At 61.1% G+C, this 52,031-nt stretch carries 52 protein-coding genes; 14 read left to right on the top strand and 38 right to left on the bottom strand.

Annotated elements, in window-relative coordinates:
* Positions 1 to 134 precede the first annotated feature (134 nt).
* From CWS72_RS24170 to CWS72_RS24235, 15 genes are all read right to left on the bottom strand, one after another.
* Positions 135 to 974 (bottom strand): NAD(+)--dinitrogen-reductase ADP-D-ribosyltransferase, encoded by an 840-nt coding sequence (locus CWS72_RS24170; protein ID WP_101253227.1) that lies wholly within the window; start codon positions 972 to 974, stop codon positions 135 to 137.
* Positions 975 to 1,058: 84 nt separating this feature from the next.
* Complete coding sequence (gene nifW / locus CWS72_RS24175; RefSeq protein WP_101253228.1) at positions 1,059 to 1,391, bottom strand: nitrogenase-stabilizing/protective protein NifW; 333 nt, start codon at positions 1,389 to 1,391, stop codon at positions 1,059 to 1,061.
* 65 nt (positions 1,392 to 1,456) lie between these two features.
* Entirely contained in the window at positions 1,457 to 2,602 is a 1,146-nt protein-coding gene (gene nifV, locus CWS72_RS24180; RefSeq protein WP_101253229.1) for a homocitrate synthase, read from the bottom strand.
* Between the two features lie 15 nt (positions 2,603 to 2,617).
* Entirely contained in the window at positions 2,618 to 3,841 is a 1,224-nt protein-coding gene (nifS, locus tag CWS72_RS24185) for a cysteine desulfurase NifS (RefSeq protein WP_420824084.1), read from the bottom strand.
* A 9-nt stretch (positions 3,842 to 3,850) separates the two neighbouring features.
* Positions 3,851 to 4,738 carry a Fe-S cluster assembly protein NifU gene (gene nifU / locus CWS72_RS24190; RefSeq protein ID WP_101253230.1) on the bottom strand — a complete coding sequence of 296 codons (888 nt, stop codon included), beginning with the start codon at positions 4,736 to 4,738 and terminating at the stop codon, positions 3,851 to 3,853.
* Positions 4,739 to 4,752: 14 nt separating this feature from the next.
* Entirely contained in the window at positions 4,753 to 5,073 is a 321-nt protein-coding gene (locus CWS72_RS24195; protein ID WP_101253231.1) for a HesB/IscA family protein, read from the bottom strand.
* 449 nt (positions 5,074 to 5,522) lie between these two features.
* Positions 5,523 to 6,104, bottom strand: a complete 582-nt coding sequence (locus tag CWS72_RS24200; protein WP_101253232.1) for a nitrogen fixation protein NifQ — start codon at positions 6,102 to 6,104, stop codon at positions 5,523 to 5,525.
* Entirely contained in the window at positions 6,104 to 6,406 is a 303-nt protein-coding gene (fdxB, locus tag CWS72_RS24205; protein ID WP_101253233.1) for a ferredoxin III, nif-specific, read from the bottom strand. The genes CWS72_RS24200 and fdxB overlap by 1 nt, the downstream gene beginning before the upstream one ends.
* A 59-nt stretch (positions 6,407 to 6,465) precedes the next feature.
* Positions 6,466 to 6,663, bottom strand: a complete 198-nt coding sequence (locus CWS72_RS24210) for a CCE_0567 family metalloprotein (RefSeq protein ID WP_101253270.1) — start codon at positions 6,661 to 6,663, stop codon at positions 6,466 to 6,468.
* 11 nt (positions 6,664 to 6,674) lie between these two features.
* Complete coding sequence (locus CWS72_RS24215) at positions 6,675 to 7,151, bottom strand: NifX-associated nitrogen fixation protein (protein WP_101253234.1); 477 nt, start codon at positions 7,149 to 7,151, stop codon at positions 6,675 to 6,677.
* Complete coding sequence (gene nifX, locus CWS72_RS24220; RefSeq protein ID WP_101253271.1) at positions 7,148 to 7,567, bottom strand: nitrogen fixation protein NifX; 420 nt, start codon at positions 7,565 to 7,567, stop codon at positions 7,148 to 7,150. Before nifX ends, CWS72_RS24215 begins: the two co-directional genes overlap by 4 nt.
* Before the next feature lie 40 nt (positions 7,568 to 7,607).
* Positions 7,608 to 8,984 (bottom strand): nitrogenase iron-molybdenum cofactor biosynthesis protein NifN, encoded by a 1,377-nt coding sequence (nifN, locus tag CWS72_RS24225; RefSeq protein ID WP_101253235.1) that lies wholly within the window; start codon positions 8,982 to 8,984, stop codon positions 7,608 to 7,610.
* A gap of 3 nt (positions 8,985 to 8,987) precedes the next feature.
* Entirely contained in the window at positions 8,988 to 10,379 is a 1,392-nt protein-coding gene (gene nifE, locus CWS72_RS24230) for a nitrogenase iron-molybdenum cofactor biosynthesis protein NifE (protein ID WP_101253272.1), read from the bottom strand.
* A 274-nt stretch (positions 10,380 to 10,653) separates the two neighbouring features.
* Positions 10,654 to 11,001, bottom strand: a complete 348-nt coding sequence (locus tag CWS72_RS27550; protein ID WP_146002872.1) for a hypothetical protein — start codon at positions 10,999 to 11,001, stop codon at positions 10,654 to 10,656.
* Between the two features lie 79 nt (positions 11,002 to 11,080).
* Positions 11,081 to 12,280: an acetylornithine transaminase gene (locus tag CWS72_RS24235; RefSeq protein WP_101253236.1), complete on the bottom strand. Its 1,200-nt coding sequence runs from the start codon at positions 12,278 to 12,280 to the stop codon at positions 11,081 to 11,083.
* A 498-nt stretch (positions 12,281 to 12,778) separates the two neighbouring features.
* Between CWS72_RS24235 and CWS72_RS24240 the strand changes: the two genes are divergently transcribed.
* The 3 genes from CWS72_RS24240 to CWS72_RS24250 are packed head-to-tail and all read left to right on the top strand — an operon-like array spanning position 12,779 to position 16,478.
* A complete protein-coding gene (locus CWS72_RS24240) occupies positions 12,779 to 14,647 on the top strand; it encodes an FAD-dependent oxidoreductase (protein WP_101253273.1) in 1,869 nt (622 codons plus the stop codon).
* Positions 14,647 to 15,618: a succinate dehydrogenase/fumarate reductase iron-sulfur subunit gene (locus CWS72_RS24245; protein ID WP_101253237.1), complete on the top strand. Its 972-nt coding sequence runs from the start codon at positions 14,647 to 14,649 to the stop codon at positions 15,616 to 15,618. The genes CWS72_RS24240 and CWS72_RS24245 overlap by 1 nt, the downstream gene beginning before the upstream one ends.
* Complete coding sequence (locus tag CWS72_RS24250; protein WP_101253238.1) at positions 15,615 to 16,478, top strand: CoB--CoM heterodisulfide reductase iron-sulfur subunit B family protein; 864 nt, start codon at positions 15,615 to 15,617, stop codon at positions 16,476 to 16,478. The genes CWS72_RS24245 and CWS72_RS24250 overlap by 4 nt, the downstream gene beginning before the upstream one ends.
* 57 nt (positions 16,479 to 16,535) lie before the next feature.
* Here CWS72_RS24250 and nifK read toward each other — a convergent pair whose 3' ends face one another.
* From nifK to nifH, 3 genes are all read right to left on the bottom strand, one after another.
* Positions 16,536 to 18,062, bottom strand: coding sequence for a nitrogenase molybdenum-iron protein subunit beta (nifK, locus tag CWS72_RS24255; protein ID WP_101253239.1), 1,527 nt, complete (start codon positions 18,060 to 18,062; stop codon positions 16,536 to 16,538).
* Between the two features lie 16 nt (positions 18,063 to 18,078).
* The gene (nifD, locus tag CWS72_RS24260; RefSeq protein ID WP_101253240.1) at positions 18,079 to 19,518 is read right to left on the bottom strand and encodes a nitrogenase molybdenum-iron protein alpha chain; all 1,440 of its coding nucleotides are present in this window, start codon (positions 19,516 to 19,518) and stop codon (positions 18,079 to 18,081) included.
* Positions 19,519 to 19,614: 96 nt separating this feature from the next.
* Positions 19,615 to 20,487 carry a nitrogenase iron protein gene (gene nifH / locus CWS72_RS24265; RefSeq protein WP_101253241.1) on the bottom strand — a complete coding sequence of 291 codons (873 nt, stop codon included), beginning with the start codon at positions 20,485 to 20,487 and terminating at the stop codon, positions 19,615 to 19,617.
* A gap of 332 nt (positions 20,488 to 20,819) precedes the next feature.
* Here nifH and draG point away from each other — a divergent pair, with 332 nt between their 5' ends.
* The 4 genes from draG (at position 20,820) to CWS72_RS24285 (ending at position 22,811) form a co-directional block, all read left to right on the top strand.
* A complete protein-coding gene (gene draG / locus CWS72_RS24270) occupies positions 20,820 to 21,710 on the top strand; it encodes an ADP-ribosyl-[dinitrogen reductase] hydrolase (RefSeq protein ID WP_101253274.1) in 891 nt (296 codons plus the stop codon).
* A gap of 114 nt (positions 21,711 to 21,824) precedes the next feature.
* Complete coding sequence (locus CWS72_RS24275; protein WP_101253242.1) at positions 21,825 to 22,040, top strand: AbrB/MazE/SpoVT family DNA-binding domain-containing protein; 216 nt, start codon at positions 21,825 to 21,827, stop codon at positions 22,038 to 22,040.
* Positions 22,009 to 22,374 (top strand): type II toxin-antitoxin system PemK/MazF family toxin, encoded by a 366-nt coding sequence (locus tag CWS72_RS24280; protein WP_241911874.1) that lies wholly within the window; start codon positions 22,009 to 22,011, stop codon positions 22,372 to 22,374. The genes CWS72_RS24275 and CWS72_RS24280 overlap by 32 nt, the downstream gene beginning before the upstream one ends.
* 17 nt (positions 22,375 to 22,391) lie before the next feature.
* Positions 22,392 to 22,811 carry an ArsC/Spx/MgsR family protein gene (locus tag CWS72_RS24285; protein WP_101253244.1) on the top strand — a complete coding sequence of 140 codons (420 nt, stop codon included), beginning with the start codon at positions 22,392 to 22,394 and terminating at the stop codon, positions 22,809 to 22,811.
* Between the two features lie 556 nt (positions 22,812 to 23,367).
* Here CWS72_RS24285 and CWS72_RS24290 read toward each other — a convergent pair.
* From CWS72_RS24290 to nifB, 6 genes are all read right to left on the bottom strand, one after another.
* Positions 23,368 to 24,201, bottom strand: a complete 834-nt coding sequence (locus CWS72_RS24290; RefSeq protein WP_101253245.1) for an SIR2 family NAD-dependent protein deacylase — start codon at positions 24,199 to 24,201, stop codon at positions 23,368 to 23,370.
* Positions 24,202 to 24,206: 5 nt separating this feature from the next.
* Positions 24,207 to 24,416 carry a putative nitrogen fixation protein NifT gene (gene nifT, locus CWS72_RS24295; RefSeq protein ID WP_101253246.1) on the bottom strand — a complete coding sequence of 70 codons (210 nt, stop codon included), beginning with the start codon at positions 24,414 to 24,416 and terminating at the stop codon, positions 24,207 to 24,209.
* A 4-nt stretch (positions 24,417 to 24,420) separates the two neighbouring features.
* On the bottom strand, positions 24,421 to 24,684 hold the full coding sequence (locus CWS72_RS24300) for a nitrogen fixation protein NifZ (protein ID WP_101253247.1): 264 nt from the start codon (positions 24,682 to 24,684) through the stop codon (positions 24,421 to 24,423).
* Positions 24,677 to 25,453, bottom strand: coding sequence for a 4Fe4S-binding leucine-rich repeat protein (locus CWS72_RS24305; protein WP_101253275.1), 777 nt, complete (start codon positions 25,451 to 25,453; stop codon positions 24,677 to 24,679). Before CWS72_RS24305 ends, CWS72_RS24300 begins: the two co-directional genes overlap by 8 nt.
* A gap of 109 nt (positions 25,454 to 25,562) precedes the next feature.
* The gene (locus CWS72_RS24310) at positions 25,563 to 25,757 is read right to left on the bottom strand and encodes a 4Fe-4S dicluster domain-containing protein (RefSeq protein WP_101253248.1); all 195 of its coding nucleotides are present in this window, start codon (positions 25,755 to 25,757) and stop codon (positions 25,563 to 25,565) included.
* A gap of 45 nt (positions 25,758 to 25,802) precedes the next feature.
* Positions 25,803 to 27,251 carry a nitrogenase cofactor biosynthesis protein NifB gene (gene nifB, locus CWS72_RS24315; RefSeq protein WP_241911875.1) on the bottom strand — a complete coding sequence of 483 codons (1,449 nt, stop codon included), beginning with the start codon at positions 27,249 to 27,251 and terminating at the stop codon, positions 25,803 to 25,805.
* A gap of 291 nt (positions 27,252 to 27,542) precedes the next feature.
* On the opposite strand from nifB, the gene CWS72_RS24320 reads away from it, so the two are divergent.
* The 5 genes from CWS72_RS24320 (at position 27,543) to CWS72_RS24340 (ending at position 33,178) form a co-directional block, all read left to right on the top strand.
* Positions 27,543 to 28,127 carry a hypothetical protein gene (locus tag CWS72_RS24320; RefSeq protein ID WP_101253250.1) on the top strand — a complete coding sequence of 195 codons (585 nt, stop codon included), beginning with the start codon at positions 27,543 to 27,545 and terminating at the stop codon, positions 28,125 to 28,127.
* Between the two features lie 121 nt (positions 28,128 to 28,248).
* On the top strand, positions 28,249 to 28,797 hold the full coding sequence (hemG, locus tag CWS72_RS24325) for a menaquinone-dependent protoporphyrinogen IX dehydrogenase (protein ID WP_146002873.1): 549 nt from the start codon (positions 28,249 to 28,251) through the stop codon (positions 28,795 to 28,797).
* A 211-nt stretch (positions 28,798 to 29,008) separates the two neighbouring features.
* Complete coding sequence (locus CWS72_RS24330) at positions 29,009 to 31,702, top strand: bifunctional diguanylate cyclase/phosphodiesterase (RefSeq protein WP_146002874.1); 2,694 nt, start codon at positions 29,009 to 29,011, stop codon at positions 31,700 to 31,702.
* Between the two features lie 84 nt (positions 31,703 to 31,786).
* The gene (locus tag CWS72_RS24335; protein WP_158240805.1) at positions 31,787 to 32,578 is read left to right on the top strand and encodes an alpha/beta hydrolase; all 792 of its coding nucleotides are present in this window, start codon (positions 31,787 to 31,789) and stop codon (positions 32,576 to 32,578) included.
* 159 nt (positions 32,579 to 32,737) lie between these two features.
* Positions 32,738 to 33,178 (top strand): c-type cytochrome, encoded by a 441-nt coding sequence (locus CWS72_RS24340; protein ID WP_101253254.1) that lies wholly within the window; start codon positions 32,738 to 32,740, stop codon positions 33,176 to 33,178.
* A 303-nt stretch (positions 33,179 to 33,481) separates the two neighbouring features.
* On the opposite strand, the gene CWS72_RS24345 is transcribed toward CWS72_RS24340, so the two are convergent.
* Entirely contained in the window at positions 33,482 to 34,216 is a 735-nt protein-coding gene (locus CWS72_RS24345; RefSeq protein ID WP_101253255.1) for a DUF6969 family protein, read from the bottom strand.
* Between the two features lie 18 nt (positions 34,217 to 34,234).
* Positions 34,235 to 35,197: a TAXI family TRAP transporter solute-binding subunit gene (locus tag CWS72_RS24350; protein WP_158240806.1), complete on the bottom strand. Its 963-nt coding sequence runs from the start codon at positions 35,195 to 35,197 to the stop codon at positions 34,235 to 34,237.
* A gap of 348 nt (positions 35,198 to 35,545) precedes the next feature.
* Here CWS72_RS24350 and CWS72_RS24355 point away from each other — a divergent pair, with 348 nt between their 5' ends.
* A complete protein-coding gene (locus CWS72_RS24355; RefSeq protein ID WP_101253257.1) occupies positions 35,546 to 36,061 on the top strand; it encodes an adenine phosphoribosyltransferase in 516 nt (171 codons plus the stop codon).
* 45 nt (positions 36,062 to 36,106) lie between these two features.
* Here the strand turns inward: CWS72_RS24355 and CWS72_RS24360 are convergent, their stop codons facing one another.
* From CWS72_RS24360 to CWS72_RS24415, 12 genes are all read right to left on the bottom strand, one after another.
* The gene (locus tag CWS72_RS24360) at positions 36,107 to 36,397 is read right to left on the bottom strand and encodes a hypothetical protein (protein ID WP_101253258.1); all 291 of its coding nucleotides are present in this window, start codon (positions 36,395 to 36,397) and stop codon (positions 36,107 to 36,109) included.
* A 112-nt stretch (positions 36,398 to 36,509) separates the two neighbouring features.
* Positions 36,510 to 37,208, bottom strand: a complete 699-nt coding sequence (gene phoB / locus CWS72_RS24365; RefSeq protein WP_101253276.1) for a phosphate regulon transcriptional regulator PhoB — start codon at positions 37,206 to 37,208, stop codon at positions 36,510 to 36,512.
* A gap of 14 nt (positions 37,209 to 37,222) precedes the next feature.
* Positions 37,223 to 37,942 carry a phosphate signaling complex protein PhoU gene (gene phoU / locus CWS72_RS24370; protein ID WP_101253259.1) on the bottom strand — a complete coding sequence of 240 codons (720 nt, stop codon included), beginning with the start codon at positions 37,940 to 37,942 and terminating at the stop codon, positions 37,223 to 37,225.
* Between the two features lie 27 nt (positions 37,943 to 37,969).
* The gene (gene pstB, locus CWS72_RS24375) at positions 37,970 to 38,779 is read right to left on the bottom strand and encodes a phosphate ABC transporter ATP-binding protein PstB (protein WP_101253260.1); all 810 of its coding nucleotides are present in this window, start codon (positions 38,777 to 38,779) and stop codon (positions 37,970 to 37,972) included.
* Between the two features lie 4 nt (positions 38,780 to 38,783).
* Positions 38,784 to 40,085 carry a phosphate ABC transporter permease PstA gene (pstA, locus tag CWS72_RS24380; protein WP_241911876.1) on the bottom strand — a complete coding sequence of 434 codons (1,302 nt, stop codon included), beginning with the start codon at positions 40,083 to 40,085 and terminating at the stop codon, positions 38,784 to 38,786.
* Positions 40,078 to 41,460 (bottom strand): phosphate ABC transporter permease subunit PstC, encoded by a 1,383-nt coding sequence (pstC, locus tag CWS72_RS24385; protein ID WP_101253262.1) that lies wholly within the window; start codon positions 41,458 to 41,460, stop codon positions 40,078 to 40,080. The genes pstA and pstC overlap by 8 nt, the downstream gene beginning before the upstream one ends.
* 132 nt (positions 41,461 to 41,592) lie before the next feature.
* Positions 41,593 to 42,612 (bottom strand): substrate-binding domain-containing protein, encoded by a 1,020-nt coding sequence (locus CWS72_RS24390; RefSeq protein WP_101253263.1) that lies wholly within the window; start codon positions 42,610 to 42,612, stop codon positions 41,593 to 41,595.
* A gap of 328 nt (positions 42,613 to 42,940) precedes the next feature.
* Positions 42,941 to 43,579, bottom strand: a complete 639-nt coding sequence (rpe, locus tag CWS72_RS24395; protein WP_101253264.1) for a ribulose-phosphate 3-epimerase — start codon at positions 43,577 to 43,579, stop codon at positions 42,941 to 42,943.
* Positions 43,580 to 43,736: 157 nt separating this feature from the next.
* On the bottom strand, positions 43,737 to 44,801 hold the full coding sequence (gene fba, locus CWS72_RS24400) for a class II fructose-bisphosphate aldolase (RefSeq protein WP_101253265.1): 1,065 nt from the start codon (positions 44,799 to 44,801) through the stop codon (positions 43,737 to 43,739).
* 42 nt (positions 44,802 to 44,843) lie between these two features.
* On the bottom strand, positions 44,844 to 46,844 hold the full coding sequence (gene tkt / locus CWS72_RS24405) for a transketolase (RefSeq protein ID WP_101253266.1): 2,001 nt from the start codon (positions 46,842 to 46,844) through the stop codon (positions 44,844 to 44,846).
* Between the two features lie 359 nt (positions 46,845 to 47,203).
* The gene (locus CWS72_RS24410; RefSeq protein ID WP_101253267.1) at positions 47,204 to 49,543 is read right to left on the bottom strand and encodes an EAL domain-containing protein; all 2,340 of its coding nucleotides are present in this window, start codon (positions 49,541 to 49,543) and stop codon (positions 47,204 to 47,206) included.
* A 582-nt stretch (positions 49,544 to 50,125) separates the two neighbouring features.
* Positions 50,126 to 50,920 (bottom strand): CHAP domain-containing protein, encoded by a 795-nt coding sequence (locus CWS72_RS24415; RefSeq protein WP_241911878.1) that lies wholly within the window; start codon positions 50,918 to 50,920, stop codon positions 50,126 to 50,128.
* 290 nt (positions 50,921 to 51,210) lie between these two features.
* On the opposite strand from CWS72_RS24415, the gene CWS72_RS24420 reads away from it, so the two are divergent.
* The coding region (locus CWS72_RS24420; protein ID WP_199175953.1) for a tetratricopeptide repeat protein at positions 51,211 to 52,031 on the top strand (821 nt) is incomplete at its 3' end.

Genomic DNA, 52,031 nt, shown 5'->3' on the forward strand with positions numbered 1-52,031 from the left:
CATGGCCGACCCGATGGTCGGCCAAACCCCCATGCTTGCCTGAACCAGAAAGCTCTTCCAGAAAAAACTTTCCCGTTGACACGCCGCCCCTCATATAAGGCCGGTGCCACTTTATTTCGGACCCCGCCTCATCCTCAAAAGTAGCTGGCGCTGACCAGATAGTCGCCACCGATCACCAGACACTCGCCTTCCCCCTTCAAAGGGTGGATGGGCAGCAGATTGTTGAAGAAGACGATCTTCACCTTCGGCACCACGACGGTCAGGATGGTGTCGCCGAAACAGTCGGCGACCTCGCGGTCAGTGCTGAAGGAGGCGAGATTGTTGAGGCGCATGACCACGGTCTTCTTGTCGATACGCTTCACGATTTGGTGCTCGTCGAAAGAATTGACGCCACGGTAAAGCGTCATCTGGGAATCCTGAGGATCGCCGTAGCGCTCGAACACCCACTGACAGAATTCATAAAGCATGTCGAGCTGGGTATAGATCGAGTTGTTGTGGAAGCGGCTGGACATCTTCTCCGAGATATAGGTCATCCAGCCGTCGGATGAGAAACGGGTGATCGTTTCCTTGTGATAGGTCGGGAAAAGACCGAACCGGCTTTCCACCCACCCCTTCAACACTGCGCCTTCCGGACCGTTGGAGTCGTAGCCCCACCCCTTCAGCAAGCGCAGGAAGCTGGCATGGTAATGGCGGACCGACTGCTTGGTCTTGGCCTGATCGCCCCGATCATGGTCCTGTTGTTCGGGGTCGATGCCGAACATGGCCATCATATATTTATAGAAGGCCTCTCCCGCCTCGTCCTGGCTTTCCGCCTGCGAGAGCATCTCGAAGAGGCTGGGATTCATCTCGCGCAACCCCGAGATATGCAGGGATACCGGATGCGCGTTGAAAGCCGTGCTGGCCAGCAGGTCGGTGGGCAACCCGACCAGATTGGTACTATGCCCAAGTCGACGGGATTCCGTCTCCTCCCCCATATGCGCCACCGCATTTCCCCCTTTTGCTTTTAAGAAAAGCTATACCTTAGGGGGCACTGGTGAAGGAACGATAATCCCCGTCCGTCACGAGGTTTTGCGGGAAATCGCCGCCAATGGCACGAAATTGGCTTTCTTGGCGGCCTCGGCCTGTTGGAAAACCTTGAAAACCTTTTCCGTCACCGCGTTGGAACTGACGAAATCGTTATAGGCGCGCTCCAGCGCGCCGGCATAGGCGCGGCCAAGCTCGACCGAATCGGCCGCGCCGGGCAGGCCCGATTGACCGATATAATCGTGAAAGCGCTTCAGGATATGCAGACGATTCACCCGCACCACCTGGGGATCGTATGGAACCTTGAGAAAATCCAGAAACTCTTCGGCCGACGACAGCCCCGCCAAGGTGTCGAGAAATTCACTCATCGTTCGTCTCCTGCCCTAATTTCCGAATAGACACTTGCGCGATGCCGTCGCCTCCGGCCCCGGCCCTATTGGCATGCACTGACGCCAAAGGACCGTGTCTCGCGATAAAGATCGAGCAATTCCTCGGTCCCCGGCGAACGCTTGGTGGTCGCCGCAAATGTGCGGATGCGCGATAAAACGACGCGCGCCTGCTTTTCCTCGATGGAAATGCCCAACTCGCCATAGGCCCAGAACACCGCCGCCAGACCGGAATGCTTGCCCAGCACCAGACGATGCTGGCGGCCCAGCTCCTTGGGATCGAGCGCCTGATAGTTGGCCGGGTCGCGCAACAGGCCGTGAACGTGGATGCCGGATTCGTGGGTGAAGATCCCCTCGCCGACAATCGATTTGTTCACCGGCACCGGACGTCCCGACGCCCCGGCGACCAGCGAGGAAATCGACTTGAGGTCGCTGGCCGCGACCCCGGTTGGACGTCCATAGAGATGCCGGAGCGCCACCACCACTTCCTCGAGCGGCGCATTGCCGGCCCGCTCGCCGAGGCCGTTGACCGTGGTGTTGACATGCGTCGCCCCGCCCCGGATCGCCGCCAGGGAATTGGCCGTCGCCAGACCGAGATCGTCATGGGCGTGGATTTCGAGTTCCATCGCCGTCGCCCGGCGCAACCGCAGAAAGGCGTCATGGGTGGTGAAGGGATCGAGAATGCCCAGCGTGTCGGCGAAACGGAACCGCCGGGCCCCGGCGCGCTCGGCGACCTCGATGACGCGCAGCAGGAAGTCGGGATCGGCCCGAGAACTGTCTTCGCCGCCCACCGCCACATCGAGCCCCGCGTCCCGCGCCTTTTTCACCATCCGCTCGATTTCCGCCAGCACCCAAGCGCGATCGCGCTCCAGTTTGTGGGTGATTTGCTGATCGGACACAGAAATGGACAGATTGACCATTGGAACGCCGGTGGCGATGGCGCCTTGCAGATCGTCGTCGCGCATGCGGCACCAGGCGATCGGACGCGCCGTCAGGCCGAGTCCGACGATGGCCCGGATTTCCTCCTGTTCCTCGTCCCCCATGGCCGGGATGCCGACCTCCAGTTCGGGCACGCCGGCCGCCGAGAGGATGCTGGCGATGGCGAGCCGTTCGTCGCTGGTGAAGGCGACACCGGCCATCTGTTCACCGTCCCGCAATGTCGTGTCGTTAATGACGACCAGTTTATCCATCATTCGCGGATCTCCTCGTCATGAATAGGCGGGTTGGAACTCTGCCGGGGCCCGGGCCGAGGACGACCAATATGGCGACATGGCCCGCAACCGCTCGATAATGCCGGGCAACACGGCGATCACCCGATCGACGTCTTCCTCGGTATTGTCGCGAGACAGGGAAAAGCGGGTGGCGCCATGGGCGGCGGTGAAGGGAATGTTCATCGCCCGCATGACATGTGAAGGCTCCAGCGATCCGGATGTGCAGGCCGATCCCGACGAGGCGGCGATGCCGGCACGGGAGAGCATCAGCAGAATCGCCTCGCCCTCGACGAATTCGAAGGCGATGGTGGTGGTGTTGGGCAATCGCTGTTCGACGTCGCCGGTGACGATGGTGTTGGGGATCAGGGCCATCAGTTCCCGCTCCAGCCGGTCGCGCAGCGAGCGGACGCGGATGTTTTCGTCGCGGAAGCCGGCCTGCGCCAGTTCGGCGGCCTTGCCCAACCCCACGATGCCCGCGGTGTTCTCGGTCCCGGCCCGGCGCCCGCGCTCCTGATGCCCGCCACGGAACAGCGGACGGAATTTGACGCCGCGTTTCAGATAAAGGGCGCCGACGCCCTTCGGCCCATGGATCTTGTGGGCGGATAGCGACAACATGTCGATCGCCGAATTGGAAAGGCGGAAGGGAACCTTGCCGACGGCCTGCACCGCGTCGGTATGGAAAAGAATGCCGTAGGGCTTGGCCATCTGCGCCAGATGCTCGATCGGAAAGATGGTTCCGGTCTCGTTGTTGGCCCACATGATGGAGACGACCGCGACATTCTCCGACAACGCGTTTTCATAGGCCTTGAGATCGAGGCGCCCCTGCCCGTCGACCGGGATGACGTGCAGCTTGTATCCCTCATGCCTGGCCAAATGCTCGCAGACCGTCAGAACCGCGTGATGTTCCACCGCCGAGGTGATGATCTCCCGGCGCTCGGGGTAGGCCCGCAAGGCCGAAATGATCGCCGTCGTATCGGATTCCGTACCACCCGACGTATAGACGATCTCGCTTTCATGGGCGACGCCCAGCAGGTTTTGCAGCCGCTCGCGGGCCGTCCGGATGGCGGGGGCGACACTGGCGCCGATGGCATGAATCGATGACGGATTGCCGAACTGCTCGGTGAAGAAGGGCAGCATCTCGGCCACCACGTCCGGCGCGCAGGCCGTCGTCGCGTTGTTGTCGAGATAGACGGTACGGGGCGAGGCTGAAACCGTCATCATGCGTCTCCCTCAGGCGGCTTGGGCGGGAATGACCCGCACGGGCTTGCCCAGCACCATCATCAAACGTTCCTGGACGCCCGACAGGGTGATCGACGACATCTGGCATCCGACACAGGAGCCGCGCAAATTGACCATGACCGTGTCGCCGTCGATATCGACCAGTTCGATATCGCCGCCGTCGCGCTGCAAGGTGGGCCGCAGTTCCTCGATCGCCGTCGTAATCAACTGGATCTTCTGCAGATTGGTCATCGGTTTATGGACTGGGGCCGAAGGCGCCACCGGACAAGAGGGGGCAGGGATTGTATCGATGGCACCTTCGGCCGCCATAGCCGTCAGAACCTGGCCAAGAACCTCCTCGATCTTCTCGTGGCAGGTCTTGCAGGCTCCTCCGGCCTTCGTGTAGTTGGTGATCTGTTCGATGGAGTTCAGTTTGTTGACGCGAACGGCGCGCTCGATCATGCCGGCATCTACGCCGAAGCACTTACAGATCAACGCGCCTTCCTCGTGGTCGTCGTCGGTCCAGACTTCGCCGCGGTAGTTGGCGATCGCCGCCCGCAGCGCTTCGGCGCCCATCACCGAACAGTGCATCTTTTCCGGCGGCAGTCCGTCCAGATAATCGGCGATGTCCTGATTGGTCACGGACAGCGCCTGGTCGATGGTCTTGCCGATAATGATTTCGGTCAAAGCCGAGGAAGAGGCGATCGCCGAACCGCAACCGAAGGTCTGAAAGCGCGCCTCGGTGATGGTATCGTTCGCCGGATCGATCTTCAAAAACAGCTTCAGCGCATCGCCGCAGGAAATGGAGCCGACCTCTCCGACGCCGTTGGCATCATCGAGAACGCCGGAATTCCGGGGATTGAAGAAGTGTTCCTGGACCTTCTCGGAATAGTTCCACATCGGCTTGTCCCCCCTCAGCAGAACGACTTGCCGCAGCCGCACTTGGCCTTGGCATTGGGATTGTTGAAAACGAAACCGGTCCCCGAGACGTCTTCGACGAAGTCCACCTCGGCGCCATCGAGCAAAGGCCAGCTGTCGGAATCGACGAAAACCTTCACCCCGGCGAAATCGACCACCGCGTCACCGTCCAGCGGTTCGCTTTCCAGGCCGAGCTTGTAGAGGTAGCCGGAACAGCCCCCGGTCTCCACGCTGATCCGCAATCCCGCCACCCCGTCTTCGGAGTCTTCCAGGACACGGCGAACGGCATCCACGGCATTATCGGTAAGAGCGATCATCGTCCGAATCTCCTTGCAGGCTTGGGCCCACGAAGAGAGAAAAGCAAATGCCGTGCCAATAGATAACTTATTGATTTTTAATGATTAGCGGTTTGTCAGAACTGCGACATCCCGCCATCTTGTCGCAGATGCGACAATGCCGACATTCCATTGGCGGGCGGGGTGGGAGGATTGCCGGATCAAGTCCACGATTGTCCGGCAAAGGATCCGTGCGTCGCCTCTATTTGAGTGGTGAGCACAACCCAAAACCGTCATTGCCGGGCTTGATCCGGCAATCCATGGTTGCAGTGGATCGGCCGACATCATTTGAAGCGGGCACGTGGATGCCCGTGTCAAGCACGGGCATGACGACTTATAATTGAGCGGTCGCCTCTGAATCTTTCCAAGTATTGAGGGCAAAATCACAGCCCCGGGGCCTCCATCGAGACGATGGCGTCGGACCGCGGCCCTTACCCGGCCTTGCGCAGCAGCGGGCTTTCCGCCTCGAAACACGTCCCGATGTCCGGACATTGCTGACAATTGGGCGATTTGCAGAGCCTCAAGCCCTCCTGCTCGCACATCATGCGGTAGAAGAACTTTTTCCAGCGCATGTTCTTGTCATTCATGGCGAACAGCGCCGGGAAATGGCGGCGGATCAATCCATTGAGATCATTCCGACTGGTCAGGCCGAGATCTTCCCACAGGTGATTGGCCGCCTGCGCCCGTCTCGCCACGATGGTGGCGAGCCATTCCTCCTCGGGCACGTTGCGGGCCCGATAGGACAGCAGGAGAAAACGAAAATCCTCCTCCTCGATCATCTCCTCGTCCGCGGACCGCGCATGCATCGGCACGACGATACCCGCGGCGGGGAAATAACTGGCGAGCAGAAGCCGCAGGACCGCCGGGGAAAGCCCCAGGAAATCCCACGGCGTCTGCTCTTTCTGGGTAAGGCCGGCGGCGAGAACGCAGGCGAAGACATGGCGATCGAAAGGATCGCGATGTCCGCCGCCCGCCATCAACCGCCCGTAGGCGCCTGCCGCCGGCGCCGACATCAGGCCGACGCCATGATGTCGGCCGCCCCGTGGGTCTGGGCACTCTTGCCGCAGACACGGGAACAGGCGCCGCAACCGACGCAATTGTCGCCGTTGCCGATGGTCATCACCTTCTTCTCAATCTCCTCGTCGGAATCGAGTTCGACGATATCGCCATCCTCGGTCATCGCTTTCAGTTCCAGCACGTCGAAGCCGCAAACCTTGTAACAACGGCCGCAGCCGATGCAGGCGTCGCCATCGATCGACTGGATGAACAAGGGTTGCCAGGGTTGGCCACCACGGGTCAGCGCCTGATACGTCATGTGTCCGATCTCCTAAAACAATAATCCATATGGTCGATAGCGGCTGTTCGCCGCCAGGTTCAGCCTTCCAAACTCTTCAAGCGCTCACGCGCCTCATGCAGCTTCTGATAGGCGGTCTGCGTCTGGGTGGCGACGGAGGCGACCGTTTGCCAACCAACGGGCAACTCCTCCGAAAGATCGTGCAGATCCATCTTCGCCTTGATCGCCTGAGCCGACAGCTTCTTGATCTCGGCCTTCAAATCATCGATTTCGCTCATCCCGCCCCCCATCACGCCTTGGCCACATCGGGATGCTTCTCGATCCAGGCCACCGCATCGTCGACCACCTTGGCCCCCTCGGCGGCCAGCTTGGCCAGGCTCGGAAAGCCGAACCGATGGACATCGCGCAAATGCTTGTTGATCACCACCAGGCGGCCGGCGGTCACCACCATGCGGCCGAACCCCTCGTGCGACATCTGCATGATCGGCGACGCCATCACCCCGGTGCGGCTTTCCACCTGCAATCCGACGGCGCCATAGAACCATTCGAGACGCGACAATTGGTCGGGATCCGGATCGCCGACGATGGGGATCAGCTTGCGCTTCTCCTTGTCGATCACATATTCGGCCAGCAATTGGCCCTCGTCCTTCTTGTCCCAGGTTCCGAACCGGTCCTGGGCGCGGATCAGCGAGATCAGCGCCCGCAGGAACGGACTTTGCAGTGCCTGGGCGTCGGCCTCGGCATCGGCGGTCAGCACGTCGCTCATGCATCCTCCTCAAGAAAATCCATACTGTGATTTTCGGTTTGCAGAACCTTGCGCAGCCACGGCGGCGGGTTGCCCTTGAGCATGCCCTGGACACGGCTGATGACATCGCTGATCGGCTCGACCGCCGGCAGCTTGATGGGATGGACCTTGAGGCCGATCACCCGCGCCGCGGCGGGGCCCCCGATCGCCAGCACGAAAAGCAGGGAACAGCCCTTCAAGGCGTCGACCTTCGGCCCCAACCGGTCGTCGCTGTCGGAGGGGTCATGGGTGCCGTCCTCGGCACTGGCATTGTCGAATTGCACGGCCTCGATCAGCCGCGAGGAGTCCTCGGTGATTTCATAGAAAACCATCTGCTTGGCGCCGCCGAAATGGGCGTCGACCTTTTTCAGATCATTGGTAGCGAACGCGACCTTCATAAACCCTTCCTCCTTTTCGACCGGCGCGGCGCCGGCGCCGTCAATGAGTCGCAGCCGGCGCATGGCCGTCCTCCACCGGGACGCCGGTGCCAAGCGGCGGCCATTCGTCTGGACCGTCCTCGTGGGAATGCTCGATCAACAGATTGCCCAGTGCGAAAATCAGATCGCGGGTTCCCTTGTAGCCGACCGTCCGCTGATGGGCCGCGCCCAGCCGGTCGAACATGGGGAAACCGACGCGGAACAGCGGCACCCCCAGGCGATGGGCGACCATCCGGCCATGGGAATGAGTCATCAGCAGGGCCGCGCCCTGTTCGGCCGCGCTCCGCTCGAAATCGTCCATGTCGCCGACCACCACCCGGGCGGCCGGAACCAGATCAAGCACGGGAGACTCGACGCTGGTCACCGCGGTGACCACCTCGCCCCCCATCTCCGCGAGGAAGGCCGAAAGCGAAAACAGCAAATCCGGCTCGGCCGCCAAGGCCACCTTGGTGCGGCCGAAGGAAAAATGCCCATCCAGCATGGCATCCTGGAGCTGGCTGCGCTGGCGGCGCACTTTGGGCGGCGCGCCACGGCCGGAAATCTTTTGCAGCAGGCGGACGAACGCGTCGACGGCGACCAGCCCGGTCAGGCGGTCGAGCACGGTGAAGGGCACGCCGGCCTTCGCCGCCAGGGCTTCGGCGGCCGGTCCCATCTGGCGGCCGATGGCGATGGTGTGGACAGAAGCCCCCATCGCGCGGATGTCCTCGACGGTGGTCCCGCCGTAGGTGGTTCCCACGTAATGGTCAGGCACATGTCCGTCCAGCGAACCGGACAGATCGGGCAGGATGATGGGCTCCAGCCCGAAGGCCTCGACCATCTCGCGGATTTCCTCGATATCCCCGGGCGTCAGATGACTGCCGGCCAGAATATTGACCTGCCCGGCGACGGATCCGCTCGCCGGCTGGACCAGCTGTTCGACCATGGCGGTGACCGCCTTCGCCCAACCCGTCTGCAAGGCTCCGGAGAAATCCGGAGTCGGCACGGCGACCAGGGCCACCCCGTCCAATTCCGGATGCCGCTGCCGGATCAGCCTGATGTCGCCGGCCAGATCCTCGCCCCGCGTTTCGGTCAAACCCGTCGTGCAGATGCCGATGACCCTGCACTGGGTCCGCTTATGAATGTTGACGCAGGCCTGCTCAAGATTGTCGAGACCGCCCAGGATGGTGGTGACTTCGTTCATCGCCGTCGTCTGGAACGGAATCGCCTCGCGAAAATGGCGCACCAGCAGAACCATTCCGAAAGCGGTGCATCCCTGGCTGCCGTGCAACAGGGGCATGCAGCTGTCCACGCCCATGAAGGCCATGGCGCCCCCCAGGGGCTGGCTCATCTTCAAGGGATTGATCGTCAGCGACTTGCGCGAGGCGACAACTTCGGCCATCGGTCAGCCCTCCCCTTCCATGTCGTCCCAGGGGGCCGGCAGGCGCAATTGCTCCCAGACGGGATTGGCCAGCGCCCTGTCGATCTCCTCGACCAGGGCCAGCATTCCGACGTAGCCGGCATAGGCCTGGTGCCGCTCCTGATTCATGTCGAGCCACGGCGTCTTGGCCTTCAGGGCGATGAACTGGGTGCGCCCGCCGGACAGCATCATGTCGGCCTCGCCCTCCTTCAGCATGCGGTACATCTCGCTCTGCGGCAGGGCTTCGTAGAGTTTGCCATCCTCGCCCATCAGGTCCCGGGCGCGCTCCTTGTCGTCCGCCGTCGATTTGCGCACGCTGGTGCCGATCACCCTGATGCCGACGTCGCCCAGAGCCGAAATCACCGACCAGGATTTGTGACCGCCCGTATAGAGCAGCACCTTCCGGCCTTCCAGCCGCCGCCGATAGGCCGCGAGCCGGGTCTCGACCTTGGCCTCCTCGCGCCCGATCAGGGCTTCCGTCCTCTCCAGCAGATCGGGCGGAGCCCCGCGCTCGACCAGCATGCGCGCGATGGTCCGCAAGGCCTGGGAGGTGTCGGTGATGCCGTAGAAAGAGCCCTCGAAGTAGGGAATGCCGTAGCGTTCCTCCAGCTTGCGGGCAACGTTGATCAAGGCCTGGCTACAGACGATCATGCTGATGCGCGCCCGATGGGCGACGGTGACGTCATGATAGCGGGCATTTCCGGTGATCCGCCCCAGCACGCGAATGCCCAATTCGGTGAGCAGCGGCTCGACCTGCCAGAGTTCGCCGGCGATGTTGTAATCGCCGATGATGTTGATGTCGCAGGGGGTGGTCACCGCCGGCTCCTCGGTGCCGATGACATAATCGAGCAAAGCCTCGCCGCCCAGCTTGTTGCCCAGGTTCTTCTTGCCGACGAACCCCGGCGCATTGACCGGAATGACCGGTTTGCCCAATTTCTGCGAGGCGACTTCGCAGACCTTGACGATATCGTCGCCGATCATCGCGGGCACGCAGGTCTGATAGACGAAGACGGCCGGCGGATCGAACCGCGCGATGGCCTCCTTGATGGCGCGATAGAGCTTCTTCTCGCCGCCGTAGACCACGTCGAGATCGCTCATGTCGGTGGTGGCGCCGATCCGGTAGGTCTCCGGCCCCGACGATTTGGCGTGCCGGTTGTCCCAGCCGTTGCCTTCGCAGGCGATCGGACCATGCACCAAATGGATGCAATCGGTGATCGGCTGCAAGGCGATCTTGGCGCCGTCGAAAGCGCAACCGCCGGCGGCGGCGCCCGGCGTCAACTGTTTCGCACAGCCGGCCTTGCGCTGCTTTTCGGTCTTGCCGCGGTTGGTCGCACACCCCGGCTCGTTGAAGACCTCTTGCACCTTGGCTTGCAACATGGAGACCTCCATCGCGATCCGAGACTGATGGATGCAAACCTTAGGCCAAAAAATAGATCATTTATTTTCAATAACTTGATATTTCGCCGTTTCCTTTTGTCGGGTCGATTGTCGGACAACGGACAATGCGTCCGACGATGCGCCGGGCGGACATGGCGAACAAAGCCGCCGTCGTTCAGGCGTCATATAAACTTAGGGCGTGTGGACATTCATGACGGCCAGGCCCCTTGATGGGGCGCCTTAACAGGCTGCGGAAAAAGTCGGAATTTCTTCGTCATTCCCGCGAAAGCGGGAATCCATGCTCTATCGGAATCAATATTTGCTGTCCCGACAATGCGCGTACCACAATATGGATCCCCGCTTTCGCGGGGATGACGACGGAAATGATGTCACGAAGACTTTTTCCACAGCCTCTTAAGACTTTTCCCGTTGCCTCCGGTTCCCCAATGGCCAGAAAGGCACCCCCGAATATTTTGAACCACCAAGGCACCAAGGTGGCGGAGTGTCCCACCGGCATTTTCCCGTCCTGCCATCGGCTGTCGGCCGAATGCCTGCGGCGCAGATTGGCCGCCGCCGACTGATCCAAAAGACGCCTTGGTGTCTTGGTGCCTTGGTGGTTCATCAAAAGCCGGAGGCCCCGGAACGATCAAGAGGACGACGGACATCCGGCCAATCGCCGAATGTCCACAGGCCCTGAGACACTAATATGAGGGGAAAGCCTCCAGAATCCCGTCCAGGATGCCGATCATCCGGTCGATCTCCTCGCCGGTGACGGTGAGGGCCGGCATGAAGCGCAGGAGATGGGGCCGTGGCGCGTTGAGCAGCAAGCCGCGCCGCAGGGCCTCGGCGACGACCTCGTTGCCGAGGTCGCGCCCGAGATCCAGCGCGAGAAGCAACCCCTTTCCCCGCACGCCGAGACCATGATGCTTTTCCGACAAGGCGATCAGCCGCTTTTCCAGGTAAGCACCCGATTTCGCCACGCCTTCCAGGAAGCCCGGTCTGGCAACCTCTTCCATGATGGCGCATCCGACGGCGGTCACCAGCGGATTGCCATTGAAGGTGCCCCCCTGATCCCCATAGTCGAAACAACAGACCGATTGCTCCGCGACCAGAGCGGCGATCGGCACCCCGCCCCCCAAACCCTTGGCCAAGGTCATGATGTCCGGCCGAATGTCCTCATGCTGGAAGGCGAACATCTTTCCGGTCCGTCCGATACCGGTCTGGACCTCGTCGAGGATCAGCAGGATGCCCCTCTGCCGCGTCAGCGCCCGGAGATCCTTGAGAAAATCGCTCTCCGCCACGATGACGCCGGCCTCGCCCTGAATGGGTTCCAGCATGACGGCCGCGGTCTTTCCGGTGATGACCCGTTCGACGGAGGCGATGTCGTTGATTTCGGCCTTGGGAAAACCGCAAACCCTGGGCTCGAACAGGCCATCCCACTGGGATTTTCCGGAAGCGGACATGGTCGCCAGGGTCCGACCGTGGAATCCATGATCCAGGGTGATGATCTCATAGGCTCCGTCACGGTATTTTTGGCCCCATTTGCGGGCGAGCTTGATCGCCCCCTCGTTGGCCTCGGCGCCGCTATTGGCGAAAAACACCTGATCCAGCCCGCTGGCCCCGGCGATCAATGTCGCCAGCCGGATCATCGGCTCGTTGAAAAAAGACGGGGCGCAGTTGATCAGCTTCGCGGCCTGTTCCGTCACGGCCGCGACGACGGCGGGCGGGCAATGGCCGAGAGTGTTGACCGCCCAGCCCTGGATGAAATCGAGATAGTCCTTGCCATCCCGATCCCTCAGCCACGATCCGTGCCCCTCGATGAAAACGATGGGCGGCCGCGGGGTGATGGGCATCACCGCCCCAACATCGCCAAGCGGCGGGATTAATGGGTCATAAGTCATCTGTTGCTCCTAATGGTGAAACGGAGCGACGGAGACCGGGCCTGAAAACGACGAAGGCCCCCATCGCTACCGACGGGGGCCTTCGTCAAGTCGACCGAAAAACGATCTACCTCTCGCGCACGACCCTCGTCCCCGCCAGACGGCGGGTAGCTCGGAAGTCGGAACGTCGATCGGCAAAATTGCAGGTCATGGGAACGGTATATCGCGCCATGCGAACGGGTGTCGAGAGAAAGTTCGTGCGGCCCCTGGGCAATCTGGTTCCCCCGATTGCCCAGGGGCGGAACCGGCTCATCGCCTTCGAATCCGCGATACCCCGTTGAGAGCGATTTCAGAACATGCTATAGCCACAACGATATTATGGGTATCAGGAGATAACTTCTGGTGGAGCCTCCGCCAGACGCGAGAGTCGTCCGGCGGAATCTCTTTCCCTGACATCGAAATCCAAGGACGCAATTGGGGCCGGACGCCGGTCCCCGCTCCCAGATGGAGAACTTTTACATGTCCGAAGACAACAAGGACGACACTTCGTCGTTGTCTCGCCGCACCTTTATCGGTGCATGCGCAGCCGTCCCCCTGACCGGAGCCGTCGCCGATCTGGCGATGGCCTCGACAGCCGACGGAACCCAGGGAGCGGCCGCTTCGTCCGGGGCCCCCTCCACGATGAGCTTCGACGTTCTGGTCGTCGGCTCCGGCGGATCGGGCTTGCGGGCCGCCGTCTATGCGATGCGGGCCGGCAATCTGTCGGTCGCCGTCGTTTCCAAGACGATGCCGACACGCTCGGCCACCTGCATGGCCGAAGGCGGCATCAACGGCGTCATCAGCTATCCCGGACAGAAGGACAGCCTGGATTCGCACGCCTTCGACACCGTCAAGGGCAGCGACTATCTGGGCGACCAGGATTGCATCGACTTTTTCGTCGAGAAGGCCTCCGAGGCCGTCCGCGAGACCGATTTCTGGGGCACGCCCTACAGCCGGGCCAAGGATGGCCGGATCGACCAGCGCTTCATGGCCGGCCACCAGTTCCCGCGCACCAATTATTCGGCGGACAAGACCGGGCATGCGCTTTTGCATTCCAACTTCGACTATGCCCTGGGCGCCGGCGTCAAGTTCCTGATCGACTACCAGCTTCTCGACGTCGGCGTCGAGGACGGGGTCTGCACCGGCGTGGTGATGCGCAATCTGAAGACCGGCGAGATCGTTCCGGTCCGGGCCCGCGCGGTCATCATGGCAACCGGCGGCTACACCCGCATTTTCTGGACGCGCACCAGCACGCCTTTCATCGCCACCGGCGACGGGACGGCGGCGGCCTTGCGGGCCGGCCTGCCCTTCAAGGATCCCGAAATGATCCAGTTCCACCCGACGGGCGTCGCCCATGGCGGTGTGCTGATCACCGAGGCGGCTCGCGGCGAAGGCGGCTATCTCCTGAACAACAAGGGCGAACGTTTCATGCAGCGCTATGCGCCGGGCAAGATGGAACTTGCCCCGCGCGACATCACGGCGCGGGCCATCGAGACGGAAATCGCCGAAGGCCGTGGTTTCGGCGAGGGGATGACGGCCTATGTGCTGATCGATCTCCGCCATCTCGGCCGCGAGAAGATCATCGAGCGTCTGCCGCAGATCCGTCATGTCGGACTGATGTTCGAAAACATCGATCTGATCGACCAGCCGTTGCCCATCCGTTCCACCGCCCACTATTCCATGGGCGGCATCGACGTGATCAATTTCCATACCATGGAAACGGCGATGCCGGGCCTGTTCGCCTGCGGTGAATGCGGCTGCGAATCCATCCACGGCGCCAACCGCCTGGGCGGCAACTCGCTGGCCGCCGCCATGGTCACCGGCAAGGAGGCCGGCATCGCCGCCGCCGCCTACGCCGCCAAGGCCCAGATGCCCGATGACAAGGCCCTGCAGCGGCTGGCCGATCAATGGCGCGACCATTTCCGCGAGAACACCGCCCGGACCAAGGGCACGCCCTTCACGGAGATCCGCGACCGCATGGCCCAGGTCCTGTGGGACGGCATGGGAATCTACCGCACCGAGAAAGGGTTGGCGGCCACCGTCGAAGCCCTGCGGGATCTTCACGCCGAATACCGCACCGCCAGCATCGGCAACGCGGGCCAAGTCTATAACAGCGCCTATACCCATTACATCGAGGTCGGCAACCTGCTGACCCTGGCCCGATGTGCGGCGCTGGCGGCCCTCGACCGGCGGGAATCCCGCGGCGCGCACACCCGCGTCGACTATCCGAAACGCAACGACAAGGACTACCTGCACCACAATCTGGTCAGTCTGAAGGGCGACGAACTCGTCCTCAACCAGCGTCCGGTGACAATCGTCCGGTTCAAGCCTGAGGAGCGCAACTACTGATGCGTACCATCACATTCGACATCGACCGGTTCGATGGAACCCGGTCATGGACCCAGTCCTACGCGTTTGAATACGACCCGACGCTGACGGTGCTGGGCAGCCTGATCCGCATCAAGGAGCAGCAGGATCCCAGCCTCAACTTCACCGCTTCCTGCCGTTGCGCCATCTGCGGATCCTGCGCCGTGCGCGTCAACGGCAACGCGGTTCTGGCCTGCGACACGCGGCTCGACACCGTCTTGAAGCAATGGGGTGCGGACACGCTGCACATCTCGCCGATCGGAAACTTCAAGGTCATCAGCGACCTGGTGGTCGACTGGGGCGACAAGATCGAACGGCTGCGTTCCGCCAAACCGGGACTCAAGGCGAAGAAGGAGTTTTCGGCGGACTCGGGCTGCCAGCAATCTCCGGCCGACTTCGCTAAGATCCAGAAGCAGTGGGACTGCATCCTTTGCGGCAGTTGCGCGTCGGAATGCAACAAGCTCACCGATAACGACCGCGACTTCCTGGAGCCTTTCGTCTACACCCACGCCAACCGCTACGCCCAGGACTCCCGCTCGGCGGACGGCATGGTTCACGTCAAGGAAATGGTGAAGCAGGGCCTGTGGAAATGCCTCCATTGCATGGAGTGCGTGACCAAGTGTCCCAAGCAGATCGCTCCCGCCGCCGACATCGCGGCGATGCGGGCCATGGCCTTCGCCGCCGGCAATACGGACGGCAAGGGGCCGCGCCATGCCGAGGCGTTCCGCACCGATCTGGAGAACACCGGGCGCCTGAACGAGGTCCGCTTGGTTCCCCGCACCGAAGGACTGATCGACGCCGCCACCGGCCGCATGGGCTTCACATACCGGATGCTGAAGCACGGCAAGCTGGGCGCGCTCGAAGCGGCTGAACTTTATCTCACGGACAACAAGCCCATCGAAGGAATCGACGGCTTACGCAAGATCATCCGCTATGAGAGGGATGGGAAATGACCCGCAAATATGCATTCTTCCCCGGCTGCGTGCTCAATGCCGCCGCACGCGAGGCGCGGGAAGCCACGGAAGCGGTGGCCGCCCGTCTCGGCATCGAACTGGTGGAAATCCCCGGCTGGAGTTGCTGCGGCGCCAGTCAGGTCCAGGATATCGAGCGGGAGACCGCGCTTGCCGTCAATGCTCGCAACCTGGCGCTCGCCGAAAAGATGGGGCTCGACGTCCTGACCGCCTGCAGCACCTGCGCCCTGATGCTGCGCACCGCCCGCCAGGAGCTTCTGGCCGGCCGCAAGGACGATATCAACAAGGCGTTGGCCACCGCCGGCCTGGAATACAAGGGCACGGCGGATGTGACCCATATCCTGTGGCTGTTGGCCGATACGGCGCCGGAATGGGCTCCGCTGGTCAAGAAGCCGCTCGGCAAGGTGAAAGTGGCCTCCTTCTACGGTTGCCACACGGTGCGTCCGCCGAAGGTGATGGACCATGAAAGCCATCTCAATCCGCAGAGCATGGAAACCATCATCACCGCTTGCGGCGCGACGCCGGTCCTGATCCCGGAACGGCTGAAATGCTGCGGCTTCCACGCGGTGTTTCCGGCCGAACCCACGGCGCTTCGCCTCACCGCCAACACGGCCGACGACGCCAAGAAGAACGGCGCCGATTGTGTGCTGACCCCCTGCCCGCTCTGCCAGATGCAGCTCGATATGTATCAGACGGACGCGCAGGCCGCCGTCGGCAAGGGCGGGGACACCCCCGTCCTCCACCTGACCCAATTGGTCGGACTGGCTCTCGGCATCGAACGGGAGAAACTGGGACTGTCGCGTCACATCATCAGCACCGACGCTCTTCTCGCCAAGTGCTGAGGATTTAAAAAAAGGCCGGCGGGTCGCCCCGCCGGCCTTTTCCGATCGAGCCCGTCCTTAACGGACCAGGTCGTAGGAAATACCCGTCTTCGCCGTCTCGACGTCGAGAACGTCCAGGATCTTGTCGAGGATCGTCCGCAACACCGCCAGGCCGCCCTGGTAACCCAGGACCGGGAACCGGTGATGATGATGCCGATCGAAGATCGGGAAGGTCAGCCGGATCAGTGGAATGCCCAGGTCGCGCTCCAGATACTTGCCGTAGGAATTGCCGATGAGGAATTCCGACGGTTCGGTGGCGAGAAGCGAGCGCATGTGCCACAGATCCTTGCCGGCCCAAACCTGGCCCTTGACGCCGTAAGGGCTGCTCTTCAGCAGGGTATCCATCTCGGCCGCCCATTCCTTGCCGCCGTTGGTCGACAGCAGATGGATCGGCTCGGCTCCCATCTCCAGCAGGAAACGGGTCATGCCGTAGACGAAGTCGGGATCGCCATAGACCGAGAAGGTCTTGCCATGGATCCAGGCATTGGAGTCGGCCATGGCGTCGACCAGACGACCGCGTTCGCGCTCCAGCGACTCGGGGATCGCCTTGCCGGTGATGGCGGAGAGCTTGACCAGGAACTCGTCGGTCGCCCCGACACCCAGCGGATAGTGGAACGCCGCCACGTCCTGGCCTTTGCTGGCCGCGTATTCCAGGCTCTTGTCGCTGCAGTACTTCTGCAGGCCGAAAGTCGCCTTGGCATCGAGCGCGGCGGCCACGTCGTCCAGCTTGGTGCCGCCGTCGAACATGCGGAAGGTGCCGTCCGTCGGCGTGTCGAAGACGTCGGAAACGTCGGAGAGGATGGTGTATTCGACGCCCATCTCGTTCAATATGCGCTTCAGTTCGCGGTTGTTGCCGACCGCATAGCCGTCAAAACCGGGAATGATGTTGATCGCGGTTCCGGCCTTGCGCTCGCGTCCTTCCCAGAAGGTGGTGAGCACGGCCTTGACCATAGCGTCATAGCCGACGATATGGCTGCCGACGAAAGAGGGCGTGTGGGCATAGGCAACAGGAAAGTCCTCGGGGATGCTCCCCTTTTCGCGGGCATTGCGAATGAAGGCGTTCAGGTCGTCACCGATCACCTCGGCGATGCAGGTGGTCGACACCGCGATCATCTTCGGCTTGTAGACGTGATAGGCGTTGTTCAGGCCGTCGATCATGTTCTGCAGTCCGCCGAACACCGCCGCGTCCTCGGTCATCGAGGTGGAGACCGCCGAGCAGGGCTCCTTGAAATGGCGGGTCAGGTGCGAGCGGAAATAGGCGGTGCAGCCCTGGCTTCCGTGGTTGAAGGAAAGCGTCCGCTCGAAGCCGGCACCGGCGAAGACCGCGCCCAGCGGCTGACAGGCCTTGGCCGGATTGACGGTCAGGGCTTCGCGGGCGAAGTTCTTCTCGCGGTATTCCCAGGTGTTGATGTAGGCGGCCTGCTGATCGATCGCCTCCTGGGGATGGCAGCCTTCGAACTGCTTCTTGTTCTCCATGAGCTGCTTGTATTCCGGCTCATTGAAGAGGGTCGAGTGGTCCTTAATCTTTTCTGCGCTCTGGGGCATTTTAGAGTACTCCTGCTCAGGCGGCTTTCCAGGGGGCCTTGGTCAAACCCCAGACGGGGCTGTTGACCGCGAGGTCCATGTCACGGGCGAAAATGGCGAAACCGTCATAGCCGTGATACGGACCCGAATAGTCCCAGGAATGCAGTTGGCGGAACGGAACGCCCATCTTCTGGGTGCCGTACTTTTCCTTGATGCCCGAACCGACCAGATCGGGTTGCAGACGCTCGATGAACTTCTCCAGCTCGAATTCCGAGACGTCATCATAGATCAGCGTGCCGTCCTTGACGTATTTGGTGGTGCGCTGATAGTCGTCGCCGTGGGCGAACTCGTAGCCGGTGCCGATCACCTCCATGCCCAGATCGCCATAGGCATCGGCGACGTGACGGGGACGCAGGCCGCCGACGTAAAGCATGATGCGCTTGCCTTCGAGCCGGGGCTTGTATTTCGCCAGGATGGCGTCGGCCATCGGCTGATATTTGGCGATGACCCGCTCGGCGCCGTCCTTGATCTTGTCGTCGAACTGCTCGGCGATGGCGCGCAAGCTCTTGGCGATCTGGGAGGGGCCGAAGAAGTTGTATTCCATCCATGGAATCCCGTACTTCTCTTCCATGTGCCGGCAGATGTAGTTCATCGACCTGTAGCAGTGGATCAGGTTCAGCTTGGCCTTGGAGCCCCGCTCCATTTCCGCCACTGAGGCATCGCCCGACCACTGGGCGATGACCCTGAGGCCCATTTCCTCCAGGAGGATGCGGCTGGCCCAGGCGTCGCCGCCGATGTTGTAATCGCCGACGATCACCACGTCATAGGGCGTGCCCTCGAAAGGCTTGTCGGCGGCCTTGTCAACCACATAGTCGCGCATGACGTCGTTGGCGATATGATGACCCAGCGACTGGGAGACGCCACGGAAGCCTTCGCAGCGGACCGGGGCCACGACCTTGCCGATTTCCTTGGCCTTCTTCTTGGCAACGGCCTCGATATCGTCGCCGATCAGACCGATCGGGCATTCCGACATCACCGAGACGCCATTGTTCAAGGGGAACAGGGTCTCGATTTCGTTGATCAGCTTGTCGAGCTTCTTGTCGCCGCCGAAGACGATGTCCTTCTCCTGGAAGTCCGAGGTCACCTGCATGGTGACCCAGCTGTTCACACCGGTAATGCCGGTCGAATAGTTGCGGCGCTGCGACCAGGAATAATGTCCGCAGCCGACCGGACCATGGCTCACATGCACCATGTCCTTGACCGGCCCCCACACCACGCCCTTGGCACCGGCATAGGCGCATCCACGGACCGTCATCACGCCGGGAATCGATTTGACGTTGGACTTAACACCGCAATCGGGCTTGCCTTCCTCATAAACGTTGAGGTGCTTGGCCCGCTTCTTTGCGGTCTTTTCCGGGTACTCCTTGAGTACCTCCTCGATGAGCGCTTTCCGCTCCGCCTTGACATCCACAGTCATGTCAGTCTCCTAAATCTCAGATATGCGTGGCGGAAACGCCCGCAGCTTGGGTCGGAGGACCGGAGGCGCCGGATGGTTCCCGGCGCCTCCAACGCATCAGGCGTTGGCAGCCTTGCCGATGACCGCTTCGTCTTCCTTGGTCATGATGCCGAATTCCATCAGCAGCTCTTCCAGCTCCTCCATGGTGATCGGCGTCGGAATGGTGCCCTTGCCGCCGTTCTCATGGATCTTCTTGGCCAGTTGGCGATATTCGTCGGCCTGCTGGGAGTCCGGCGCATATTCGATGACGGTCATGCGGCGCAGTTCGGCGTGCTGCACGATGTTGTCGCGCGGCACGAAATGGATCAGCTTGGAATTAAGCTTCTTGGCCAGCGCTTCGGCCAAATCCAGCTCCTTGTCGGTCTGACGCGAGTTGCAGATCAGCCCGCCCAAACGGACGCCGCCGGTGGAGGCATATTTCAGAATGCCCTTCGAGATGTTGTTGGCCGCGTACATGGCCATCATCTCGCCCGACATGACGATGTAGATCTCCTGGGCCTTGTTCTCGCGGATCGGCATGGCGAAACCGCCGCAGACCACGTCGCCCAGCACGTCGTAGGAGACATAGTCGATGCCGTCATAGGCGCCGTTCTCTTCCAGGAAGTTGATCGAGGTGATGACGCCGCGGCCGGCGCAGCCCACACCCGGCTCCGGTCCGCCCGACTCGACGCAGCGGATGTCCTTGTAGCCGGTCTTGAGCACGTCCTCGAGTTCCAGATCCTCGACCGAGCCAGCCTCGGCGGCCAGCGACAGGACGGTGTCCTGGGCCTTGGCGTGCAGGATCAAGCGGGTGGAGTCGGCCTTGGGGTCGCAGCCGACGATCAGGATCTTCTGATCGAGGTCGGCCAGGGCGGCCAAGGTGTTCTGGGAGGTCGTGGATTTGCCGATGCCCCCCTTGCCGTAGAAAGCGACTTGTCGCAATTTGCCCATCGGGTGCTCCTGTTGCTTCGGTTCGAAACTGAATTGCGGGGCGCGAGCCACCGCTACAGAACCCCTAACAGCAAAGGTCGTGCCAAAGCCCGAAGACGCTCCGACGATAGAGCTTTTATCCTTTGTTTTCAGCCACATGATAAAGGGAACACCAGGCCGGGCGCCCCCCATCCAAGGGTGTCCGGAACCCGACAATGGTCCGACATCTATGTCGAGACCCGCACAGGATCCGGAGGATATATGACTAAATTCCGCCGATTAGGCCTGGGCATGATTCTTGCTGTAGTGTTTATTTAAGCTCCACCTTGACGGGGCACATCTTCGGCGGCGGCATGGAGCAGATCAGTCTTAAGGAAAGAGCGCTCGGCGCTTATCTCGGTCTGGCCGTGGGCGACGCCCTGGGTGCCACGGTCGAATTCCTGACGCGTTCGGAGATCGCTGCCAAATATGGCACGCATTGCCGGATGATCGGGGGCGGCTGGCTGAAACTGAAGCCCGGCCAGGTGACCGACGACACCCAGATGGCGATCTATCTGGGACGCTCGATCCTGGCCGCCCGGGGCTGGGATCCGAAACTGACCTGCGACCACTTCACCGAATGGCTGAAAAGCAAGCCGGTCGACGTGGGCAGCACCTGTCGGCGCGGCATCCGCCGCTACATGGTGGAAGGCACCCTATCGACCCCTTTCCATGAAGGCGACGCCGGCAACGGCGCGGCCATGCGCAATCTTCCGGTAGCCATCGCCACGCTGCATGACGCGGAGGCCTGTACCAGATGGACCACCGAACAGGCCCATATAACGCATAATCATCCCCTGTCCGATTCCGCCACTCTATGCCTTGGGCATATGGTCCGCGCCCTGCTGCTGGGAGGTGGCATCCGCGGCGCCAGGGCCGAGGCCAACACGCTGATCGCCACCCATAAGACGTTCAAGTTCGAACCCTATCGCGGCAACGCCTCGGCCTACATCGTCGACACCATGCAGACCGTTCTCCATCACTACTTCCGCACCGACAGCTATCGATCCTGCGTCATTGAAGTGATCAATCAAGGAGGCGACGCCGACACCACGGGGGCCATCGCCGGCATGCTGGCGGGCGCGACCTACGGCGTGCAGTCCATTCCGAGCGGCTGGATACAGAAGCTCGACCCCGCCATCAGGGGCGAAATTGAAACACAGGTTGTCGACTTGCTGACAATCGCCGAGACCAACCGTTTTTGACCGGGCACCGGTCGCCCCGCCAAATGTTCGGACTGAGCCAGAAAGGGAACGGCTTGACGGGAGTAAGGAAATGCCTTACTTCCTTGACAAGGAAATTCCTTACTTGGAGTCGCTATGATCACAAGCAAACTAACGAGCAAGGCACAGACGACGATACCACAACCGGTTCGTGCTGCCCTGCACCTCAAGGAGGGTGATGAAATCCTCTACGTGATCGAGGGCGACAAAGTGGTGTTGACCCGTTCTGTCAAAGACCAGTTGGATGATCCGTTCGCCACGTTCGGAGAATGGGCCAGCGATGCGGATCGGCGTGCCTATGCCGGACTTTAACACCTGGGATATCATCAAGGTCCCTTTTCCCTACACCGATAGGCCTGTGCGAGAACGTCGTCCTGCCGTCGTTGTTGCCGCCAACGGTATCCAGCAGGAACACGGCCTGTTGTGGGTTCTCATGATCACCAGTGCCGAGAACCGTGGATGGCCCGGCGATGTATTGGTGTCGAATCTCGCCTTGGCCGGTTTGCCGGCTGAATCGGTCGTTCGCACCGCGAAGATCGCCACGATCGAAATCAAAGAAGCTGAGCGTATTGGAAGCCTGCCGGCGGCCGATAGGGGTCTTGTGGCGCAACACCTCATCACCGAATTGGCTCGATCGACGAACTGACGCAAGGAGAACCGTCCATGGCCAACGTCCTGTTCTACGAAAAGCCCGGCTGCCGCAACAACACGCGGCAAAAGGCATTGCTGGAGGCGTCAGGCCATCGGGTTGACGCAAGAAGCCTGCTGACGGAACCCTGGACGAAGGAACGCCTGCGCGGCTTCTTCGGCGATCTGCCGGTGGCCGCCTGGTTCAATCGGGCAGCGCCGAAGGTCAAGGACGGCACCGTCGTGCCGGAACGCTTCACCGAGGCTGAGGCCCTGGCCGCCATGCTGGCCGATCCCCTGCTGATCCGCAGGCCCTTGATGGAGGTCGACGGAGAGAAATCGGTGGGATTCGACGCCGGGCGCATCCGGGAATGGATCGGCCTGATCGACCCGGAAACCCCTCCCTCCGAGGGTTGCCTGCGCACCGACGGCCACTCCTGCCCGACCCCCCGGTAGCAAGTTCCGGAATTCTTGAGCCTCCGAGGCGTCAAGGGCGCACTGTCTTGTTAATTTATCACAGATGGGAACAGATGAACTCAGATGAACACAGATAGAGAAGAATCCTTATCTGTGCTCATCTGAGTTCATCTTCGATTATCTGTGATAAATACCTCACCCTGGCGGGACAGGACTAGAGTGGTTTGCGGTCGTATTGAATCATCGTTTTTTCCGTCACCCCCGGACTTGATCCGGGGGTCCATGGATTGCCGGGTCAAGCCCACGGCTGTCCGGCACAGTTTGTGCGTTGCTCGCATTTGAGTGATAGCCGCAACCAAAAACCGTCATTGCCGGACTTGATCCGGCAATCCATGATTGCATGGATCGATCGACGTCATTTGAAGCGGGCACGTGGATGCCCGGATCAAGTCCGGGCATGACGACTTATAGTTGAATAGAAGCGTATAAATTTTCCCGACTATCGAGGGCAAAATCCGTGCCGGACAGCCGTCGGTCAAGCCCGGCAATGACGAAAGGGTAAGTGACCCAACGTGGTCGCAAATCGCTCTAACGATTATTTCCCGACACCGATCAATAGATCCACCGCCTCGGACAGGGGCAGGTCGATCTGCGTGATGCCTTCCAATTCCAGGAAGCGCCTCTCGTTCTTCGTCAGTTCGCCGGTCAGTACGGCATAATGGGGGCCGGCCGAGCGCTTGATGATCTGGTGGGCGAAGGTCCGCTGCATCTGGTCGTAGAAGCGGCATCCCAGGAAGGCGAACCCGAGATTTCCCCGCAGTTCGATCACCGTTTCCGGAATAGGCGTCTGGATATCGATTTCCGTCAGGACTTCGACATAATCGGAATCGGAAATCAGGAAATTGGCCGCCGGGCGCACGGCGCCATGCGGTTTGTAGAGCACGGTCGCGCCATTGGCCGACACGCCGGAAATCTCCGCGCCGGAAGCGTCATAGCACTTGCCCCACGGCTCCTCGTAGGTTTGACCGCTGCGGCGGATTCCCTGCCACTCCACGAAAGGCGCCGCCTTTCCGCGCAAGGCATCGGCCATCATGGTGTCATACCAAGTATCGACGATCAGCGGCAGGCCGAGACCGGCCAGCCAGCCGTGCAGGCGCGTCGGTGCCGGAACGGGGGCGAACAAATCCTCGAGAAGACGAACCAGGGTGATTCGATGCTTGAAGGATTCGATCCATTGCGCGGTCGCCCAGAGATTGTTGCGAATCCGACCGGAAACGCTGATCCGGCCGTTAATCGCCGCGGCCAGGGCGAGGGCTGAGTCGGGAACGGCGGCCGGACCATCCAATGTGAGCAGATCGGGGCCGAGATAGGGCGCAAGGCGCCCCGCCGCCAACCCAGCGGCGATCTCGTTCATCGGGTTATGGGGCATGGCGCTCAATCGTCCGAGCGCTTGCGGGCTTCGACGGTGATCGGCAAACGGGTGTCGGCCGCCATCTCCGGCAATTCGAGCACCCAGCCGTTGCCGAGCTTGATCCACCCGCCCCACAAGGTTTCCTTTTCCGACTCGACGACGGTCTCTTCGAGATCCTTCTTCGGAACATAGACCGACGTCTTGCCGGCGGCGTTGCGGATCATCACCTTCATGCCCTTACTCCTCTACCAGTTCGAGTTCCTTCGCGCGCATTCCCACCATCCGGCCGCGATCGATGAAATCAACGCCATAAATGTAGAACTGCTGTAAAAACGTACCGATGCTATTGATATAGCCCACATCGCCCTTGCAGACCAACACATCGCCGATCTCGGAGCCCATGAAGGTTCCATCGTTCCTGACGTTCTTCTTGGATCTCACCTTCTGCCCGTAACGATATTCGGGCGGATCGTTGACCTCGACGATTTGCTCCTTACGCATCTCGTTCCTCTCCGTTGATTTCCGCCCGATGCCGCGCCAACCGGCGCTGCGCCACGTCGCGAACGTCCGCCTCGACGTCGCCCAGCAATTGCTCCAGTGCCTCGGGCGCGATCCGCTCCGCCACGGCATGGCGGACGCGCCAATCGCTGTCGCCGATCAGCATGGCCAGTTGCTCGTCGCCGAGACGCTCCACCACGGCCAGGCGGACGGAGACATCCTCGTCCCAGGCCATGGACATCAACCATTCCTTCCCGATCCGTCGTGCCGCCTCCAGCCTTACGTCGACCACCGGATCACACATCATCACCGGCAAGGCATCCGCCGGCAGACGCCTGGCGACCACCACCCGGACATAGTAATCCGGATCCGTCGTCATCTGCATCAGGCCGCCGGGGTCCAATCGACTGGCGGCGGCCACCCGCACCTTGGGATCGGGATCCGTGCTGAACTGCCGGACAAAACGCTGCGGCAACCGCTCGGCGGCGACCAGGCGCACCTCGGGATCGCTATCGTCGACGATGGTGGGCAGCAGAAAAACACTGGCGTAACGGGCGGCGACCGCCCTCAGCAAAAAATAAGGGGCTCGCAAGGACGACCCCGCCAGTTCGGGATGAGCCCTAAAAAAACGCTCGATTCGGCTGCCGCGGCGATCCTGGATACAGACCTTGCCCCGTTCGCAGTCTCCGGAGTCCACCCAGGCGCGATGAGGACAGACGGCGCAGTCGACCATCCGGCCCTGCCAGTCGAGGGGTTCCTCCTGCTCGCTCATCGCCAAGCCCCCCCTTCATAGGCCGTCCGCGCCGCGTCAAACCGGTGGCGATGCGGAAAGCCCGCCGCTCATTCGTTCCGAGATTCGTCGAAATGACCCGGACGTTCCGTCACGCCGGCACGCAGGTGCCGTCCACGGGACAGACGGCCGCGCATTGCGGCGAATCGAAATGCCCTTCGCATTCCGTGCATTTGTCTGGATTGATGATGAATATGCCCCCCTTTTCGGAGATCGCCTTATTGGGACATTCATATTCGCAGGCTCCGCAGCCGGTGCACTGGGATGCGACGATCTTGTATGCCATTTCAACATTCCTCTCTCAAAATTCCGTGGTCGGGGATGCGACCGTTCAGGCGGAAATCCGCCCCGCCTTCTCCATTACCCGCCCCCACCAGGCCAAAGCCGAAGCTTCGATGAAATCATGGGCGTAATCGTCGACGACCGTGATGCCGGCCTCCGCCAGGGTGTGCCGCGGACAATCGCCAATGCGCGCCACCAGGACGGCGGAAACCCCGGTCAAGGCTTTGATGATCGCCTCCAGGCTGTCTTCTTCGCCGTAGCCGCCCTTGCAATAATTATCGGCACGGCGGACACCGACGAAACGGACGCTTTGCCCATCGACCTCCAATAGCTGGAATTCGCGGGCATGGCCGAAATGCTGGTTGATCCGCCCGCCGCCCTTGGTCGCCACGGCCACCAGCAAGGGTTCCCCGGTGCCGCCCGATCGGCGGCGTGCCTGATCCTCGGCATCCTGACGGTCGGCACGTTCCTGTTCGACGACGTTCATATAGATCTCCCGAACCTTGGGATCGAAAACCGGCTCGTCCTCGATCTTGTCGAGAGCGAATTCGGCGCCCAGATCCTCGCCCAGCAAACCGACCGCATCGGCCCGGCATTGGCGGCAATGCCGCATCAGCTTGGCCCCGCCCTCGACGCTGTCCTGCACGGCGGCCAATTCGATCGGCGTCGGACCGCGCTGACCGCTCAGGCCGAAATGGGTCCCATGGGCCGGATCGGAAATCAACGGCATGATATTGTGCAGGAAGGCTCCCTTGGCCTTGACCACACGGTTGATCTCGGCCATGTGGGCGTCGTTGACGCCGGGGATCAGAACCGAATTGATCTTGACCAGGATCCCGGCGGCGACCAACCGTTCCAGCCCCTCCATCTGGCGTTCATGAAGGATGCGGGCGGCGTCGAGCCCGGTCCAGCGCCGATGATCGTGGAAAATCCAGGGATAGATGTGCTGCCCGATCTCCGGATCGACGGCGCTGATGGTGATGGTCACATGGTCGACGTTATAGTCCTTGATGGTCTCGACATGCTCGGCCAGGGCAAGGCCATTGGTCGACAGGCACAGCTTCAGATGCGGCAGGGCCTTGGCCACCAGGTCGAACGTGCGGAAGGTCTTGTGGGGGTTGGCCAGGGCGTCGCCCGGACCGGCAATGCCCAGAACGGAAAGCTGCGGCACCTTCGCCGCCACCGCCATGACCTTGTGCAAAGCCTGTTCGGGCGTCAGTTTCTCGCTGACCACGCCCGGCCGGCTTTCGTTCGAACAGTCGTATTTCCGGTTGCAGTAATTGCATTGGATATTGCACGCCGGCGCCACGGCCACATGCATGCGGGCGAAATAATGGTGAGCCTCCTCGCTGTAGCAAGGATGGTTCTTGACCTTTTCCCAGATCTCCGCAGGCATGTCGGATGCCCCGCCCGATGAACCGCAGGCTCCATTGCCTTTGCTTGAACAGCCGCCCGGCACCGCGACGGTTCCGGCAAGAGAAACGATTTGTCCGCTCACGAGGCTGCCTCCATCGACAAAGAACTCTCCGGAAGACCTACTGTGCAGAACCCGTGCCAAGATAGAGAATGGCGGAATAGCGGGATTCTTCGGACTTTCCCCCATGTTGACCTTGCGACAACCGTGTCGCGCTTGCGACAAAGCGGCCAAGCGGGCCGAATCCGGGAGGGAACTCCAGACCCCCGATTGCACCTGGGGGACTCTTGACTTTGTGGCGCCGGAGGGATCTGCTTTCGTCAATCGAGACAGCCCTTGAGCGTCAGGGCCCATTAAGAAAACCGAGGAGACACGATGCGCACCTCCGGGCTTGTTCTTGGCCTTCTTTTTCTCCTGGCCGCCCCCGCTTTCGCAGAGGAAGCCCCTTTCGGCCTGCGCTGGGGCGCCACTTTCGAGGAATTGCAAACCCGCGGCTTCTCCGGGGCATTTCAGCAAGACGACGGCCAGGTGAAAATCTACCAGAGCAACAAACTGCTCAACGCCCCGAGCTTTTCGGACTTCGCGCGCGTCGGCGTCGACCGACAATACGGACTGCAGCGGATCATGTGGGTTTCAAAGGAAATCACCGATGACCCGACGGGTGAGAAGGGTCTCGCTCTTTACCGGACGCTGAAACAAACCCTGACGGAAAAATACGGCGAGCCGAAGACCTCCGAAGAGGAAATGGGGGGCAGCCGCACCTACTCCGGGACCGCCTTCTATCAATGTCTGGCGGAAGACGGCTGTGGCGTCTTCGTCACGGTATGGCGCTCGCTCAATTCGGACGCCCGCCTCCGACTTCTGGGTACGTCGTCGGGAAAAGGCCGCCTGGAAATCGTCTATCTCGGTCCGGACTGGGACGACGTGGTCGCCGCAAGCAAAAAGAAACCCAAGCCCTGAGCCCGATTGCCCGATGACTTCCCCGCACCCGTCTTTCCGGCGGCGAGTTCTCCTGATATCGTGACGGACGCCTTCGCTCCGGCGATCACCGGTCCAACAATAATCAGTGAAATCGAACAAGATGCTGCTCCTTTATGCGACCCGCGACGGACAGTCGCGCCTCATCGCCACGAAAATTGCCGCAACGCTCGGCCAAAGGGGAATCGAAACGCAGCCCCGCGATTTGGCCCAGGCGGCGCCGACAGCGGAAGAACTGGCGTCAGCCCCCCTGATCGTCCTGATCGCCTCGGTCCGCTACGGCCACCATCTGGCGGAAGCCGAGCAGCTCGTCACGCTTTACCAAAGCCTGACCGCTCCACCGCCCCTGGCGCTCGCCTCGGTCAATTTGACGGCCCGCAAGCCGGGCAAGGACACCGCCGAAGGCAATGCCTATTTGAGAAAATGGATCGCCAAACGACATCTTGCGCCGGCCCTGGCCACCGCCATTGCCGGACGGCTCGATTATCCCCGCTACGGTTGGCTCGACCGGCAAATGATCCGCCTGATCATGAAAATGACGGGAGGCCCGACGAACCCGGATGCCCAGGTCGAATATACGTCCTGGGACGCGGTGGAACGCTTCGCTCAGAAGATTGCCGATCTGGGAGGGCTCGACGCGGATAAGGCGTAAAAAGAAGCGGAGCGTCCACCCGATATCTCAAAAATGTCATGTCCGAGGCACTCCGCCAGCGAACAATATCACTCAAGATAGAAGGGGTAATTACTTTAGGTTGCATCAACAATGATTCGCCGATTTTTGGAATGTCTGTTCTATTCAAAACAAAAAATGTTTGATAAAAGCGAATTCACACAATCCCGAGAATTTTTCGTCGGAATATTGCGTGCCAGATCGGAAAGTTTTCATCGATAAATTCTCGGCCCCACGTTCCGTCGTCGTCACATTGACGGCGGGATTTTTGCTGCTGAACCTGTTCGTCGTCGCGTTGATCGGCATCGACATCCACCAAAGCCGGAAGCAGCATGAGGAATTGGGCCGGATAACCACGCAAAATCTGGCAAAGGCGTTCCAGCAGGATCTTGCCAACCAGGTTGGCAAGATCGATCTCGCCTTGTTCATCCTGGCTCAGGAATATACGCGCCAACATGGACGGGAACGGCTCGACGGGGCCGCGTTAAGCGAAGCCATCGCGGCCATCAAACCGACATTGCCGGACATCGACGGCCTGTCTTTTTTCGACGCCGCCGGAACCCTGACGGTCGACAGCGAAGGCAGAACCGATGTCGGCATCGGCGATCGTGAATATTTCGTCAGACTGAAAAACCTGCGGGAAGACCGATTGCTGATCTCCAAACCGGTGACCGGGCGCCTTAGCGGGAACAGAACCCTGATTTTGGCCCGCCCCCTCAGAAAGCCCGACGGTTCCTTCGCCGGTGCCATCTGCGGAGGGCTTAGCATAGACCGGCTGCAACGTCAGTTCGCCACCCTCGATGTCGGCAAGAAAGGCCTGGTGTCCTTACGCGACAGCGACATGGGATTGATCGCCCGCATCCCCAAGGTCCAATCGACGGCGACCGCCAGCGGTTGGAACAGCACCTCACGCGAGTTGCAAAGTTCCTACGCGCAAAATCCAAGAGAAGGAACCTACGTCGGCATTTCGGGAACGGATCAGGTCGAACGGATGGTGAGCTACCGTCAAATTGACCATTATCCCTTGATCGTTCTGGTCGGCCTCGACAAGGAGGACTATCTGCGCGGCTGGCGCGACGATCTGCTGAAGGGATCCGGCCTTGCCGCCATCTTCCTGACGATGAGCGCTCTCGGCGCATGGCTGATCCGGCGTGGCTGGAAACGGCAACTGGTCGCGCTCCATCAACTCGGCCGCGGGGAACAGCAGCTTCGCATGCTGGCGGAAAATGCCTCCGACGTCATCAGCCGGCTCGACCCCACCGGCCACTACCTCTATGTATCAAGATCGATCCTGCCGACCACGGGATATGGGGAAACGGATCTCCTGGGCGCCGCTGCCGCCGACTTCGCCCACCCCGACGACCGTTCTCTCCTGCTGCTGACCGACAAGGTCCCGCTGCGTCATCCGGAGGAAACACGCACCATTGCCTATCGCTTCCGGCACAAGGACGGGCATTACGTGTGGCTGGAAGCCAATCTCCGGCCGGTTCTCGACGACACGGGCCGCCTCCTTGAATTTGTCGTGGTCAGTCGGGACATCACTCAGCGCAAACAGGCCGATGCGAGGATTGAATTCCTTGCCCATCACGATCCATTGACGGGCCTGCCGAACCGCCTGCTGGGCAAGGATCGGATGGAGGTGGCGATGGCCGGTGCCGGGCGCACCGGCAGCAAGGCCACGCTTCTGTTTCTTGATCTCGATCATTTCAAGACGGTGAACGACTCCTTGGGACACCCTCTCGGCGATGAACTGCTGAAGCTGGTCGCCGCCCGCCTGCGGGAATGCCTGGAAGACACCGATACCCTGAGCCGCCAGGGCGGGGACGAATTCCTGATTCTGCCCGGAGAGCTTCGCGAAGTCGAACCGGCCTCCTTGATGGCCGAAACCATCCTTCGCCGATTGGGCCGTCCATTCAGGGTCGACAACCAGGATCTCTATATGTCGGCGTCGATCGGCATCGCCATCTATCCGGACGATGGAGAGGATTTCGACACATTGCTCCGGCGCGCCGAAATCGCCATGTATCATGCGAAAGATGTCGGACGAAATACCTATCGCTTCTTCGCCGACCAGATGAACTTCGACAATTCCGAATATCTCCGCCTGCGGACCGGCTTGCAGCGCGCTCTCGAACGTGACGAATTTCTTTTGCACTATCAGCCGCAAATCGATCTGCAAAGTGGTGAGATCGTCGGACTCGAGGCTCTGGTCCGCTGGCAACCTCCGGCGCTGGAAATCGTGCCGCCGGGACGTTTCATCCCGATGGCGGAGGAAAGCGGCATGATCGTCTCCATCGGGGCCTGGGTTCTGCAGGAAGCCTGCCGGCAAGCCGCCGTCTGGCACCGCGCTGGGCAGACCAAACTTGTCATGGCGGTCAATCTTTCCGCCGTCCAGTTCAAGCGCGGCGACCTTTTGCAGACGGTGACGGAGGCGTTGACCGCTTCGGGCCTGCCGCCAAGCTGCCTTGAGCTGGAATTGACCGAATCCATTCTGATCTCCGATACAGCCAAGGTTCTCTCGATGGTCGACCAACTCAAGGAACTAGGAGTCAAGCTCTCCATCGACGATTTCGGAACTGGATATTCCTGCCTGGCCTACCTGAAACGGTTCCGGGTAGACCGCTTGAAGATCGACCAGTCGTTCGTACGCCACATCACCACCGACCCCAATGACGAGGCCATTGTTCGAGCCATCGTGCAGTTGGCGAACAGCCTCGGGCTGAAGACCGTCGCCGAAGGGGTGGAAAGCGAAGCGGCCTTGCAGTCATTGATCTCATTGGGTTGCGACGATGCCCAGGGGTACTATTTCGCCAGGCCGATGACCGCGGCCGATGCGGCCGCCTTTCTTTCCAATGACAAAGCCTCGCCGGTGCCCCGCGCGATGTGAGACCCGGGCCGGGGCATCCCTTTTCTCATCGGCCGTCGATGGTTACACTGCATGGTCCGCTTCCCCTTGCTGTCAGGGAACTCTTTGCTCCAAATCCTCGCCTGGTGCCTCGCCGCGTCGATCGCGATTTATCTTTTGGCTGTCGGCATCATGGTCTTTCGGCAAAGGAGCCTGCTTTATCGGCCATTGCCGGCCCCCGCAGACCCGCAGTCCGCCGGCGTCACCTGGATGAGACGGGTCGAACGAAATGGCCGATTGCAGGGCTGGTTCGCCCCACCGCCGTCTCCGGACGCTCCGATCCTGGTATTTTTCCACGGCAATCGCGGCACTCTGGCCCGCGTGGCCGCCAAAACGACACCTTGGCGGGACGCAGGCGTCGGAGTTTTCGCGGCGACCTATCGCGGTTATGAAGGCAATCCCGGCCACCCGAGCGAAGCCGGACTGTACGAAGATGGCCGGGCCGCCCTCGACTGGCTGTCGCAAGCGGGTTTTTCCGCCGCGCAGCTCATCCTCTATGGCGAATCCCTGGGCACGGGAATCGTCACGCAACTGGCGACGGAGCGGACCTGCCGGGGCGTCATCCTCGAAGCTCCGTTTTCCAGCATGACCGAGATTGCCGCCGGGCGGTACCCCTGGCTCCCCTGCCGATGGCTACTGCGCGACCGCTTCGACAACCTGTCGAAGATCGGAGACATCACCGTGCCGCTGATGATCCTGCACGGCGCCCGCGACCGGACCGTCCCGCTCGTCCATGCCAGAAGGCTAGCCGCAGCGGCTCCGGAAGCCCGACTGGTCGTTCTGGAGGAGGCCGACCATTTGAATCTGTACGAAAGTGGCGGAATGGCCCCTCTTTTGTCTTTTATCAAAGACTTGTAAAATCACGGGCGCGTTCGCAAATCATTGCCGGGGGGCTCGCCCGCGTTTTAACATTGAAGGAACGTGGCTCGATCCATACTGGTAAGGGCGTTGCCTTCACCGAGTACCTCATCGATAATGCCCGACCGATAACCGCTTCAACCCTATCGGAGACATCCTATGTACCTTAAGTCGATGGTGGCCGGATTGGCCGTCGCCGTGATCGCCGCGGGTTCCGCCGCTGCCGCCGAATGTACGCTTCCCGCCGATGCCCAGGCTGGCAAGACGGTCTCCAACCAGTGCAAGAGCTGCCACGTTTTCGAAGCCGATAAGCCGTCCCGCCCCACCGGCCCCAATATTCACGACGTTTTCGGCCGCAAGGCCGGCACCCGCACCGACTTCCCGAAATACTCCGAGGGCATGCAGGGTGCTTCCGGTAAGGGTCTGGTCTGGACCGAAGACAAGCTCCTCGACTATATCGCCGACCCCAAGGCCTTCCTGGCCAAGGTCAACGGCGCCGACGTCAAGCACGCGATGTTCTTCCAGTTGAAGGACGAGCAGAAGCGCAAGGATGTCGTCTCCTTCCTGAAGGCGATCAAGGACAAGCCCGAGTGTAACTGAGTCGGGATGCCGCCGATTTTGAAACGCCGCCCCTTTCGGGCGGCGTTTTTTTTACATCGAGCCTGTCAGGGCGTGTGGACATTTGAGCGCTTCGTCCTCTCGATGGTTCCGGTGCGCCCCGGCTTTTGATGAGCCACCAAGGCACCAAGACACCAAGGTGGCGGAGTGTGCCACTGGCATTTTCCCGTCCTGTCATCGGCTGTCGGCCGAATGCCCGCGGCGCGGATTGGCCGCCGCCGACGGATCCGAAAGACGCCTTGGTGTCTTGGTGCCTTGGTGGTTAAAAATATCCGGAGCTTCCTTTCATGCCATTGGGGAACCAGAGGAAACGGGAGTGGCGGCGGCCCGAAGTATTCGGATATGGTCGTCGACATCGACGGCAAGGCTGGAGGTGATTTCCAGCCTGCGATCCTCCAAGGCCGCCTCATCCCCTCTCCCCACCGCATGACGGGCGACACAGGCGTCGCGGGTCCGCAAAAGGCCGGCGATCTGGGGACGAAACATGGTCAAGACCGCTTGCACCCATTGATTGGCCATCCGCGCAGCCCCCTCATGGGCGATACGGAACCGGGGCAGCATGGCAATCACATCGGCGGCAGGGTACCAGGTTTCGGCGGTCACCCAGCGGTTGGTGGTGAAAAGACTGCCCAGTTCGCCCCGATGGTCGAGACCGATGGCGACGAGATGACATAACGGCTCCCCTTCGCCTTGCCGGGATGAACCGAAAGACGGTGAAAGCCCCCTCGGCATTCCGCCGGCACGCAGGAAAGTGTGGAAATGCCCATGGTCGGCGAGACGATGCAGATGAAAATAATATTGGGCATGGCTTGCGGGGTCATAGACATCGCCCCGCGGATAGTGGGTGTAGGGTTCCAGATCGTCTCCGGCGATATCCTCGGCGATCGTCTTCCCCTCCGCCGTCAACCTGGCGCGGCAAGCCAGATAGACATCGGCCGCGCCCGTCATCTCGGCCAGCAGTGGCGCCGGCAGATCGGCCAAGCAATTCGCGTCAAAAATGGACGAGGGGTCGTCCCGCATAGGCCCATCCCGTGTTAATTACTGCAGCCCGTTTTCCTTATAATAACGCAAGGCGCCCTCATGGAGCGGGGCCACCATCGCATCACGCGCCATTTGCTTCCTGTCGAGACCGCCGAAAAGCGGATGCTGGGATTTCAGAAACGCCAGCCCCTCGAACACGGCCTTGACCACTTCATAGGCGTCATCGGGCGACAGACTGGCGGTCGTCACCAGAAGAGAGGCGATTCCGAAACTGACCACCTTGTCATGGACGCCCGCGTAGGTATCACCGGGAATGGTCTGGCGGATGAAGGCCGGATTGGCTTTCAGATAAGTATCAACCGCCGAACTTCTTACCGAAAGCAGCGAGGCCCCGCATTCGTCGATCGCATCCTGCACCTCGGCAAGCGGATGCAATCCGGTAAAGACGGCCGCATCGATCTCGTTCCTGCAGAGCGCTTCCGAGGCTTCATGGGCATCCATTTCGAGGACCTGTCCCAGATCGCGGCTGGTCAATCCTTCCGACGCCAGAAGACTGTCGGCCATCAGCCGCTGGAAACTGCCGGGATGCCCCACCGCCAGACGTTTTCCTTTGACGTCGGTCATCGACTTGATCTTGGCGGCCGGATTGACCAGCACGGCCAAAGCCTCGCCATGCAGGCTCATGAGGATGCGCAGGCCGGCATCCGGCTCCCTGGCGGGACCCTCGCCGCCCGTGACCGCTTGGGCGAGAATGCGCGACTGAACGATAGCCAATTGCCCATCCCCCACCCGCAATGCCGTAAGATTGGCAAGGGAGCCGAGAGTGGGCTCCACCACGCAACGCAATCCATGCCGGCTGCGCTCCCGATTGATCAACCGGCACAGCGCACCGGCCTCGGGATAATAAAATCCCGAGACGTCGCCGCTTTCCACCGTCAATGTGTGTCCCTCGGCCGCCACCGCCAAAGGACAGCAACTCCATGCGATCGCCACGGCGACCACGCTGCTGATGAACCGCATCCCGCTCCCTTCCCTACCCGGACTCCTCCCTCCCATGGGGCGGGGGCGCCGTCAAGAGCGATGATGGAAGCCCCAACAGGGCAAGCTGGTTCACCCGCGTGCCCTGCCCTGAAAAAGCTGACTTTGCCTCATGGGAACAATCAGGCTAGTGTTCCATTTCCGACGTTCGCGGCGCCCCGTCCAGGGGATCTTCGAACTTCGAAATCGACCCGAATACCAGCCACGCTATTGAATCTCGTGGTGCTTTATGTTTTTGAAGGTCTGAATATCGCTGATCGCCAAGGTGTCGGAATTTTAAAAATGCACCACCAGCACCACCCGCCCGTCACAAACTCCGGAATATCCCGAATGGACATCAAAGAGCATATCCGCCAAATCCCAGACTTCCCGACACCCGGCATTCTGTTTTACGACATCTCGACTCTGCTCGCGGATGCCGATGCCTGGCAGGTCACCATGGGCAGGCTGGCCAATGCCGTCCGCAGCCATCAGCCGGATGTTCTGGTCGGCATCGAATCGCGGGGATTCCTGGTCGCGGCACCGCTGGCATTGAAACTCGGTTGCGGCTTCGTCATGGCCCGCAAACGGGGCAAACTGCCCGGCAAGACCGTCCGCTATGAATATTCTTTGGAATACGGCACCGACATTATCGAGATGCAGGAAGACGCCATCGCTCCCGGACAGCGCGTCGTCGTCCTCGACGATCTGCTGGCCACCGGCGGCACCATGGCGGCGGCAGTGGCGTTGTCGCGACAGATGGGCGCGGAAGTCACCGGCGCCGCCTGTATCATCGAACTGAGCTTCCTGGGCGGACGGAACAAACTGGACATTCCCGTCACATCCGTGGTCGCCTACGACGAATAATCGCGACGGGCGAGAGGTGAACAGCCTCTCGCCATTCCCAACAGGTCAATAAACCGTGCGCTCGGGCAGGTCGACTGAAAGGTCCGGCGTGGAGAATTCCTTGGTCGGCCATGACAGGCTGACCGGCCAGCCCTCCAGCACCCGAAAATGTGACGGGCGCCTCAGTTTCCGGCCAAGCAACGGCAGGAAGGACGCCAAACCGCGCTTGGCGTGCGCCTTGGGTTTATGCCGATAGCCGACGAAGCGCTTCTTCTTCTCGACCGGCGGCAAAGGGGCCGAGGACAGGCGGAACCCTCCAATGGAGAGCAGATCGAGAGCGCTGAAGTCGTCTTGCATGGAACGCCTCCGGTTGAAGTATCGACGTACTTTACTGGCGGACGCGTAATATTTTGTGGCGCTCTGATGAAAATTTCATGTCATCCAAAGACGAGGACGATCGGATCAGATATCAGACCGTCACTCCCTCGGCGTCCAGAGCATAGCCCGCCGCCCGCACCGTGCGGATGATGTCCGTCTCCTCGTCGCCGTTCAGCGCCTTGCGCAAACGCCGGATATGCACATCGACGGTTCTCGGCTCGACATAAATGTCCGGCCCCCAGACGGCGTTCAGCAATTCCTCGCGCGAGAAAACGCACCCCGGATGTTGCAGCAGGAACTGTAACAAACGGAATTCGGTCGGCCCCAGATGCACATTGCGGTTGGAGCGCGTCACACGGTGGGCCGTCAGATCCATCAGGATGTCTTCATATTGCAAGACGCCCTTGGTCTGCGCCGGCTGCACCCGCCGCAGAAGCGCCTTGACCCGCGCCAGCAGCTCCGGCAGGGAAAACGGCTTGGACAGGTAGTCGTCAGCCCCGGTGTTCAGTCCGCGCACCTTGTCGCTTTCCTCGCCGCGGGCGGTCAACATGATCACCGGAAGATCACGGGTTCGGGGTTTGCGGCGAATCTGCCGGCAGACTTCGATACCCGACATCACCGGGAGCATCCAGTCCAGCAGCACCAGATCGGGGTTGCGCTCGGCCAGGACGGTCAGGGCCTCCTCGCCGTCCGCGGCTTCGCAGACCCGGTAGCCTTCCTTCTCCAGATTGTAACGGAGCATGGTGACGATCGCTGATTCGTCCTCGACGACCATAACCAGCGGCTTCATGTTATCGTGGTCCATCAGTTGTCCTTGGCGAGTTGAGATGGATCGGGCAGAATACTTTCGCCCTTGGGCCGCGATTCACGGATGGGCGTTCCCTGCACCAGGAAATGAATGGTCTCCGCGATATTGGTCGCATGATCGCCGATGCGTTCGATATTTTTCGCGATGAACATCAGGTGAATGCAAGCCGTAATATTCCGCGGATCTTCCATCATATATGTAATGAGTTCACGGAAGAGGCCGGTGTACATATCGTCCACCTCCTCGTCCTGCTTCCAGACCTTGACGGCCTTTTCGTTGTCCTGTTCGACAAAGGCGTCCAGGACCTCCTTGACGATCTCCTGAACCAGGCGTCCGAGCCGGGGCACGCCGGCCGTCGGTTTGACGGGCGGAATCTGGTTCAATACCAGCGCCCGCTTGGCCACGTTGGCGGCGTAATCGGCGATCCGTTCCAGATCGCCGGAAATCTTCAACGCTCCGACGATCATCCTGAGATCATGGGCGACCGGCTGACGCAGCGCCAGCAGCCGAACGGTGAAACCATGGACCTCCTGCTCGATCTCATCGACCTTGGAGTCCGCGGCGATCACCCGGCTCGCCAGATCGCTGTCCCGTTTGATCAGCGCCTGCACCGCCCCGTCGAGTTGGGCCTCGGCCAAGCCCCCCATACGAGCAATCAGATTGGTGAGGTGCGACAATTCCTCATCGTAAGACCGCACCGTATGCTCTCTTGTCATCCGTTCCACTCCTCAACCACAAGGGGTTCAGCCGAAACGACCGGTAATGTAGCCCTGGGTGAGCTTTTGTTGCGGATTGGTGAAAATCTGCTCGGTATCGCCGAACTCCACCAATTCCCCCAGATGGAAGAAGGCGGTGCGTTGTGAAACGCGGGCCGCCTGCTGCATCGAATGGGTGACGATTACGATGGTGTAGTTCTCGCGCAATTCGTCGATCAGTTCCTCGACCTTGGCGGTGGCGATGGGATCCAGGGCCGAACAGGGCTCGTCCATCAAAATGACCTCGGGACTGACGGCGATGGCCCGCGCGATGCACAGACGCTGCTGCTGTCCGCCCGACAGGCCGGTACCCGGCTCGCTCAGGCGGTCCTTGACCTCCTCATAGAGGCCGGCGCGCTGCAGACTGCTGACGACGATTTCTTCCAGGTCGGCGCTCGACTGGGCCAGGCCGTGGATTCTCGGGCCATAGGCGACATTGTCGAAAATCGACTTCGGGAACGGATTGGGCTTTTGAAAAACCATGCCGATCCTGGCCCGCAGTTGCACCACGTCCAGGCTGTAATCATAAATGTCATCGCCGTCCAAGGTGATCAAGCCGGTCACCCGGGCCCCCTCGATCAGATCGTTCATCCGGTTGAGGCAACGCAGGAAGGTGGACTTGCCGCACCCCGACGGACCGATCAGCGCCGTCACTTCGTTGGCGCGGATATCCAGGCTGACCGCCTTCAGGGCGTGTTTATCGCCGTAATAGACGTTGACGTCCTTCGCCGTCACTTTCGAGGTACCGGTCATGGCCCGACCGCTTTGCTGGAGAAAGGCTTCACTGGCAATCGGCATGTCTTCACCACCGTCTTTCGAATTTTTTGCGAAGAAAAATAGCGGTGGCATTCATCACCGCCAGGAAACACAGGAGCACGATGATCGCCGCCGACGTCCGTTCGACGAAGGCCCGTTCCGGACTGGCCGCCCACAGATAGATCTGTACCGGCAACGCCGTCGAGGGATCGAGCGGACTGGCCGGCACGTCGACGATGAAGGCCACCATGCCGATCATCAGGAGAGGAGCGGATTCGCCGACGGCGCGGGCCATGCCGATGATGGTGCCTGTCAGGATCCCGGGCATGGCCAAGGGCAGGACATGATGCATGACCATCTGCAGACGCGACGCGCCCAATCCAAGCGCCGCTTCGCGAATCCACGGCGGCACCGCTTTCAAGGCGACGCGCGAGGCGATGATGATGGTCGGCAGCGAAACCAGGGTCAAAGCCAGACCGCCCACCAGCGGCGCCGAACGCGGCAAATTGAACACATTGAGGAAGATCTCAAGACCGAGCAGCCCGAAGACGATGGAGGGCACGGCGGCGAGGTTGTTGATATTCACCTCGATGAGATCGGTCCAACGGTTCCTGGTCGAAAACTCCTCAAGATAGATCGCTGTCGCCACCCCCAGGGGAAAGGACAGGGTCACGGTCACCAGCAGCGAATAGAAGGATCCGACCACCGCGCCCCATAAGCCCGCCAGTTCCGGCTGACGCGAATCGCCGGAGGTGAACAGCCATTTGTTGAAACGCGACGAGAGATTGCCGGAACTCTCCAAGGCATCGATCCAGCCGAGCTGCCGCTGCGTGAATTGCCCGCCCTTGTCCGCATCGCGGGACATATGCCCCTTGCGAAGCTGATCGACGCTCGCCGCCGCCGGAAGCCAGACGTCGCGCGTGGTGCCGATCAGCGAGGGATCGCCCATCACCATCTTGCGCAGTTCGAGATCGGCCCCCTGACTGATCAGGGCGATCATTTCACGGCGGGCCAGACGATCCTCGGCCTCGGGGAACCTTGCCAACAAGGCGTTGCGCACCAAAGCCGTGTAATCGGCGGAGGACAACACGGCTTTCTGGCGTCCGCCATCAGGATCGATCACCGAGGGATCGAAGGTGACGGACAGACGCATCTCCGCCTGCATGAAGGCCGTATGGCCCTGCGATATGATGCTGAACAGCAATATGGCCAAAAAGCTGAGGGCCACGACAATCGAGGCGATTCCATAGAAACGGAACCGCTTTTCGACTGCGTAACGCCGCTGCAGCCGGGCATTCACCTTCTCGGCGGTGGCCGATACCCGCACCTGATCTACCATCTCAGTCATACTTCTCTCGATATTTCCGGACGACATTGAGCGCCACGACGTTCAAAACCAGCGTCACCAGGAACAACACCAGCCCTAAAGCGAACGCCGACAGCGTCTTGGGGCTATCGAACTCCTGATCGCCGACCAGCAGCGTCACGATCTGGACGGTCACGGTGGTCACCGCCTCAAAGGGATTGGCGGTAAGATGGGCCGAAAGGCCGGCGGCCATCACGACGATCATCGTCTCGCCGATAGCGCGCGAGACGGCCAGCAGGACGCCGCCGATGATGCCGGGCAGCGCCGCCGGAATGACCACCTGCTTGATGGTCTCGGAACGCGTTGCCCCCAGGCCGTAAGCCCCTTGGCGCAAACTGTCGGGAACGGCGGTGATCACATCGTCCGAAAGGGAGGAAATGAAGGGAATGATCATGATTCCCATAACGATGCCGGTGGCCAGCGCGCTTTCCGACGCAATGGAGAAACCGACGGCCGCACCGGCATCGCGCAGAAACGGCGCGACGGTCAGCACGGCGAAGAAGCCATAGACCACCGTCGGAATGCCGGCCAGCACCTCCAGAAGCGGCTTGGCGACCGAACGAAAGTTGGGATGGGCGTATTCCGCCATATAGATGGCCGACAGCAGGCCGATCGGCACGGCGACGACCATGGCGATCAAGCTGATCAACAGCGTCCCGGCGAACAGCGGAACCGCGCCGAACGCCCCCGAGGAGCCGACCTGATCGCTGCGCATGGCCATCTGCGGGCTCCAGTCGAGTCCAAAAAGGAAGTCGACGGGCGAGATCATCCGGAAGAAGCGCAGGGATTCGAACAACAGGGACAGCACGATGCCGATCGTCGTGAAAATGGCGACCGTGGAACTGGCGATCAGGAAGATCTTGACCACGCCTTCGACCTTGTTGCGAGCGCGCAGGTCGGGACGGATATAGCGCACGCCGAGGACGCATCCCAGAATAGCCATGGCCAGGGAGATCACCGCCATGGCGCCGAAGCTCATATTCCGCAGATTGCGGTATTGTTCCGCCGCGGTGGAGGCGATCGCCCCGGAGGCATGCTGATAATCGCCACTGCTTCCCAGTTGCCGGACTTCGTTCATCAGAAGGGACAATTGAGCGGACGGCAGCGACTTGGCGTCGGCCGGCAAGGCGCCAACGACGATGCCTTGCAAAATGAAAGGCTCACAGGAGAGCCAGATGGCGATCAGGAATACCGCCGGAATGCCGCACCACAGGGCCACATAGTAACCGTAGTAGCTGGGCAGGGAATGCAAGGCCCGGGCCTTCGGTCCGCCCACCTGCAAAGCGCGACCGCGCCCCATGCGAAAGCCGACCGCCGACAAAAGCAAAAGAACGACCAAAAGAATGGAAAACTGCATGGCCTCCGCCGCTTCTTTCTTAAGATTGGCGGATGAACCGCCCTGCCCTTACGGCCGGAAGGCCGGCCATTCATCACGTCACGATAGCATGGGAAACCGGTGGCCGGGAAAGCCGGCCACCGGGTAAGCGGTCTACAACTTCACGTTCGGCAATTCCTTGCTCTTCGCGGCCTCTTCCTTGCGCTGGGCATCGGGCGAGGCGATCAGGCCCTTGGCCGACAGATAGCCGTCCTTGCCCCAGGCTTTGTCCGAGGTGAATTCGGCGATGTATTCCTTGACGCCGGGGATCACGCCGACATGGCCCTTCTTCACATAGAAGAACAGCGGACGAGAAAGCGGATATTTGCTGACGGCGATATTTTCATAGGTGGCCGCCTGTCCATCGACGGTCGCGCCCTGGATCTTGTCGCCGTTCTGATCCAGATAGCTGTAGGACAGAATGCCGACGGCATAGGGCAGCGCCGTCAACTTCTGTAAGGTCACCGTGTAATTCTCGGACACCTCGACGAAGGCGCCGTCCTCGCGGACCGCCTCGCAGGCCACCTTTTTCGAATCACCAGACAAAGCCTTGATTTCCGGGAACTTGTCGCAAGCCTCGTCCATCACCAGTTCGACCAGGGCATCGCGGGTGCCGTGATTGGATGCCGGCCCGAACACGACGATATCGTCCTTGGGCAGCGCGGGATCGATGTCGCTCCACTTCTTATAGGGATTGGCCACCAGCTTGCCGCCCTGGGGAATGGTCTTGGCAATGGCCTTGAAGATCTGTTCGCGCGACAGCGCCAACGGCTTGCCCGACTTGGCCTTGGCGATGACGATGCCGTCATAGCCGATCACGATCTCGCTCACGTCCTTGACGCCATTGGCGGCGCAAGCGTCGATCTCGCTCTGCTTGATGCGGCGCGAGGCATTGGTGATGTCCGGGGAATTCTCGTCCGCGCCGGCGCAGAACAGCTTCAATCCGCCACCGGTGCCGGTGCTTTCCACCACCGGCGTCTTGAAGCCGGAGGTCTTGCCGAACTGCTCGGCGACAGCCGTGGCGAAGGGATAAACGGTCGAGGAACCGACGATGCGGATTTGATCCCGCGCGTGAGCCGTGGCCGTAAGCGCGACAGTCGCCAGAGCGGCGGCGGCAAGAATCTTAAAGGTCATTGATCCTCCGAAATTTTCTGACGGCCAGTCGAAAACAAGCCTCGTTCATCGGCTGACGACAATAGCCACGCGCCGCGACACCTTTGTGACAGAACGGTTAAACTTTTATGACAGACGGATCGCCTCACCTTTTCCGGCGAAAAGGCACGCTTCCGGCGCCTCCGCCCAGGGTGAGAGAGGCCGGCGCGACGACTTGGAGAGAGCCGCGAACGTCACAAATGACAAAGGAAAATGACAGCAGGGCAAGACTGTCATGAAAGACCGACAGGCTCCGAAATGATGCTCTCCAGCCGCCGCCCCTTTGACAGCTGGATGGGAACCCATTCGTTCAGCGCAAGGCGGCAATATTCGAACGATAGTCGGGAGTCCGGAAAACGGCGCTTCCCGCAACCAGGACCTGAGCCCCGGCCGCGGCGATCTCTCCGACATTTTCCGCCGTCACGCCGCCATCGACTTCGATTTCGATGGGGCGATCGCCGATCATCCGGCGCAGACGGGCGATCTTGTCGAGCGCCGATGGGATGAAACTTTGTCCGCCGAAGCCGGGATTGACCGACATCACCAGGATCAGGTCCAGCTTGTCGAGAACGTATTCGACGACGCTTTCGGGGGTCGCCGGATTGAGCGAGACGCCGGCCTTTCGGCCCAGCGAACGGATCAGTTGCAAGCTGCGGTCGAGATGCCGGGTCGCCTCGGCATGCACGGTGATGATGTCGCTGCCCGCCTCGGCGAAGGCGGCGATATAGGGCTCGACCGGCTCGATCATCAGATGAACGTCGAACACCTTCGCCGTATGCGGCCGCAAGGCCTTCACCACCAACGGCCCGAAGGTCAGGTTGGGGACGAAATGGCCATCCATCACATCGATGTGAATATAGTCGGCTCCCGCGGCGTCGATGGCACGAACCTCTTCGCCCAAGCGGGCGAAATCAGCCGAAAGGATGGAAGGCGCGATCTTGACGGGCATAGGCGACGGTTCCTTCGAAAAAGCTCCCGCTGCCGAAGGCGGGAACGGAGCGCGCGTCTTCGTCATCCCCGTCGGGACGGGGATGACGAAAGAGGATCCTTACGCGTTGATGCCGATGGATCCGGGCATCAACGGTATCAGGACGCGCGCGAGCGGCTCAATGCACCTTTGGATCGAGAACACCGTCCTTGTAACGCTTGGCCATCTCGGTGAGCGGGATCGCCTTGATCGCGGACGCATGGCCGGCGGTGCCGAACAGCTCGTAGCGGCTTTCGCACAGTTTCTGCATCGCCGCGATGGCCGGCTTCAGATAGCTGCGCGGATCGAACTCGCCCTTCTTCTCGGCGAAGACCTTGCGGATCTGCCCCGTGATGGCCATCCGGCAATCGGTATCGATGTTGATCTTGCGGACACCGTATTTGATGCCTTCCTGGATCTCCTCGACCGGCACGCCGAAGGTCTGCGGAATCTCGCCGCCGTACTGATTGATGATGTCCTGCAGTTCCTGGGGCACCGATGACGAGCCGTGCATGACCAGATGGGTGTTGGGCAGGCGCTTGTTGATATCCTTGATCACATGCATGGCCAGGATGTCGCCCGTCGGCTTGCGGCTGAATTTGTAAGCCCCGTGCGAGGTGCCCATGGCGATGGCCAGCGCGTCGACCTTGGTCTTGCCGATGAAATCCACCGCCTGGTCGGGATCGGTCAGCAACTGGTCATGAGCCAGCGTGCCCTCGAAGCCGTGACCGTCCTCCTTGTCGCCCTTGCCGGTCTCCAGCGAGCCCAGCACCCCCAGTTCGCCCTCGACCGAGACACCCACCATATGGGCCATCTCGACCACCTTGCCGGTGACGCCGACATTGTATTCCCAGTCGCCCGGAGTCTTTCCGTCGCTTTTCAGCGATCCGTCCATCATCACCGAGGTGAAATTATTGGTGATCGCCGACAGACAGGTCTCGGTGCTGTTGCCGTGGTCTTGATGCATGCAAACCGGGATATCTGGATAAAGCTCGACGGCCGCCATGATCAGGTGCTTCAGAACGATGTCGTTGGCATAGGCCCGCGCCCCGCGACTGGCCTGCAGGATCACCGGGCTGTCGGTCTTCTTGGCCGCCGCCATCACGGCCAGCATCTGTTCCATATTGTTGATATTGAAGGCAGGCACGCCATAACCGTGTTCCGCGGCATGGTCGAGCAATTGGCGCAAGGAAATCAGAGCCATCTTGGGTTCCTTTTTGCTTTCATTGAGAAATAAAACCCGACGTCACAGTTTTCCGAGGGCGGCGTCCGCCACCGCCTCGGCCGTAATACCGAAATGCTGATAGACCTGCTCGGCCGGCGCCGAAAGGCCGAAACTCGTAAGACCGACCACAGCGCCCTCGGGCCCGACATAGCGTTCCCAGCCGAAGGTCGAGGCCGCCTCGACGGCGATTCTGACCGTGCCTTCGCCCAAAACGCTTTTGCGGTATGACGGGTCCTGTTGGTCGAACAGTTCCCAGCAGGGCATGGAAACCACGGCGGCGCCGACACCCTTGGCCTTCAAAAGATCGCGCGCCTTCAAGGCCAGCTCCACCTCGGAACCGGTGGCGATCAGCGTCACCTTCCGCGTCCCCTCGGCCTCGGCCAGGACATAGGCGCCCTTCGCCGATTTGTTTTCGGAAGCGTCCAGGCGAACGGTCGGCAAATTCTGGCGGCACAACGACAGCAGACTGGGTCCCGTCCGGTTGTCCAGGGCCGCCTCGTAGCATTCCATCGTCTCGACCGGATCGCAGGGACGGAAAACCAGCAGATTGGGAATGGCCCTGAGCGAGGCCAAATGCTCGACCGGCTGATGCGTCGGGCCATCCTCGCCGAGCCCGATGGAATCATGGGTCATCACATAAAGGACCCTGAGCCCCATCAGGGCCGACATGCGAAGAGCCGGCCGCAGATAGTCGGTGAAGACCAGGAAAGTTGCCCCATAGGGGATCAGGCCGTCATGCAGGGCCAGGCCGTTCATCACCGCCGCCATGCCATGCTCGCGCACACCGTAGTGGATATAACTGCCCGAGGCGTCGGACGGCGTGATCGGCAGGGTCGCCTTCGTCTTCGTGAGGTTGGAGCCCGTCAGGTCGGCCGAGCCGCCGGTCAGTTCGGGAATGGCGGCGGTCAACACCTCCAGCGCTTCCTGCGAGGCCTTGCGCGTCGCCCACTTCGGCTTTTCGGCAATGACCTTGGCCTTGAAAGCCTGGGCCGCCTCACGCCAGCCCGCCGGCAGGCGCCGTTCGGCCAGCCGGTCCCATTCCGCCCGACGGGCGGGATCGAGCTTGGCCAGACGCCCTTCCCAGCTCTGGCGGGCACTGGCGCCGCGCACGCCGGCATTACGCCAGGATTCGAGCACCGGCCCGGGCACCACGAAGGGCTCGGAGGCCCAACCCAGCTTGACGCGGGCACCGGCGATCTCCTCGGCCCCCAAGGGTGCGCCGTGGGTCTTCTCGCTGCCCGCCTTGGTGGGGGCGCCATAGCCGATGACGGTACGGCAGGCGATCAACGACGGCTTGTCGGTCGTCCGCGCATGCTCGATGGCCCGCGCGATCGCCTCGGGATCATGCCCGTCGACCCGCGCCACGTCCCACTGGCTGGCGGAGAACCGCGCCAGTTGGTCGTCGCTCAAGGCCAGGCTGGTCCGCCCGTCGATGCAGATCTCGTTGTCGTCCCACAAGACGATCAGCTTGGAAAGCTTGTGATGGCCGGCCAGGGAGATCGCCTCCTGGCTGATGCCTTCCATCAGGCAACCATCGCCCGCGATGACGTAAGTATAGTGATCGACGATGTCGGCGCCGAAACGGGCCTCCCCGATTTTTTCAGCCAGGGCGAAACCCACCGCATTCGCGATGCCCTGCCCGAGCGGACCGGTGGTGGTCTCGGCGATGGCGACGTGCCCGTATTCCGGATGGCCGGCGGTCCGCGCCCCCAACTGGCGAAACTGCTTGAGCTGTTCGACGTCCACGTCGTCATAGCCGGTCAGATAGGCGAGCGCATAAAGCAGCATCGAACCGTGGCCGGCCGACAGAACGAAACGGTCACGATCACTCCAGCGCGGCGTCTTGGCATCGAATTTCAGGAATCTGCTGAACAACACCGTTGCGACATCGGCCATTCCCATCGGCATGCCGGGATGACCCGACTTGGCCTTCTCGACCGCGTCGGCCGCGAGAAACCGAATGGCATTGGCCATGTCCGCATGGTTCGTGGGACTGGCTACCTTGGCGTGCGGCACCGTCATCGAAAAGAGTCCTTTCGTTTAAGTCTACTCAGGTCGGCCTTTTCAGCGGGCGGGAGGAGGGCCGTTCGAACGGGTCCCGCCGAAGGTCGCGTTTGCAAGAAGCGCTTCTTGGTCCAATTCGGTGGAGATTTCAACCCCATCCGACGGCTTGCATGCCACGTCTGAAAAAAAAAAGAAACATCTCCAATGGTGGAATCGCCGCAATCGTGAAAGGCGTCACCTGTTTGTCACACCAAACCGACCGATGCTCCTCATCGAGACCTTCGGAGCGCCCCCCCTTCATTCGGAAAAACTTCCGCAATTCCGAAGACTTATCCCTATTTTCCAGATCCCTCCAGAAACTGGTCAGACCGATGTGGTCAGGCCTCCGGACCAGGTCGCAGCGACGCGAGAAGCCGATCGATTTCGGCGGCGGGAACCGGAGGGCTCAGCAGGTAGCCCTGCATCTCGTCGCAGCGGAGTTTGCGCAACAAGATGCGTTGCTCCTCGGTCTCGACCCCCTCGGCGACCACCTTCCGGCGGAGAGAATGGCCCATGCTGATGATGGTGCGGATGATCTCCTGATCGTCGGGATCGGTGGCGATATCGTTGATGAAGCTTCGGTCGATCTTGATGGTGTGCACCGGAAACTTTTTCAAATAACTGAGCGAGGAATAGCCGGTACCGAAATCGTCCATGGCCAGATGAATCCCCATCTCGCTCAAGGTCCTCAGCACGTCGATGGCGTTTTCCGTATCGCGCATGATCATGCTCTCGGTGATTTCAAGTTCGATCCCCGACGCCTCGATACCGGCCCGGCGCAACGCCTCCTCGACGCTTCTGGCCAGATTGGGCTGGCGCAATTGGCGCACCGAAAGATTGACCGCGACACGCATATGCGGATGTCCGGCGTCACGCCATATCCGATACTGCTGACAAGCCATCTCAAGGACCCATTCGCCCACCGTGCCGATCAGGCCCGTCTCTTCCATCACGGGGATGAATTTCACCGGCGAGACCGCCCCCAGTTCCATGTTCCGCCAGCGGAGGAGCGCCTCGACACCGGTCAGCCGGCCGGTCGCCAGATCGCATTTCGGCTGGTAATAGACGGTGAACTCTTCCCGCTCCAATGCCTTCGACAGACCATTCTTGATGATCATGCGCTCGCTGACTTCGGCATTGATGTCGGCGGTGAAGAATTGATAGTTGGCCTTGCCCTGTTCCTTGGCCCGATACATCGCGGCATCGGCATTTTTCAGCAAGGTATTGGCATCGACCGCGTCGTCGGGGAACATGGTGATGCCGATGGAAGCCGAGATGAAGGCTTCGCGGTTTTCAAGATGGAACGGCTGTTCGAGCGCCTCGATCATGCGCTGGGCGATGACCGGCGCATAACGGATTTCCCCCAGGTTCGGCATGATGATGGTGAATTCGTCGCCGCCCAACCGTGCCACCGTATCGCCATGGCGGACGCAGAACAGCAGACGTTTGGCCGCCTCCTTCAAAAGTTCGTCGCCGACCTCGTGGCCCAGGGTGTCGTTGATCAGCTTGAAGCCGTCGAGATCGATATACATGAGCCCGACCCTCTGGCCGGCGCGCTCGGCCAGATGCAGCGCCTGGCACAACCGGTCCATGAACAGGGAGCGGTTCGGCAACCCGGTCAGGCTGTCGTAATTGGCCTGATAACGGATGCGCTCCTCGTCGTGCTTTCTTTGCGTGACGTCGGCGAAAAGAGCCACATATTGACGAATGTCGCCATCGCCGTCGGCGACGCCTACGATCGACAGACGCTTGGCGAATTCCTCACCACTCTTGCGGCGGCTCCATTGCTCCTGGTCCCATCGTCCGGTCCTCCCGATGGTCGCCAGCACCGAGGTCAGCATGTCCGGGTCGGTGGCCAGGTCGAAAAAGACCGGCAACGTCCCCACCACTTCCTCGGCGGAGAATCCGGTAATGGCGCTGAAGGCCGGATTGACCGCGACGATGCGAAAGTCGGAATCGAGGATGACGATCGCCTCCACCGTCGCCGCGAAAACGGTTTCGGCCAATCGCAGTTTTTCGTCCATCAACCGATTCTCATAGCGGCTGCGCATCTCGATCAGGAAATGATGGGGACCGTCTCCGAAAGGCATCACCGACATGGCCACGTCCCGGTCCTGCCCGTCCAGCCGGAAGACCTTCGTCGTCACGGAATATCCGGCCGCCGACGTTCCCTCGGCCAGGGACAGAATGGATGCGATGGTCTCCTTCGGCAGGAAGGCGCTCAACGGCCGACCGACCACGTCGGCCATGTTCGCCGCACCAAGAAGTTGCACACCTTGGGGGGTGACCGCGTCAATCCGTCCATCCGCGCTTTTCATCAGGCAAACCGCCATGAGGTCGACCGACGCCGTCACCTCGCCTTCCGGGGCGAAAGGCCTGTCGGGCGGAAGGATGCGGGCGCGAAGCAGCAAGGCGTCGCCCGATTCGTCGGCGATCCTCTGTATCGCGGCCATCACGTGAATTCCGCGCCCCCCTTCGCCAAGCAGGACAAGGGGCTGACACAGCCCGTCGGTGACCGCGGTTCCTGCGTCAAGCAGCGATCTATGGTCCGCGTGAAGAAAATCTGCGAGAGAACGACCGATTAAAATGGAAGAATCCGTCACGCCAAGCAGCCGGGCCCCCATCGGACTGATATAATCAATTCGACCATGGCGGGAAACACAGATGAAATCAGGCATCTGTCCAGGTGAACACTGGACCCACTGCACCGCTGAAGCTGAGGCAGGCACCTGAGACCGTGTCCTTCTCTATGACTAGGCGCCGGCAGGACTGCGCGCCTCTTTGATCGACGAAATCAACACTACCGAAAAACGCAAATCGAGGGAAGCGAAGTGTGACATTTATCACATTTTTTGCGGATTTCGGATTCGTCAGCCAAACCGATATGTTCCGAGAGACGACACAAGGTGGGAGCAACCGACCACAGAGATCGACTGTAACGATATTTACAACTTCCAGGAGAGTCTACTAGTAAACGAGATGATGGATGGGTTCAAGGGATGTCGAGGCAGCGGTTCTCACGATAGCATTCCCCCCCCCCCCCTTTCCCCTCGAGGGAGAGGGGGGAGGGGACTCAACAGACTCTACGCCTGTATCGAATGGCATCATTTATCCCGCCTAACGGCGGGAAGCCCCCCTCACCTAACCTCTCCCACAAGGGGAGAGGGATTCGAGAACCGCTGGGGGGCCCGCACCGGTACAATCCGACGACAGCTTGATCTTGCGGACCCCTGAAGCGATTGCCCGGAGGAATGCAATGGTCAGTAACGGCCCGCACCGACCCGTTTGGCGGCGGCGATATCGCCTTCCCAAACGCCGTCGCCAGCGGATCCCCCGGCAATGCTCGCCGTCTGAACGGGCATCGGGGCCGCCTTGACCTCATTGACCGCCACCATCGTGACCTTGGCCTCGGCCGGCAACGACGCGGCAGCCTCAACGGCTTTCGCTTCGACGGCGGGGCCGGTGACGGCCGGCGCGGGGGCGCAGTCCTCGGCAAGAGCAGCGGCGATCTGCCGGTCGGCAGTGGCCAGGACCGCATCCCCGGAAGGCGACGACCGGCGGCGGACCACGGCGGAAACAACCGCTTCCGAGGAAGCGCTCGCCACCGCCTGCTGAACGAAGCCGCGCGGTGAATCGGGATAAATGAAGCCGTAGGTGGGATAGGTCCGGGTTCCCAAATCCCTGGTCGAAGCATTCCAAACGCGCACTTCGGTCCAATCGTTCCCGGGCGAGACATCCGTCACCGCCACCATCTTGGAAACCTGCCCACGCCCACGACCGCGATGCGGCGCCCAATTGGCGTGATCGACCATCACCTCGCGCGAATTCACCACGCGGGCAACCACCGCGACATGGCCGTAGCGCATGGCTGCGAATTTTTTGAAGACGACGACGGCCCCGACCTTCGGAGCATGGCCCCGATCATATTGGCCGGCGGCGGCGCTCCACCAGGTCCAGGCATCCCCCCGGATGCTGATGCCCGAAATTTCCCGGGCGAAAGGTACGCACTGAAGCGCCTCTGCGGGAGTAGACGCGACCAATACAGTACCGATCATGAGAGCCATGACACCCCGATGCCATAGTTTCAAGATATTTCCCCTCAAGGCTTCGCCTATCATTAATTCTGATTGTGCTTATCTGAAATGCCGAACGCAACCCTTAATGAAAAAATTTGGACAATTTTTTCGGTATTTTTGAATTTTAATCGAGTCGAAAGCTGATCGGCGAAGGGTAAAAGATGACGAACCAAAGCAATCAGCGACGTGACTCGATGCCATGACAGGACTATAACCACGAGATGAATCGACTTTCCCGACTGCTGTTGTCAGCCGCCGTGACACTTCTGATGTCACCTGTGTCTTTGCTGGCACAATTCGACGATGGTGTTGCAGCACTGCAACAAGGCGATTATGCGAAGGCCTTGGAAGCCTGGCAGAAGGACGCCGAAGCCGGTGATCCACGCAGCCAATATTCGATGGGCTATCTTTACCAATTCGGCCTGGGTGTCCCGCACGACCTCCCCAAGGCCAAGGAATGGTATGAAAAGGCTGCGGCCCAGAATAACGCCGATGCGCTTTATGCTTTGGGACTTCTGTACGAAGCCGGCAAGGTGGTCCCCCGCGATCTCGCCCAGGCGATGAGCTACTATCGCAAGGCGGCCGACAGCGGCACGCAGGCCGACGCGGAATATGCCGTCGGACGGATGATCCTGCGCGGCCGCGGCGTAGCGCGCGACCCCAAGGAAGGGGTGAAATGGCTCAGGAAGGCCGCGCTGCACCGGCAGCCGGCCGCTCAATATATGCTGGGCGCCGCCTATGAGGCGGGCTGGGGCGTCACCCCCGATCCGGTGGAGGCTCTTTACTGGTACAGCCGCTCCCTGGACGGCGACGTGGTGGAGTTGCAGGAGCAGGACATGGCCTTCCAGCCGAAGATCGCCATCGAATCCCTGCGCCGGCGTCTTTATCCCGAGGAGATCCGCCAAGTCGAGGCACGCCTCAAGAAAGACCGGAGCGCCGAAAAGAAAGCCATCCAGAAGGCAGTCAAGGCGGCCCCCCAGCCCAAGGAAAAACCCGCGCCGGCGCAGGGATTCGATGGCGATCTTCGGCTGGAAGGCCATGTCCTGCTCCTGCAACTCCACCACGTCGCCGTCCAGGGAGCGGCTGTACC

Source organism: Telmatospirillum siberiense (assembly GCF_002845745.1).
GTDB lineage: Bacteria > Pseudomonadota > Alphaproteobacteria > Rhodospirillales > Magnetospirillaceae > Telmatospirillum > Telmatospirillum siberiense.

Excerpts from the sequence above, each read along its gene's own strand:
- CWS72_RS24170 (WP_101253227.1), bottom strand. The coding sequence starts at position 974 with ATGGGGGAGGAGACGGAATCCCGTCGACTTGGGCATAGTACCAATCTG.
- nifW (WP_101253228.1), bottom strand. The coding sequence starts at position 1,391 with ATGAGTGAATTTCTCGACACCTTGGCGGGGCTGTCGTCGGCCGAAGAG.
- nifV (WP_101253229.1), bottom strand. The coding sequence starts at position 2,602 with ATGATGGATAAACTGGTCGTCATTAACGACACGACATTGCGGGACGGT.
- nifS (WP_420824084.1), bottom strand. The coding sequence starts at position 3,841 with ATGATGACGGTTTCAGCCTCGCCCCGTACCGTCTATCTCGACAACAAC.
- nifU (WP_101253230.1), bottom strand. The coding sequence starts at position 4,738 with ATGTGGAACTATTCCGAGAAGGTCCAGGAACACTTCTTCAATCCCCGG.
- CWS72_RS24195 (WP_101253231.1), bottom strand. The coding sequence starts at position 5,073 with ATGATCGCTCTTACCGATAATGCCGTGGATGCCGTTCGCCGTGTCCTG.
- CWS72_RS24200 (WP_101253232.1), bottom strand. The coding sequence starts at position 6,104 with ATGTCGGCGCCGGCGGCAGGCGCCTACGGGCGGTTGATGGCGGGCGGC.
- fdxB (WP_101253233.1), bottom strand. The coding sequence starts at position 6,406 with ATGACGTATCAGGCGCTGACCCGTGGTGGCCAACCCTGGCAACCCTTG.
- CWS72_RS24210 (WP_101253270.1), bottom strand. The coding sequence starts at position 6,663 with ATGAGCGAAATCGATGATTTGAAGGCCGAGATCAAGAAGCTGTCGGCT.
- CWS72_RS24215 (WP_101253234.1), bottom strand. The coding sequence starts at position 7,151 with ATGAGCGACGTGCTGACCGCCGATGCCGAGGCCGACGCCCAGGCACTG.
- nifX (WP_101253271.1), bottom strand. The coding sequence starts at position 7,567 with ATGAAGGTCGCGTTCGCTACCAATGATCTGAAAAAGGTCGACGCCCAT.
- nifN (WP_101253235.1), bottom strand. The coding sequence starts at position 8,984 with ATGGCCGAAGTTGTCGCCTCGCGCAAGTCGCTGACGATCAATCCCTTG.
- nifE (WP_101253272.1), bottom strand. The coding sequence starts at position 10,379 with ATGTTGCAAGCCAAGGTGCAAGAGGTCTTCAACGAGCCGGGGTGTGCG.
- CWS72_RS27550 (WP_146002872.1), bottom strand. The coding sequence starts at position 11,001 with ATGAACCACCAAGGCACCAAGACACCAAGGCGTCTTTTGGATCAGTCG.
- CWS72_RS24235 (WP_101253236.1), bottom strand. The coding sequence starts at position 12,280 with ATGACTTATGACCCATTAATCCCGCCGCTTGGCGATGTTGGGGCGGTG.
- CWS72_RS24240 (WP_101253273.1), top strand. The coding sequence starts at position 12,779 with ATGTCCGAAGACAACAAGGACGACACTTCGTCGTTGTCTCGCCGCACC.
- CWS72_RS24245 (WP_101253237.1), top strand. The coding sequence starts at position 14,647 with ATGCGTACCATCACATTCGACATCGACCGGTTCGATGGAACCCGGTCA.
- CWS72_RS24250 (WP_101253238.1), top strand. The coding sequence starts at position 15,615 with ATGACCCGCAAATATGCATTCTTCCCCGGCTGCGTGCTCAATGCCGCC.
- nifK (WP_101253239.1), bottom strand. The coding sequence starts at position 18,062 with ATGCCCCAGAGCGCAGAAAAGATTAAGGACCACTCGACCCTCTTCAAT.
- nifD (WP_101253240.1), bottom strand. The coding sequence starts at position 19,518 with ATGACTGTGGATGTCAAGGCGGAGCGGAAAGCGCTCATCGAGGAGGTA.
- nifH (WP_101253241.1), bottom strand. The coding sequence starts at position 20,487 with ATGGGCAAATTGCGACAAGTCGCTTTCTACGGCAAGGGGGGCATCGGC.
- draG (WP_101253274.1), top strand. The coding sequence starts at position 20,820 with ATGGAGCAGATCAGTCTTAAGGAAAGAGCGCTCGGCGCTTATCTCGGT.
- CWS72_RS24275 (WP_101253242.1), top strand. The coding sequence starts at position 21,825 with ATGATCACAAGCAAACTAACGAGCAAGGCACAGACGACGATACCACAA.
- CWS72_RS24280 (WP_241911874.1), top strand. The coding sequence starts at position 22,009 with ATGCGGATCGGCGTGCCTATGCCGGACTTTAACACCTGGGATATCATC.
- CWS72_RS24285 (WP_101253244.1), top strand. The coding sequence starts at position 22,392 with ATGGCCAACGTCCTGTTCTACGAAAAGCCCGGCTGCCGCAACAACACG.
- CWS72_RS24290 (WP_101253245.1), bottom strand. The coding sequence starts at position 24,201 with ATGCCCCATAACCCGATGAACGAGATCGCCGCTGGGTTGGCGGCGGGG.
- nifT (WP_101253246.1), bottom strand. The coding sequence starts at position 24,416 with ATGAAGGTGATGATCCGCAACGCCGCCGGCAAGACGTCGGTCTATGTT.
- CWS72_RS24300 (WP_101253247.1), bottom strand. The coding sequence starts at position 24,684 with ATGCGTAAGGAGCAAATCGTCGAGGTCAACGATCCGCCCGAATATCGT.
- CWS72_RS24305 (WP_101253275.1), bottom strand. The coding sequence starts at position 25,453 with ATGAGCGAGCAGGAGGAACCCCTCGACTGGCAGGGCCGGATGGTCGAC.
- CWS72_RS24310 (WP_101253248.1), bottom strand. The coding sequence starts at position 25,757 with ATGGCATACAAGATCGTCGCATCCCAGTGCACCGGCTGCGGAGCCTGC.
- CWS72_RS24320 (WP_101253250.1), top strand. The coding sequence starts at position 27,543 with ATGCGCACCTCCGGGCTTGTTCTTGGCCTTCTTTTTCTCCTGGCCGCC.
- hemG (WP_146002873.1), top strand. The coding sequence starts at position 28,249 with ATGCTGCTCCTTTATGCGACCCGCGACGGACAGTCGCGCCTCATCGCC.
- CWS72_RS24340 (WP_101253254.1), top strand. The coding sequence starts at position 32,738 with ATGTACCTTAAGTCGATGGTGGCCGGATTGGCCGTCGCCGTGATCGCC.
- CWS72_RS24345 (WP_101253255.1), bottom strand. The coding sequence starts at position 34,216 with ATGCGGGACGACCCCTCGTCCATTTTTGACGCGAATTGCTTGGCCGAT.
- CWS72_RS24350 (WP_158240806.1), bottom strand. The coding sequence starts at position 35,197 with ATGCGGTTCATCAGCAGCGTGGTCGCCGTGGCGATCGCATGGAGTTGC.
- CWS72_RS24355 (WP_101253257.1), top strand. The coding sequence starts at position 35,546 with ATGGACATCAAAGAGCATATCCGCCAAATCCCAGACTTCCCGACACCC.
- CWS72_RS24360 (WP_101253258.1), bottom strand. The coding sequence starts at position 36,397 with ATGCAAGACGACTTCAGCGCTCTCGATCTGCTCTCCATTGGAGGGTTC.
- phoB (WP_101253276.1), bottom strand. The coding sequence starts at position 37,208 with ATGAAGCCGCTGGTTATGGTCGTCGAGGACGAATCAGCGATCGTCACC.
- phoU (WP_101253259.1), bottom strand. The coding sequence starts at position 37,942 with ATGACAAGAGAGCATACGGTGCGGTCTTACGATGAGGAATTGTCGCAC.
- pstB (WP_101253260.1), bottom strand. The coding sequence starts at position 38,779 with ATGCCGATTGCCAGTGAAGCCTTTCTCCAGCAAAGCGGTCGGGCCATG.
- pstA (WP_241911876.1), bottom strand. The coding sequence starts at position 40,085 with ATGACTGAGATGGTAGATCAGGTGCGGGTATCGGCCACCGCCGAGAAG.
- pstC (WP_101253262.1), bottom strand. The coding sequence starts at position 41,460 with ATGCAGTTTTCCATTCTTTTGGTCGTTCTTTTGCTTTTGTCGGCGGTC.
- CWS72_RS24390 (WP_101253263.1), bottom strand. The coding sequence starts at position 42,612 with ATGACCTTTAAGATTCTTGCCGCCGCCGCTCTGGCGACTGTCGCGCTT.
- rpe (WP_101253264.1), bottom strand. The coding sequence starts at position 43,579 with ATGCCCGTCAAGATCGCGCCTTCCATCCTTTCGGCTGATTTCGCCCGC.
- fba (WP_101253265.1), bottom strand. The coding sequence starts at position 44,801 with ATGGCTCTGATTTCCTTGCGCCAATTGCTCGACCATGCCGCGGAACAC.
- tkt (WP_101253266.1), bottom strand. The coding sequence starts at position 46,844 with ATGACGGTGCCGCACGCCAAGGTAGCCAGTCCCACGAACCATGCGGAC.
- CWS72_RS24410 (WP_101253267.1), bottom strand. The coding sequence starts at position 49,543 with ATGCCTGATTTCATCTGTGTTTCCCGCCATGGTCGAATTGATTATATC.
- CWS72_RS24415 (WP_241911878.1), bottom strand. The coding sequence starts at position 50,920 with ATGATCGGTACTGTATTGGTCGCGTCTACTCCCGCAGAGGCGCTTCAG.